This window comes from Gordonia amarae NBRC 15530, from assembly GCF_000241345.1.
Taxonomy (GTDB): Bacteria; Actinomycetota; Actinomycetes; order Mycobacteriales; family Mycobacteriaceae; genus Gordonia; species Gordonia amarae.
Map to the genome: position 1 here is coordinate 1 of NZ_BAED01000068.1, position 43452 is coordinate 43452.

Sequence of the window (43452 nt, forward strand, 5' to 3'; positions counted from 1 at the left end):
CAGGGCTGATTCACCACTCCGACCGCGGAGTGCAGTATCGAGCCATCCGCTATACCGAACGTCTTGCCGAAGCGGAAGCGGTGACTTCCGTTGGCTCCAAGGGTGATTCGTACGACAATGCGATGGCCGAAGCGTTCAACTCATTATTCAAGGCCGAATGCGTCCGCAACCCCGTCATGCGTCCTCGAGGTGGCTGGGTCGGTGTCGGCGAGGTCGAGATCGCCGTTGCCGAGTACATCGACTGGTTCAATCACCGCCGTCTGCACGGCGAGATCGGACACGTCCCGCCCGTCGAATACGAGGCCGCCTACTGGTCGACCCACACGGTCACCAGCTACCGTGAGAACCCGGTCCCGGCAACCGCTGGAACCAACTAACCGAGCCTCCAGCAAACCCGGGGCGATTCAAGGCCCGGCTCGACCACAGGATCGTGATGCTAATGGCTTCGAGTGAGCGGATTGAACGCGGGTGAGGAAACAAGCGTCTGAAAGACGCCCTGGCTGACCCTGCGAGGCAGCGCGGGTGGAGGCGATTGTTGAGGAGATGGCGCGGCACGGCCATGTCGACGTGGCCAGCGATGGCGGGGAGACGGAGTCGGCGACTGGCGCATCTGACCCTGGGTGATTGACATATCGAAGGTGGTGGAAGCCAGGTCAGAGCATCAACTGGCTGGACACGATCCTGGACAAGTTCGCTGTATCGAGCCGGTGAGGGAACACACCGGACTTGATCGTTCTTGCTAGCCGTGATTGGGAGTAGCCACGGCGGTGCAGCTCAGGCGTTGCGGTCGCTGGCGGTGATGAGCAGATCGATGACCTGGTCGGGGGCGAGGGTGTTCGTCCACTGCCAGGTGTGCGGCGCGATCAGGTCCGCTACCTGTTCCCGGGTCAGCAGTTCATCGATGAGGATGGTTTCCAGGACGGTGCCCACGTGGGATCCGTCGATGCGGTCGGCGGTGAGGTCCGCGATGATGCGGGCTGGGGATGCGACGGGAAATCCGTCGACCAATGACCATTCGCTGTAGTCGAAGTCGGCGACCACGACCCGTGTGTTCGGCAATTCCCGCTCGATCGGCTTCGGTGAGGTGAGCGTGAACTGGTAGCCGGCGACCGAACCCAAACCGCGGAGCACTGCGGCGGTTTCGTGGCTGACGATGGTGTCGGGGTGATGGCGGCGTTCGCTGATCGGCGTGTCCAGGTCCAGGGTCAACCAAATACCGGCCCAGTCCTCGACCAGCAGCAAGTCGGGGCCGCCGATCGCCCACAGGCCGTCCGCTGACTCCCACATGTTCTCGGTGGCTACCAGTTCCCTGATCTGATCGTCGGTGACACCGGCGGCCTGCACTTGGGTGGTGGTGAGCAGCCCGAACTGGTCACGTGACAGTGCACGCAACCGGTCGACAAGTTCTGCTGTTCCATTCATGACTAAGTCATCGTAGTGACAGCGGTACTCAGTGCAGCGGGACAGCGAATCAGGGCCGAGTGCAGCTGGCATGTCCCCCCGTGAACCGGTCCAGGTAGTTCTCGAGTCCTGATTGCCCTGATGAGGGCAGAACGGACGATGAGGGAAATGGCAACGAAAACGTCACTCGGCGGAGGACACCCTGCGCAAGCTGCGGCGCGCCGACGAGCTCGCGGCCGAGGGCAAGACCGGTGAGCAGATCACGAACGAGTTGGAGGTGTCGGCAGCCAGGTTGTACAGCTGACGCCGCTCCCACGGCGATATGGGCGCTGACGCGGCCAAGGAGCTCAAGGATCGCGCGATCAGAACAAGCGGCTCAAGCGGCTGCTGGCCGATGCGGAGTTGGAGAAGGACGCTGTGCGGGAGATCACGAAGGGAAAATTCTGAGCTCGACTGCCAAACGTGCTGCCATTTACATGCTCACGCAGGTGATGGTCCTGTCAGAGTGTATGGCGTGCAAGGTGGTTGGGCTTTCCCGGTTTGCACCTAACTCGGCGATGGATTCGTCCAAGATCCTCGCGATGGTCAGTTTCTCCTCACGGTGTACGAGCTCCCTGCCCAGCGCGGCTCGGTCCTTTGGCCCGACTGTTGAGCGGCATCGTCACGACTGAGGCGGTTCCTTTTCGTCCGGGACCAGCTTCTTCGCAACATACTTCGAGACGTTGTCGGCGTTCAGGGCTCCGGTGGCCGACAGGACCGAGCTGATCACCTGCGCTACCAAATGAGGTCCGGCGAAGATGCCCACCATGATGGCGCTGAACATCGTCATCCAGATGAGCGCCCTCACAGCCTTCTGTGCGCTCCGGCGGCTCATCTTGAACCGATCGATGAACCGCTTCTCGACCTCGGCGGCAACGGTCGCGACTGCTTCGTCTTCGCTGAGGATCGCATCGACTCGCTCTGCGTAGTCCGCGGCGAGGTGGATCTTGGATAGTGTCTGCGCATCTATGCTGCGGAGCGCCTCGGAAGAAGCGAAAATCGCTCGAGCCATGTCAGAGGTGATCAGCGATTGTTTGAGTTTCAGTGACTCGTTTAGGCTGGCCAACGCTTGGCTCGCACCGAACAGCGCAGATGAGTTCGCAACAGTGAAGGCGTGCGTGATCTTATAGGTGGAGACGAGACTCGCATTGAGCTGTTCCATCACCGGTCTCATGCTGGCGAGAATGTCGGCCTGCTGTGATATCGCGAACCCCGCAGTGTTGATCGCGGCGACGGTTTCGCTCATCTGCGCGGAGATGCCATAGTCGAACGCTCGATACGACCTCATCGATTCAGCGAGCGCCTTCATCCCCGGCGAGGTTGCAAGCTGCCTCGTCCCGAAGTCCAGGTTCGACATGGTCGCGGCAACCCGTGCCAGCTGCGGACCTGGCACATTTGCCTGGTACTGGCCGAACTGGTTGAAGGACGCAAGGGTTGGTCCGAGCTGCTTCATGATGCTGTCTCGCACGGCGTCCAACGCGGGGGGCATCGATGTGAGGTACGTCAGTGAACGGATGGTCTCGGGCGGGAGTTTGAATTGGGCACCCGTCTGCACGAATCTACGGGCGGCAGCTTTCATTTCAGGGTCGATATCGAAGTCGCCTTGGCCAGGCGTGCTCATGTCGGCCCCTCCCGTAGTTAGTTCGTCCATTCTACGGTGGGGTCCGACACACTAAGTCGCTCGATCTACGCGTGTCGCCTGAGACTACTCGTCATCCTCCGTCAATTCCGGCGACTCCTACTCCATCTCGTCAGCCTTGTACTGGTAGCACGCCTCCAGTGTTCCGTGCCGTGGCTCCGGCGCACTCCTCATCGGAAATGGTGCTGCATGAGAACTTGCACGAGTTTCCGACACTCGAAGTGGACCCACCGCCAGGACTACGTCTACACACAGAAGCCGTACCGCATCGCGTTCCCGAACGGCTCGACGATCCCGTTTCGTGAAGCCGACGCGACGAGCGATATGATTCCGGGTGGCGGGTCGGTTACGATCCATGTACAGCGTGCAGCCCAGAGGTACCAGAGGTACATGAGTGAGGGGCTGAGATTGACCGCGAGAGACGAAACGCCAGGGCGCGCGACGAGGGCGAGCGGTATGACGGCGGGCGTCGGAATCGGCGACTATGCGTCAACGATGAGTTTGTAGTTCCAGATGCACAGCATCTCGTGTCGCGCTGACCGGGAAACGCCGTTGGGTCGCCACAAACACAAGTCCGTCAGCATCGCGGTGGCCTCGGCACACAACTGATAGGACGCTGACATGGCAACCGCGACAGTCGCTCTCATCGTGTCGATCATCAGTGCGGCCATTACCCTCGGCGGTTTGTTCTGGCAGTTCACCCTCTACCGGCTCTCGGGCGCGCGGCTGCGGGTCCAGACCGTGCTGGAGTTCCACAACGAGTACGGGCACGTACAGACGGTCACGGGTACCCGGCGGATGACCTGGGACGACTTCATCGCGGGCCACCCGGGGGAGCCGACGCGCCTAGGCATCGAGGTGGTGCGTGTGCGGGTGACCAACGTCGGACGCTCGCCGGTCTCGGTCGACAACATCGCCCTCGACATCGGGCGCTCCTCACGCTTGCGGCGCGGGCGCAGCTCGGTCGTGCCGTGGTCGTTCAGGAATATCGACGCCTCGGAGCCGGAGTTGAACAAGCCTACGTCGGGACCCACCAGGCTCGAAGCGGGGTCTACCACGTCGCGGGTCTACCACCTATGGCCACTGGTCGAATATCACGCTGACCGCGACGGTGAGATCGTGATTCGAGGCACCGCCACGGCAGCCGGGCGGCGTCCGACGCTTTCGCGCCGCAAATTCGCGTGGAGGTTCACCACCGGTGATGAGTCGTGGTTCCTCGACTCTGGCGTAACTCCCGATGTGCGTGTATACCGAGAGCTGTGGCGTCACAGCTACGACGAGATGGTCGGAGGGATACCTCGGATCATGCGACGCGAGGTGGTGCGGAAGCTGGAGGAGGGCGCGTCCAAGGATGAGTTGCAGGCGTACCTCGATGAAGTTGGCCGGAGTGACGAGCTCGGCAGGTACTACGGGGTAGTCGCCTTCGACGCCCACAAGGCGTTCCACAAGTGCGAACCCGACCCAAAGCCGGCTGGTGGTGAGGGTGAACCCAGCAACGATGACGACCAGGATTGAGTAACGCCCGCCTACACCGCCACGAGTTTGCAGCTCTGTCAGTGGAGCGTGGAATCGTGACCGAACGCCCAGTCGACTTCGACCGACTCCGATACATGCGTTGTGGGACCTGCGCCCACGAGTGGGAGGTCGACGCCGAGTGGATCGACCGGTTCCACACGGGCGATGAGCCGCGGCCGAAGTGTGGCACCGACTGCACGAGCGAGCATCTGGCCCTGCGACGCCGTGCTGGCTACGTGCTCGGACGTGGTTTCGGAACTCCGCCACCACCAGGAGGCGGCTTGATCTGCTGTGGTCGACCCGCCGGCTGGGGGTTCGGGCGAGGCTGGCGTCCCCCAGTATGCTCGGGTTCCCCCTGCGCGGGTCGTCGGTTGATAGGCATGTACCCACCACCGGTGAAACCTTCGGCTCGGGTCTCGTCAGTCATAACTATGTGCGCTTCTTTCCACTGGTCACGACACCCGCCGACCCCTTCGGGGCAGTCGGGTTGCGGTGTTCGCTCTTCGGATCGGCGGGCGTAAACTCACCGCCGGGCCGGTAGCCTCCGCCGCGGGGCGCGATCCACCGGCTTGTGGATGTCTTGCGCCTCGTCATGCCAACCACCTCCTCATATCCTCGTGGTTCAAGTATGCAGCCTGGGCGCATGGATCACGCATCGTCGGCGGGATCCGGCGGTGGCGGTGGGATGATCTGCACTAGTCGTGCATCAGTACATGGAACCCACACACCCGCTGGCCCAGAGATCTGGTCGATGAAGGTGCCGTCCTCGTCGAGTCGCCATGCCTCGTCGATGAACACGTCCCGTGGTTCGGGATAACTGGTGAAGTATGCCGCTCCGGTCACTCGCCCACCGATCCAGTTCCCCTCAGCGTTGAGGATCCGGATGAAACTCCCATCCTCAACAATGTTGCTGGTCGCGTAGTCCCAAGCCGTCGGAACTGGGTTGTAGTTGCTTTCTTTGCTGAACAGGGCCCGCCGCCACGACATGGCTCCGGGATCGTCTGCTCGATGGAACAGTGTCTGCCAGAACGTCGTCTGGTTATACGCCTGCCGGGTTAGGAAACTGGCGGCTATATGGCCAGCGACAGCAGGGATGACGAAGACAAGGACAATGCCGACGATACCGACGCGACGAGGATCACCACCGAGTTCGTGCTGAGGGTCGAGCAGCCAGCCAGTAAAGCTCGGCCCCAGACACAGTATGTAGAGCAGCAGAAACCCCACCGAGAGCGCCAATGCACGAATCAGTCGCGGAGTCAGCTCCCGGTCAGCCGGATTGGGGCCGATCCGGGCACTCTGAACCCCCTGGAACACGAAACCAGGGATGAGTACGGCCACCAGGGTGAGCGCCTGTTGCCATCCACTGACAAGCACGTGGCCACCTTCCTCATCGATCGACCGAGCTTGAGGGAAGCGTAACGCCGCGGTAGGACAGGACCGACCGGAACCGCGCCCTGTGTAAGCGCGTGCTGTGGTCGATGTCAGGGCCGGCGCCTGTTCTGACGCCGAATCGCTTTCGTCAACGGCCGAACACGGGTACCACAAGCGTCGCAGCGTCGTTGTTTGCGTCAAATAGGGTGTAACGCAGGCCCAACTAGAGCCATTCGCTACAGTTGCGGACGACGGCACAACTCGTTGGCTCTGATCTCGCCAAACCGACTTCGAGGTCGGCTAACGCGCACGCTGGCGAACGATCCAAGCCTGTCCATCGTCCTCGTGAACCTCACCCTGTGGCAGGGTACTGAGCATGAGGAAGTATGTGTTCCAATCCGTACTGGACCAGTTGCCGGAGTGCTTCGCGGACGCCATGTTGCTGGATGTCGCGGTTGAGAAGTCTCTAGCGGATCTCAGGCAGCGACGCATCAACGATACTGGTCGCGGTAACGGTGCGCCTCCGGTGTTCCACAAAAGCATGAACAAAGCCGTAGTGGTTGCCGCCGTTGGTGGTATCGAGGCGTTCTTCGAAACGCTCGCAGTTCAGGCGAAGGAGATTGCCGAGCCTCTTCCGGAGAACGGTAACGACTGGTATACAATCACTGGGCGAAAGGGTGAAATTCAGACGCCCAGCCCTCGAAATATTCGGAAATTGTTCTGGAGCATTTTTCACGTCGACCTTATGGAGAGCTGGGATCTGTCGATCACAGCATCGGAGACTGATACAGGGGAAGGAAACGGTACGTGGCGCTCACGCCACAACTACCGGCACACCGGCCCTGATGCCTTCGCGTTCCTCGATGCCACTGTTAAGATCCGTCATTCGTTCGCACATGGTGACCCAAGTCAGTCGAGGCGAGCGGTCGGAATGGCACACGAAGGTGTCAACGGTGGCTATAGCGTGGCATCTCATCACGCGTTCAATGCTGTTTCGGCGGCCTTGCAGGCTGCGATCCAATCGACCTTGTACCTGGCTGATTCGCTGGGACTGCCATATACTCCCAAACCGCGTTGGAAGGTATCGTGGGAAAATGTGCGCGGTCAGAACATTGGCTTGGACTACTGGCTTCGCGGCGCACCGGTATGGGAAGAGATCGTGACCTGGAAAGGTGCTCCTACTGACGAGCACGATCCAAATGTGGACCTACAAGACGCCGATGGTGTCCCAGCATTCGTTGATCCGATGTAACCGTGGGTACCTTTCGGAACGCCGTTGAGGCCTGCGACAACGGGATGATCAGGTGTTCTCACACGAGCGGTCGCGAGCCTCCCTATTTGAGGGAACGCTCTGGCCCCGTCGCTGCTGACGGGGTCTTCACCGTTCGCACACACCACAACCGCAGCCGACAACACTGTCTTAGTGCCCGCCACGACTAGAATCCCAGTTCACAGGCCCGTCAGCTCGAAAATCCCCAAAGAACATGACGAGTCAGGACGCTGAGTTGATCGACTAGCCGTCCGTGGCTTGTTTGTGTTTGTCATAGACGGTGTTTTAGTACCGGTCGCGTGGAACAGAAGGTAGAGTGACAGGACCATCTGCCGAGGACATGACAAGAGGAGCGCTTTGCCCAACTGGATTAAGGAGATTACAAAAGGCCCCGTGACGTTCACGCTTTCGCCGTCGGAGGACCATGCTACCCGATGCCGTTTCACCGTGGTGATCGGACCGAACGCTAGCGGAAAGAGTCTGCTACTGCGGGCCGTCGCAGACGAAGCAATGCAGGTGATGGAGCAAGTCCTATCGACCGACGAGTCAACGCAACTGATGGAGCAAGACCTATCAATAGACAATGCAGAGTTGCCTCAGGAGTTGCGCCAAGTGCTGGAGTTGCGTCAGGAGCTGCGTCAGGTGATGGCACTGCTTCAGGGGGGTCCTGAGTTGCGGCCGGAGTTGCTTGGGGTGTTTCCTGAGTTGCGGCCGGAATTGCTTCGGGTGTTTCCTGAGTTGCGACCAGAATTACCTGCTGTTCTTGCAATCTCGAACCTAATCTCGGATGGATTCACGTTTCGCACCTACGGCGAATCTCAGTACCGATACCTGGGAGTTCGGAAAGCGAGAAATTACACAACAACGGGTGTCATTCGTAGCCTGACCAAACATTCGATCGCTATAGCATTCGTTGACGAATGGCGCCGTAATGCAATCCTGAAAACGGCTGATCTGCTGGGACTGCCCGAGCCTTCCGTTCGATTTACCGCCCTGGCGCCACCGGGCTCCTCCGAGGATAGGGGTCCACGCTTCGATGTATTCAGCAAAGGGTTGGATGGTGTCAAACTGGCGAAAAGTGAGATACGGTCGGCGTACGGTGAACTCCTGGGCCTCACAGATGGCAACAAGCACTTATCTCCTATAGAGCAGCTCACTCAGTTTGCCCAGGTGGCACGATCAATCAAGTTCGATCGTCTTGAATTGCTACGACTAGCGAAGAAGTCGGGAATTATGGATGCCGACGTCTCGTTCGGACCTGAATCCGACCTCAATTATGATCGGTTGAGTACCGGTCAACTCCTCTTCCTATCCATGGTCGCCAGAATTGTTGCGTTTGTTACTCCGGGTTCCGTAGTTCTAGTGGATGATCCCGAAACTGCGTTACACCCAACCAGGCAATCGCAGCTCCTCCCGCTACTCCGGGACATAATTCCCGCTGGGTATGGCTGTCATCTATTCTTCGCTACACATTCCCCGCACATAGTCTCGGATGGCTCAGATTTGGTACTTCCTGGCGAGCGTTGGGGTAGTTTTATTGAATACAGAGACCCGTTTTACGGGAGAGACCTGGAGACGCTCTTGTACCGCGCCTTCGGTGCCCGTACAACAGGAAATTCTCTGGTAGAGGACGACCTCGTACTCCTGGCTAGTGCGATTGCGAGCGGCCCGATCGATCAGGCAGAAAGCGAGACACTGGAGTCGATACGGGGAGCTTTTTACCGTCTCAAGGAAATCTCGGGCGACGACACCCCAGTGGTGAAAGAAATATTGGAAGCCGCTGCGTCTGAGTTTAGGCTGCCTTCGTGAAATCGTTTAAGCCACCTCCAGTAATACTAAATGTGTCGGCGGTAGATCGAAAAGATTCAAATGGGCATTGGCGTAGTTGGGACTCGAGCGCAACCGTGACAACTCGGTTCAAGGAGAAGTTCCGCGCATGGGCACTGGGTAATCAAGACGGTAGGTGTGCATTCTGCCGCTTATCGGTAGGCGACCTTGGACACAGAAGACAAGTCACTCTAGACCACTTTATTCCGAAGGCCAATTATCCGGAATGGACATTTGAACCACTAAACTTGCTCGTCGCCTGTGGCTCATGTAACTCGTCAATCAAAACTAGTAATTCTCCGCTACCGCCACCGCCAGTTTCAAGTGTGCCTCAAGTATATAACCGGCTACCATTCACAATGTTCCATCCCTACCTGAATGGCCCTGAATCCGCGCATTTTCAGGGAGGTTACCCTGGAGGTAGGTGCAAGCCTACTCCGGTGAAGGGTATTTCTCCGCAGGGTAAAGAAACAATCGCTCAGTTCAAGTTGGACAACCCGTCTTTGTACAAGTCCTGGTGTGCGGAATACCGAGGAGAAGTCCGCAAGCATCGCATAGAATCCCTACCGCCACGATTGCGTGATCTCGTTCTCAAAGCCTTAGGTGAGGTAGCCTAACTTGCTAAAGGCTACGACGCCGGATGGAAGCGCTCTTCTAGTGTCTAAGTGCTTGCGGCCTTAAGTTCGTTGATGGTTCAGCAGCGAACTCGAAACCTGCATGGCGGTCTCGATGTCCTAGCCGATCGCGGCTAGTCGAGCGCGCCGAATGTTGTCTCGGCGATGCTGGGTGCTACCGAAGAAGTATGGGGTCACTTACTGGTCCTCACGGCTGCTGGTGCAGGTCGACTTGTGATGTCGGGTGGCGAGGTTGCTCGAAACCTCAAGCCAATAGGGGTGACTTGCAGATCGTACCCTCACTACAGTCGTGTGACGAAGGTTTCCTCGTGAGTGGACTTCCCCTCGGGTGGAAACTCAGCAAGAGTTCGCATCGAAGAGCGGAGAGACAGTGAACTTGCGCAAGCGTATGTAGCGCTCGCAGCGAGTTCAGCTTGCTGGCCGGCCTGATGACCCGCGTGACCACAGGATGATGTAAAGTGTCTTGCGCGGTTCTGACTGGGGCCCTGATCGTCGCGAGCCTCCCGATATGAGTACGCGCTCTGGACTCTGGCGCTTTCGACGAGCTATTCACCGGCCGCACGACCACCACACCCACAGACTAGAATCTCGCCCCGAGTTCGACCATACGGCCCATCGCCCCTGGTTAACAGGGGTTCAGCCTCCAAGGCGCTCAGGAATGAGCCAACTCGGGACGCCGGGTTGAGCGGCTAATCTAGCTGGTGCCGGTGACACACCGGGAATCTGTCAAAGTGGCGAGGCGTGTCTTGCTAGTCTTCGCTGCATCTCGACAGCTGCCTTCGGGAAGGCCGGTTTGTCCTCGAGCGCCCTGCATCCACGCAAGTACATCGAGTATTCGCAGTTCGCTGATGTCCTCTGGCAGGTGTGCCTCTTTACGCGCCTTCGAGATCCGGCGGCGTAACGCAGGGGTTGTGCGTAGCGCTTCGTGGATGGAAGCGAGGTGTTTGCCGCGGGTGCCGAGAACGTCCACGACTACAGTGTCCCAGATCGGGTAGAGGCGTGGGCGTTTGCGTGCGATCAGTTTGGAGGCGATCGTGAGACCGATGCCGTGGACTGTGAGGAGCTGATTCTCCAGGCGCCACGCTGGCCACGCGGGAGTTATGGGGCCAGGTTCGTCAGCGAGGTCGCGGTCAGGGCCGATCTCCGCAAGCAGTGGCGAGAACTCAGCTCGTCGATCGCGCAGCAGCGCCTGTGCTGCGCGGGGCCCGGCGTTGACGGATAGCAGTGTGACGGCGATCAGGTCGTCGGCGGTGAACACGTTGGCGTCGGCATCGCGGGTGCCGAGAGAGTCCCAGGAGTCGAAACTCGCCCCGGTGAAGCCGTCGTGTAGGTACGGATCACCGAAGTACGCCTGCAGCACGTTCTTGGCCCGTGTGGGGTCGTCGGATTGTAGTGCGTGAGGTATCTGCATTGCCTGTTCCCCGTCGTGGCCGGTGGTTGCTAGCTCCGAGGCTAGAACCATGCGATCCAGCATCTGGGGAGGACTGGTCTGCCTATGGGATTGTCGGCCAGCGGTGACAACTGCCTTTACGTGCTCGCACCCGTCAGCGCGCCGACTACTGGGGTTCTTGTTCCGCTGTAGCCTTTCCGGCGCGCCTGTCAACGGCCAGTTTGATGTCCCCGCTGGTGGCCAGGTAAAAGTCCCCGCCCTGTGTGGGTAGTTCAGGTTGTGGTGGGTGCCTCCGTTCGGTGTTTCATGCGGTAGGAGTCGCCGTCGGTGACGACGATCGTGGCGTGGTGCAGCAGTCGGTCGAGGATGCTGGCTGCGGTGGTGTGCTCGGGCAGGAACCGGCCCCAGTCTTCGAACGGCCAGTGTGAGGCGATCGCGAGGGATCGGCGTTCGTAGGCGCCGGCGACCAGGCGGAACAGTAGCTGGGTGCCGGTGTCGTCGAGCGGGGCGAATCCTACTTCGTCAACAATGATCAGGTCTTGGCGGAGGAGTCCTTCGATGGTTTTGCCGACGGTGTTGTCGGCGAGGCCGCGGTAGAGCGTTTCGACGAGGTCGGCGGCGGTGAAGTAGCGGACTTTGTGCCCGGCATGCACGGCAGCGATCCCGAGCCCGATCAGGGTGTGGGATTTACCGGTTCCGGCGGGTCCGATGATCGCCAGATTATGTTGTGCTCGTATCCATTCCAGTGATGACAGGTAGTCGAACACTTTCGGTTTGATCGATGAGGTGGCCACGTCGAAGGATTCCAATGTCTTGGCCACCGGAAACGCCGCGGCTTTGAGACGATTGCGGATGTTGGAGGCATCGCGCGCGGCGATTTCCGTTTCCACCAGGGTCCGCACCACCTCCTCAGGTGTCCAGCGTTGGATTTTCGCGGTCAGCAGGACTTCGGGTGCGGTGCGGCGGATCGCCGCCAGCTTCAGCCTCCGCAGCGCGAGATCAAGATCAGCGGGTAGTTCCGGGATCGTTTGTGGTGCAGTTGGCCTGGGTGTCGTGGTCCTCATGAGGAGGCCTCGCTCTCAGTGGCCGGGGTGTGTTTGTAGGCATCGAGTGAGCGTGTCGGCGCCGAGGGGAGGTCCATGATCAAGGCATCCCCGGGTGGTCGGGGGGTGGGTGCTGCGGCGCCGGTGGCCAGGATGGACCGCACGTCAGCGGCGCGGAATCGTTTGAATGCCACCGCCCGGGTCAGTGCCTGCAGTAGCTGTGTGTCGCTGTAGGCCGCACCCAATGCAAGCAGCGTGTTCAGCTCCGAGTTCAGGCGGGTGTTACCGATCGCGGCAGCGCCGATGAGGAACTGCTCGGCCGGTTCGCCGAGTGCGCAGAACTGTTTTTCCACAGCTGTTTTCGGTCGAGGCCCGCGGCCCGGTACCGGTCGGGGGCCACCGTAGTGTTCATCGAGGACACTCGCTTCACCGGGTGCGGCGAGTTCGTGCTCGGCCACCACCTCAGCGCTACCTGACTCGATGATGAGAAGCCGGCCGGCGTCCTGCACCAGGGTGACCGTCGTTCCGATCAACCGGGTGGGCACTGAATAGCGGGCTGAGGCGTACCGGATACACGAGAGCCGATCAACCTTGCGGGTCGCCGGGGGTGGTCCGACCTGCATCCGCAGAGACGGTAACTGTCCCAACACGTCCCGCTCAGCATTCAACCGCTCGTTCGGGATCGCGAGGGTCTCCGAGTGCTGCCGGGAATTGACCTCCACACACCATTCTCGGGCTGCGATGTTGGTCTGATGCACATCCAGGACCACGTCGTCACGGCCGGCAGCGACCTTGGCTTCGGTCCACATCGGGACGGCCAGATCCGATTGGGCATACCCGCACAGGTTCTCCACGATGCCTTTGGATTCGGGATCGGATGCGTGACAGAAGTCCGGCGCGAAGCCGTAATGCGCGGCGAATCGGACGTACTGCGGCGTCGGGATCACCACGTTCGCCACGACACCCCCTTTGAGGCATCCCATCCGGTCGGCCAGAACCCGCTTGGGAACTCCGCCGATCTGCTCGAAGGCCTGGGCGATGAACATCAATGTCGTGGTCGCGGTTTCGTTGGTCGCAAACGCAACGAACCGCCAGCGAGAGAACGCGAGTACCGCGCAGAACACGTGCAGGCCCCCGACGGTCGCCCAGTCGATGACCAGGTAGTCACCCGGTGCCCATACGGCGGGGCGACGTCCTCGGTGATTGTTTCTGCGCCACTGTGCTTTTAACTGCGCGACGAGGCGTCGGAAGTTGCGGTCCGATCCGTCGTAGCCGGCGGTGCGGGCGACCGGCAACAGTCGCTTGGCGGTGATCTTGCCATGTGATCGTTTGATACGTTCGTCGACCAGGTCGGTCACGGCGTCATAGTTGCGGGAACGCTCAACGCGCTCAGGTCGCGAATCGTCACCGGCTTCGAACCGGTCAACGACACGCTTGACGGTCTTGTGGGTGGTGCCGCACAGTTCGGCGGCTCCTCGGTAGCTTCCGACTTCGCGGTAAGCAGAAATGATGTCCATACGGTCCTTCGCAGACTTCAATGGAACTCCCAGGCGGTGATGGTGTGTGGTTGGCACCTTCACCGTCATCGCCTGGGCCTTCAGTTCCGGGTCGACACGACGAACACAAGGCGGGGACTTTCATCTGGCCACCAGTGGGGACCTCGACCTGGCCACCAATGGGGACTTTCTCATGGCCACGGACAGCGCCCCGGTGTGATGCTGGTTGGTACGGTTTACGCGTTCAGTTTGCCAGGATTCTGGCTTCAATGAGAGTGCTCGCATGACTGGTTCGATCTTCCACAGCTACACCTCCGAGGACGCGGCGGCCAGCGGCCTATACACGCAGCTCCGCGACATGATCGCGGAAGCGAAGACGCGTTTGTGGATCACCGTGCCGTGGTGGGATACGTCGGAGTCGGCTCGCACGCTTCTCGACTGTGCGCTCGCCACGAAACGACGTGGCGTTGAGGTGCGTGTCATCTCTCGCCCGGATCGGAGTAATGATGCGGCGTTGGGCCGGCTTCGTGATGCGGGTGTTGATGTGGTGACGATCAAGAACATCCACGACAAGTACGTCCTGGCCGACGACGCTGTTCTCATCCAGTCCTCGAACTTCACTCGAAAAGAACTGGACGTCAACCAGAACTCGGGCCGACTACATGGCGATGCCGAGACGGTTGAGGCGTACGAGCTGCTGTTCGACAAGCTCGTGGCGGACCGGGATGCGCTGTCGGTAGGCCAAGAGGTGTGGACGCCGGCGAGCTCCTTGATTCCTGTAGAGCTGACTCGGTTTCTCGACCGCTACAAGACGTTGAATCCCCTGCAATCGATGGCGGTTCCGGCGGTGCTTTCGGCTACCGGACACATCATGGTGGTGGCACCGACAAGTGCGGGGAAGACGCTGGTCGGCGAGGTGGCGGCGCTGCGGTCGATCGTTCAGGAGGGCCAGCCGGCGGTGTGGTTGATGCCAGCGCGTGCGTTGGCCGCGGAGGTGGCGCAGACGGCTGCGCGCTGGGAGAGCCTGGGCATCCGCACCTTGCAGCTCACCGGTGAGGTGAATCTGTCAAGTGAGAAGGCACAGAAGGCACAGCTGTGGGTCGCTACGACCGAGAAGTTCGAGTCGATGTACCGACGGTCGACACTTCGCGACTTCCTAAAAAGGGTTGGATGCCTGATCATCGATGAAGTCCACCTAGTCGGTGATCCGTCACGGGGCGCGGTGCTGGAGTCAGTTATCGCTCGACTGCGCTTGGCGGAGGCACGCACTCGAATCGTAGCTTTGTCGGCGACTGTGGCGAACGCCGACGAACTGGCGAAATGGTTCAACGCCACGCTGATCACGTCGACCTGGCGCCCGACGGTCCTGACTACACAGATCGTCGCCTACGACCCGGGTTCGGGCGGAACCGATTGGCTCAAGGACGAGGCCGGCAAGAACAACGCGATCAATGCGTTGCTGAGTGACTTGGCAGCGACCGGTCCGGAAGATCACCCCGAGGTCTCCGAGACTATCGGCCGGGACGGCGGCACGTTGGGCAGCGTCCTGGTGTTCTGCGGAAGCAAGAACGCGGTGCGGCAAACGGCGGCGATGCTCGCCGGAGTTGAAACCGAGCAACGCGATGACCATGCGCTCGTGACCCAGGCAATGGCGAGTGGCGTCGGTATCCATTTCCGCGACGCTCCACGAGCATCAGAGGCCTTACGTGCCTTCAACGATCGCAAGATCGGGGCTCTCGTGGCCACTTCGGGATTGTCGACAGGTGTGAACACGCCTGCCCGGATTGTGATCATCCGTGACTTGAAACTCGGGGTGAGCGACCTCGAAGTCAGCCAGGCGCAGCAAATGCTAGGTCGTGCGGGCAGAGCGGGCAAGGAACCAGAAGGCTTCGGATATCTCCTGGTACCGAGAGACCGCGAAACCGAGTGGCGTGCAAAGCTGACGGAAGGTTACCGAGTCAAGAGCCAACTCGTCGGGCAGATCGACGACGTCCTACTCGCCGAGATCCTCCTCGGTTCCATCACCTCACGCGAAGACGCCCAGATCTGGTTCAAAGGCACGTTCGCCTATGCACAGTCCTCCAACCTGCACGATGTCGGCGCGGTCATCGATGAGCTGGTCAAACATCGCCTGGTCGCCGACCAGAACGGCACACTGACCATCACGGACCTGGGCAAACTCACGGCCCGGCTGATGATCGGTGTCAGCGCCGCCTGCGGCATCCTCGACGGCCTCGGCGCTTTGGGCTTTCCGACCCAGGCACTGGAGGCCGAGAACCAGGTGCTCGCCCTGATCGTCAACAGCGTGCCTGCGATACAAGACCTGCCGATCAACGCCCGAATCTACGAGGACTGGGTAAGCCAGACACTCAACGGATGTGGCCATGGGCTGGGCGTCCACATCGGGCACAACGACGACAACTTCAAAAGCCGGTTCGCAGCCGCAGTAGCCGTAGCCGCGCTACGCGAACCAGGCAGACTATCGGTCCCCCGTACGTCGAAAATGTCGCGCGGTGAACTGGTCCGCACTGTGGACGTACTTCCCCGATACCTGGCGTGGCTCAACGCACTCGGGGAACTTGGCGAATCGCCTTGGGCACCGGCAGTTGCCGGCGACCTGGGCCGACGATTGGAATGGTGGAACCTCGAACCACGACCCACACGCGGATCAGGCCGACTGCTATGGCTACTGGAACAACTCCTCGACCCTGAACACCGAGAACGCCGCATGGGAGAGCTATGGGCACGCGCACGTGCCGCAAGTTACGACAATCCCAACGGGATCAACATCGCTCCACACAATGTTGACGTCACCGGAGACGCGTTCGATGAGTTGATCGCCAACCGCGCGCACCTAGTGCTGTCACCGCCGGACGGAACGGCGGTCGATATCGACGCCAGCCCATACGCCGCCAGGATCATGGTGGTCGCCAACAGCGGATCCGGCCCGGCACAAAGCGAGCTGAAGGCGCTTGGTGCGCGTATCGACCTCCCGGTCCCGTACGGCACCACACGCAACGAACTTGCAGCCGACATCGTGCTGTACGCGCGCAACGACTTCGCGTACGCGAACCTCATCACTGACCTCCCCGATGGCGTAACAGCCAACGGTGAAGCCGTGAAGAAGGCGCGCGTCCTCATCAAAAAACTCAACCCGGCGATGGCAGTCGCACCGCATTCAGGGCGCATCCGCCGGATACTCATGCGTGAACGATCAAGGACACTCGACGAACTCAGGCCCCAGATCACCCCCGAACCCGAACTGCGCGAGATAGCCGAACTCCTGGCCGGCAAGGCACTCGACACGCAGTCCCGGGTCCTGAACCTGCAATCCTGCCTGAACCAACTCCTTCAGGTGAGAGCATCAGCAGGTGCACTCCGCTCACCTGCGGCAGTCTTGAAAGCCGGAAATGCAACCCCATACGAGTCCGAATGCGTATTCCTCGCGCTGGCAACATCACTCGGCATAGACGTCGGCATGGCAATTTCCAACAACGAGAAGCTGATCGCACTCATTGACATTGGCGGGCAATGGCACACCGCCACACCGGTCGGAGTGAACGACCACATCAAGCAGCCGCTGTCTCCGGCAACCTTGCCCACCACTATCAAACCCATCGTCGCCCCACGACCCCCCGGCCCAGTTTCGCCGCTGATGCCTTGGCTCAGCGAGTTCGCACCGGGATCGGGTGAGCCTGCACCAGCAAGACGGCCGGCCAAGGCTCCTGTAGGAGCCGAGTTTGGAGCTGTGACGATTGAGTGGGACGGAGAAGTGGTGCCGGACGGTGCGCTGGCTGTAGAGCCTCTGCTCATGGCCGAGTCGACCAACCCGGCAGAGTCTAAAAGCATTGGTTCCCAAGATGTCCCATGGAGGAGGCCGACGCGCAAGGTGCCACGTGTGTGGTGATCCACGAGCGGAACGGTGAGTCCTCGTAGGGGCACCTGTCCCCTTCGAAGTTGTGCGGACATTCCAGCAGTGAGTCTGGGTGCCGGCGAGCGGGTTGTGACTGATGCCGGGCTGCGGTTATCCGGATTACGCCCGAATAGTGGGCGCGACCCGGATACCCCCGGGCGATCAGAGCCCGACGGCCGCCGCCGCGGTGTCGGTCTCATGCCACCGGCGCAGCTCCGAGCCGGCCGCCCAGGTGGAGTGGGTTCCGCTCGAGACCCGTTCGGGGAGGCGGAGTTTGCAGACCGGTCCATCCGACACGCGCGCGGCGTCGAGCACCACGCAGTAGGACGCGTCGTCGTTCATGTCGGTGGTGATGGTGATGAGGTAGCCGTCGTCCTCACCGGAGCTGCCGACACGTGGCGCCATTGATGTCTCGCTGCCGTAGACGCCGTCGCCCAGGAAGAACGACTCCTCGGCGCCGGTCCTGAGGTCGTGCTTGACGACCCCGTTGAACAGGAACCAGCCGTCGACGCCCGAGGCGGCGTAGACGTAGCGGTGGGGGCGGGCGGTGACGGATCCGTTGATCATCCCGAACTCGGAGATGGTGTCGGTGAGCTGTTCCTCGCGCACGGCCCCGGTGACCATGTTGAACCGCCAGCGGTGCAGCCGCGTCTGCAGATGGTCGAGGGCGAGATAGCGGAACGCCTTCTGCCACTTGTCGGTGATCCCTTCCCCGCCGGGTTCGGGGTCGCCCTGGTAGAAGCCGTCCAGGACGATCTCGTCGCCGTCCTCGTAGGCGTTGGCGAAGTGCAGGACGTAGGTCGGGTCGGCCTCGAACCACGTGATGTCGGAGGTCTGGCCCCGTCGCGGGATCACCGCGAACCGGGCCGGGGTGTCGGCGTGGAGCTTGGGCAGGTGGATGTCGTGCTTGAGGAGTTCCGGATCCCAGAACATCGGGAGGTCGTTGAGAATCGCGTAGTTCTCAGTGAACGCCATGTCATGCGGCATGCGCGGTCCGGGCAGCGGGACGTCGATATAGTGCGCGAGGTCGTTGTGCTCGTCGACGACGCCATAGTGCATGTACGGCGCGTCCTTGCCGTAGTTGAAGAACAACAGTTCACCGGTGTGGTCGTCGACCTTGGGGTGCGCGGAGACGCCCAGGTGGTACGGGAAGCCGCCGTTCCAGTCCTCCTTGCCGAGCGTGCGGGCGGAGAACGGATCGACCCGGTACAGATCGCCGCACATCCAGAAACTCGTCAGCGCCCGGCCACGATGCACGACGACGTCGGTGCTGGACGCATCCTTCATCCGGCGCCGTGCACCCCAACCGTCCTCGCGGACCGCCCAGTCGGGCATCTCGGCCATGCCGGCCCACAGCGACTGCCTGGCCTCCTGCTCGGCGAGCATGCCGTCGGTGCGGATGAATCGGTTGCGGTAGAAAGCTTTTCCGTCCCGGAAACCGACAACGTGGATCATGCCGTCGCCGTCGAACGGGTGGTAGTTCTTGATCGCCGGGTGCAGCGGGTTCTCGGTGTTACGGAGGTAGACGCCGTCCAGGTCGGGCGGAATCGCACCCTCGATGACCTGCAGGTCGTCGGCATCCCACTCGGTGGTCTGCGGCCGCCACGGTCCGGTCCGGTACGGATGGTCGTCGTCCGCGGGGAGAGTCGACAACAACTTGCCGACAACCTCGATGTCCATGGGCCGCCTTTCTCCGAGGTTTCCGAATCATTCCTATAGTTGGCAGAGTGACAGGTCGTCGAAACGCTTGTCAAGCGCCCCCTGGGGTGCATACTCTGCCAACTGGAGTACTGACGAAAGCAGGCATCGATGACAACCCCGGTGACCATCGCGGGCGGCTACCAATCCGACTTCGCCCGCAACCTGACCCGCGAGGGCGAGGACCTCGCGTCGTTGACGGCCGAGATCGTCGACGGTGCGCTGGCCGCGTCGGGCGTTCCGGCCACCGACATCGACGTGATCCACATGGCCAACGCGTTCGGGCAGGTCTACACCGGGCAGGGCCAGCTCGGCGCGATGCCCGCCTCGATGCGCGAGGAACTATGGGGTGTGCCGGCCTCCCGGCACGAAGGTGCCTGCGCGTCAGGATCATTGGCGATTCTCGCGGCGATGGCCGACCTGGAGTCCGGCCGCTACGACTGCGCGCTCGTGCTCGGCGTCGAACTGGAACGCAACGTACCCGGCGACATCGGCACGCAGAACATGATGGGCGCGGCGTGGATCGGCCGTGAGGGCCAGGATGCGCGCTACATCTGGCCCTACATGTTCAGCCGGATCGCCGACGAGTACACCAAACGCTACGGCATCGATCCCGAATACCTGTGGCGGATAGCAGAATTGGCGCATCGCAACGGCAAGGGCAACCCGAACGCCCAATCGCGGGCATGGGAGTTCCCGCCCGCTTTCTACACCGCCGACGACGCGGCGAACCCATTCGTCGAGGGCTGCCTTCGCAAGGCCGACTGCGGGCCACTCACCGACGGTGGTGCGGGTGTCGTCCTGGTCTCCGGCCGGTATCTGGACCGGCATCCCGGCGTTACCGGTTCGACGATCCTCGGCTGGGGCCACCGCACCGTCGGACTCGGCCTCGAGGACAAACTCGCCCGCAGTGCCGACGCGCCGCTGATGTTCCCGCACGTCGCTGACGCGATCGGTGACGCGTTCGGTCGGGCCGGCATCGCCGGTGTCGACGACCTCGACGTGATCGAGACGCACGACTGCTTCACCGTCAGCGAGTACATGGCGATCGACCACTTCGGTCTCACCGCACCGGGCGAGAGCTGGCGTGCCGTCGAGAACGGTGACCTGGAGATCGGCGGCCGGGTCGCGATGAACCCAAGTGGTGGGCTCCTCGGTGGTGGACATCCGGTCGGCGCCACCGGGGTCCGGATGCTCCTCGACGCGCACAAGCAGGTCACCGGCGCAGCGGGTGGCTACCAGGTCGACGCCGCGCGCCGCGCCGCGACCCTGAACATCGGCGGCAGCACCAGTACCGTCGCGTCGTTCGTCGTCGGCGTCTGACGGGCTTCGGGAGACTTCGGGGGTCGGCACGGGCGCATAGACTCACGCTGTGACCGACTCGCCGACGCAACTCGAACCCGGCGGCGCCAACGCCATCGCCGTGGCGCTCGGCATCCTCGGCGACGAGTGGAATCTGTGGATTCTGCGCCACGCGGTCGACGGTTGCCGGCGGTACGGCGACTGGATGGCGCGTGGATCGATCTCCAACGCGGTGCTGTCGGCCCGCCTCGCCGGCCTGACGGAACGCGGGCTGTTTCGCAAGGTCCGCTACAGCGAGCGGCCGCAGCGCTTCGAGTACCACCTGACTCACCGCGGCGCCCACGTCTGGCCGATCCTGCTGAGCATGTGGGCCTGGGAACGCCGGTGGGCGCCGGACTCGCGAGCCTCGCTGCCGCAGATGCGCCACACCGGGTGCGACAACGAGTTCGTTCCCGAATTGATCTGCCACACCTGTGAATCGGCGGCCGGTCTGCATGACGTGACCACTCTCCCAGGCCCCAGCGGGCATTGGGCGCGGAGCGTGCCCGACTCCATCTCCCGACGACGCTCCGCCGCGTCCGGGCATCCTTCCCAGGTGCTGCCGCACACGATGGTGCTGATCGGCGACCGCTGGTCGTCGGCGATGCTGGGCGCACTCCTACTCGGCACCAACCGCTTCGGCGAGTTCGTCGACCGCACCACCGCACCACCGACGATCGTCGTCGACCGCCTCACCCGGTTCGTCGAGCTCGGCGTGGCCGTGACCGAACCCCGCCCGGAGCGCGAGGACTGGGTCACCTACCGCCTCACCGACAAGGGTGCCGCGTTCTTCCCGGTGATCGCGCTGATGATCGCCTGGGGGCAACGCTGGTTCCGGGCCCCTGAGGGACCGGCCTTGGAGTTCACACACATCGCGTGCGGAGGCGCCTTCATCCCGCGTCTGGCCTGCGGCAACTGCCGGGCACAACTGAAAGCGGTGTCCGTGCAGATCGTCGGGTGACTCCGGGGTGCAATAGGGGGCGCCCCGAATACCGTTCTTGATAACAATACCGATGGTGAGTTCTGCCCATTGCCTGTTCCTGCCGCCCGGCAGATAGTTGTGGTGTCCGAAACGGACCCAGCTAACACAGGAGAAAACAATGAACATCACCAAGACCACCGCCGCCGCCACCATGCTCGCCGCCGCCGGCGCCGTCGCGCTGGGAGTTGTTGCCGGACCGGCCAATGCGGCCATCTACTCCAACAATCCGATCGATGTTCCGCAGTGCTCCTACGCCACCGGTACCCCCAGCCAGGAATGCCTGAACACCCCCACCTATCGGGTGACGACCTCGACCGGAAAGATGGTGGTCCAGTTCCGTGCCAACTACAACCATTGCTCCGATATCATCGCCCACATCATCGTCGACGGCCGCGAATGGGGCAGCCAGCGGGTCGGACCGGGCCAGAAGGACGGCAGCTACTACATGCAGCTGACCCCGGGAACCCACAAGGTCGGTGTCCGTGCCACCGGTATCCGTGGTGGCTGCAACGTCGGCTACGTCAGCGCCTGGGGCGGCAACCTGCGCATCGAGACCAACGCCGACGCGGACAACGGCATCGGCTGAATCCCGCGGTTGATGACCGCTCCACCCCGTCCGGCGGCGAACTCGTAACGAGTTCGCCGCCGGTTCTCGTTCCGGGCCTGTGGATAAATCGGTCGACCGCCGACGCCGACCGCTGGTACGGTCTCGCCTTGTCTCGCAACCGAACCGACCAAGAGATGAGAGAAAAGACCAGACCGATGACCGACATTGACCTCAGCGGCGAACACTTCCAGGTTCGCCGTGCCATCGAACTCATCACCGAGTTGCTCGGTGGTGCGGTGGCGGCCGCTGACGAGGAGTCGACCGACCGCTTCCTCGAAACCCATATGGCTGTTCGCCGAAGCACTTTGGTCGCGCAGCGCATCGCGCTGACACCGGCCACCTTCGTCGCCGGCGGGCTGGTGATGGCCGACCTCATGACTGAACACCGGGTGATTGTCGGGCCCGGAAACTACGACTCGGATCCGTCGTGGACCAGTCATCGGCTCGGTTCCGAGGACATCTCGGTACCCAGTTGCCTGACCGCATTCTTTCCCGACGGACTGCTGGTGGGAACCGAACCCATCGCGGTGCAGATCACCGCCGAGGACCGCCATTACATCGGATCGGAAGACGGCATCACCATTATCGCCGGTCCCGACTCCCGCGAATTGGCCACCGACACCGCCGGCCTGCTGCGCGAACGGATGCGGCTGCGCAACCCGTTGCGCGGCAAGATGATCTCCTCGCTCGCATCCGGGGGTTCGGTGGTATTCGACATCATCGACCCGAAACCGGTGAGCCGCGACGACGTGATCGTCGACCCCCGTGTGTGGCACGAGATCGACCTGTCGATCCGTTCGGTCACCGACCGCCGCGACATCCTGCTCGCCGCCGGATTCAGCACCAGCCGGGGCATCATGCTGGCCGGACTGCCCGGCGTCGGCAAGACCGCCGTGGCCCGGGTGGTCGCCCACGAACTCGTGGCGCGGGGTTTCACCGTGCTGCTCGTCGACCCGGAGGTCGGGTCGCAGGCGCTGTCCGCGCTGTACACGCAGGCGGATGCGCTGTCACCGTCGGTGGTGGTGCTCGACGACGTCGACCTGTATGCCGGCCGGCGCGGCGGGTCCTCCGACGCCGGTCTCGGCGCGTTCCTCACCGCGCTCGACGGGGCCCGGCAGCACAACGATGTCCTCACCATCGCCACCACCAACGACCCGAAGGCGATGGACGCCGCCGCGATCCGGACCTCACGCTTCGACAGCATCATCGAGATGGACCTGCCATCCGATCACGCTGCCGAAGGCATCCTCACCCGGGCACTGTCGACGCTCGACCACACCGTCGACGTCCGCCAGGTGGTGCGGGCGTTACCGCCCGAACGCAGCGGCGCCGACATCTGCGAGGCCGTCCGGCGGGCCATCCTCACCGTCGAGGACACCGCCCACATCGGCACCGCCGACCTGATCGGCGTGATCTCCGCGGGCGACTACCGTGCGGAGCTCCCCACCGGGGCCTATCTGTGAGCGGATGCTCCGTCAATCGCCGCCCCGGGACTCTCCTGGGGCGGCGATTATGGTCGCCACGATGAACCGATTTGCCTCTGTTGGCGATTACAATCGCCACAGAAGGGACGAAGTGGATCTTGTCGACCGCCCACGTTCCTCCGCGACACACTTCCCTCCGAAGGACGCAATTACATCCTGCTCGATGAGATCCAGGAAGTAGACAGGTGGGAGAAGCTGGTCAACTCCCTGGTCGCAGAAGGCCGGTCCGACCTCTACATCACCGGCTCCAACTCCCACCTGCTCTCCGGTGAACTCGCTACCTACATCGCCGGCCGTTACGTCTCCATCGAGGTTTGGCCGCTGTCGTTCGCTGAACACCTCGCATTCGGAGACGCATTCTCGCAGCGTGATATGACCCGGATAGATGACGAATTCGCGAGGTACGTGCGGTTCGGAGGATTCCCCGGTGTTCACGTCGTCCCGTTCGACGAATCCGATGCCCGCTCTGTCGTGACCGACATCTATCGGTCGACCCTCGTACGCGATGTCCTCACCCGGAACAAGATCCGAGACGCCAACATGTTTGAGCGTGTGGCCACCTTCGCCATCGACAATGTCGGCAATCCGTTCTCGGCACGACGGGTAGCGGATTTCATGAAATCCCAGCGACGATCGATCAGCCACGAAACAGTACTCAACTATCTGTCGGCACTTGAGGAAGCCTTTGTCATCACGAGAGTTCCTCGTTACGACCTACGCGGCCGGGCCTTGCTGGCCACGGACGAAAGACACTACATCGGCGACCATGGCATCGTACGCGCACTATTCGGGTACTCAGACCAGCGTCTTCCCGGTGTCCTGGAGAACATCGTCTGGATGGAGCTTCGGCGTCGCGGATACGATGTCACAATCGGCAAGGTAGGTGCCGCCGAAGTCGACTTCGTAGCGACGCGGCGGGAAGATATTCTCTACATTCAGGTTGCCACCAGCATCGAGTTGTCGCCGGAGACTCGCCGACGCGAGTACGCACCGCTGGAAGCAATCGACGACAACTACCCGAAGCTTGTCCTCACACTCGATCCGATGGCCGAAGACAGCACTCGCGGAATCCGTCACCATCGAATACCTGATTTCCTTCTCTCCGAAGAGTTCTGAACACACGGCCGGCAACGCCGGAGGTACTGTCCACCACCAGTCCAGCAGACACGGTGACGGCGAACGCGCGATCACGCGTTCGCCGTCGTCAGTTCCCATCAGGGTGGTCAGGTATCAGCCGATGCCGTTGTCCGCGTCGGCGTTGGTCTCGATGCGCAGGTTGCCGCCCCAGGCACTGACGTAGCCGACGTTGCAGCCACCACGGATACCGGTGGCACGGACACCGACCTTGTGGGTTCCCGGGGTCAGCTTCATGTAGTAGCTGCCGTCCTTCTGGCCCGGGCCCACCCGCTGGCTGCCCCATTCGCGGCCGTCGACGATGATGTGGGCGATGATATCGGAGCAATGGTTGTAGTTGGCCCGGAACTGGACCACCATCTTTCCGGTCGAGGTCGTCACCCGATAGGTGGGGGTGTTCAGGCATTCCTGGCTGGGGGTACCGGTGGCGTAGGAGCACTGCGGAACATCGATCGGATTGTTGGAGTAGATGGCCGCATTGGCCGGTCCGGCAACAACTCCCAGCGCGACGGCGCCGGCGGCGGCGAGCATGGTGGCGGCGGCGGTGGTCTTGGTGATGTTCATTGTTTTCTCCTGTGTTAGCTGGGTCCGTTTCGGACACCACAACTATCTGCCGGGCGGCAGGAACAGGCAATGGGCAGAACTCACCATCGATGACCAGCGTCTATTTCACAATTGAGCGCATCCGAGGAGTTCGGTCATATCCTGGTGATGTCTCCGGCGGGGAAGGGGCCGGTGCTGCGGCGCACGAACCGCCCGCGGCCGGGCGTGCTGCGGACTTCTCCGTCGCCGTACACCAGGTCGCCGCGGCTGTACACCATGGTCGGCGCCCCGTGGCAGGTCCAGCTCTCGAACGGTGTGTAGTCCACGGCCATATGGTGATTGGCCGCCGAGATCTCGAGGGTGGCCGACGGATCGAACACGACGAGGTCGGCGTCGTAGCCGGGTGCGATGCGTCCCTTGCGGTCGAGGCCGAACATCTTGGCGGGGGCTGTCGAGGTGAGGTTCACCAGTTCGGACATGGTCATCCGGCCGGTGCGGACCCCGTGCTCGTGCAGCAGCGGCAGCCGGTGCTCGATCGTCGGCAGCCCGTTCGGGATCTTCGAGAAGTCGTCGCGCCCAAGCTCTTTCTGGCCGCAGAAGTTGAACGGGCAGTGATCGGTGGTGACGATCTGCAGATCCTGCTGCCGCAGCGCCGACCACAGCACATCCTGATCGTGTTCATGCCGCAGGGGCGGCGAACACACGTACTTGGCGCCGTCGAAGCCGGGCCGGTGCAGCTCGTCCTCGGTCAGCGTCAGATAGTGCACGCAGGTCTCCCCGAACACCGGCAGCCCGTTCATCCGGGCCTCCTGGATCTCCCGCACCGCCGACGCCGCCGACACATGCACCACGAACACCGGCCGCTTCGCCCAGGTCGCCAGATGAATGGCCCGCCCCGTCGCCTCCTGCTCGGTGGATTCGGGCCGGGTGGTGGCGTGCATGCCCGGCGCCGTCTGACCCCGCGACAGCGCGTCGCTGATGTTGAGGTCGATGGCATCGCCGTTCTCGGCGTGCACCTGCACCAGGCCACCGGTCTCGCCGGTGCGCCGCAGCACCCGCAGCAGCTGCTGGTCGTCGGCCATGAACGAGCCCTTGAACGCCATGAACACCTTGAACGACGTCACGCCCTCGTCCACCATGTCGGCCATCTCTTTGATGGCCGACTCGGACGCATCGGTGACGGCCATGTGGAAGCCGTAGTCGATGTGGGCCTTGTCGCGGGCATTCGCCTTCCACGTCTCCAGGCCGGTGAGCAGCGAACCGTCGGTCTGCATCGCGAAGTCGATCACCGTGGTGGTGCCGCCGACCGCCGCGGCGATGGTGCCGGAGGCGAAGTCGTCGGCGGTGACGGTGCCCATCGTCGGCATCTCGAGGTGCGTGTGGCTGTCGACGAGTCCGGGCAGGATCTGGCAACCGGTCACGTCCACGACGTGGCCGTCGCCGTCGAGGTCAGTGCCGAGCGCGATGATCGTGTCGTCTTCGATGAGGACGTCGGAGCGGGCCTGGCCGTCGGTGCTGACGACCACACCGCCCTTGAGAATTGTTCTGGTGCTCACGGCGTGGGACTCCTTACTTCGCGGCGGTGTGTTCGATTTCGTCCAGTTCGACACCGAGGGTGCCGCTCGGCTCGAAGGCCGCACCGATGGAACTCTTGCGGGCGAGCGGAACCACCGCGAGGTAGCCGACGAAGCCGAGGACCACGCCCAGTACCGCAGCGTACTCGTACGCCCAGTCGATCGCGGAGATCCATTGTCCGAGAATGCAGAACAGTGACATGACGATCAGCACCGACAGGCTCCACCAGTTGTATCCGCGGTAGCCCTCGTACTGGGTGCCCCGGCGGTACAGTGCCGCGACGTCGAGCCGGCCTCTGCGGACCAGGTAGAAGTCGGCGATGAGAATGCCGGTGGCGGGGGCGATCACCGCGCCCACATTGTTGAGCACCGAGAACAGGGTGTCCGACGATTCCATCAGCTTCCACGGCATGTAGAGAAAGCCGAGGATGATGCTGATCAGCGCGGCGCTCTTGAACGTCAGCCACCTGGGGAACAGGTTGGTGAAGTCGAATGCCGGCGAGATGATGTTGGCGGCCAGGTTCACGGACATGGTGGCGACGGCGATGGAGAGGGCACCCAGGATGGATACGACCGGGTTGTCAATGGCCACAAGAACATCGGCGGGATTCCACAGGGTTTTCCCGGTCGCGGCCTGGGTGCCGGACACGACGATCGCGGCCATGCCGTAGAACACGACGGTGGCGATGGGCAGACCGTAGAACAGGCCGGTCATCTGCGCCTTGTTGGACTTGGCGTAGCGGGTGATGTCGGGCATGTTCAGCACCATCGTCGCCCAACTGGCGGAGATGAACAGGGCGATGCCGGGGAGCAGTCCGCTGGTGATGAAGCTGCCCGTCGACGAGTAGTGCGACTCCTGATCGAAGATCGGCCCGAAGCCGTCCATCTGCATGAACGCCCACACCACCAGCGGGATCATCACCACGAAGATCAGCGGGCCCGCCCAGCCCTCGAACCGGCGGATGGTTTCCATGCCGTGCCGGATGAGCAGCAGGTTGAGCGCCCAGTAGATGATCATCGACACCCACAGATTGGCTGCCACACCGCCGAACTCGGTGTTCCAGTTGCGCCAGCCGGAGAAACTGGTCTCCAGCAGCACGTTGATCGCGGTGGATCCGAGGTAGGACTGCACACCGAACCAGCCGATCGCGACGATGCCGCGCAGGGCGGCCGGAATGTTGGCGCCCAGAACACCGAAGGTGGATCGCGCCCAGACCGCGAACGGGATTCCATAGCGGGCGCCCACGCGGCCGGTGAAGCCCATCAGGCACATCTGCACGAGGTTGCCGAGCAGCACCACCAGCAGCGCCTGCAGCACCGTCATGCCGTTGTCCATCATGCCGCCGATGACGGCGAAGCCGAAGGCGCTGTGCACCATGCCCATCCATAGGGCGGCGAAGTTCCACACGCCCCAGGTGCGTTGGCGCAGCGGCACCGGCAGCAGATCGTTGTTGGTCAGTTGAGCGTCACCCGCGATGGCGATATCTGCCGTCCCGGTCATCTCTGTTCTCGAGGCGTCGTGAGGTTCGGTGAGATCTGCGGACATCGCGGCCTCCTCGGCTGGGCTGAACCTGTTCGGTCGGCGGCTCATGCGGCGGGGTCCCGACACCCCGGAGTGGCCGTGTGGACCACCCGACTGAACTGACACTCGCAACTTGTAGGACAACTGTCAATAACTATCGAATAAACGTTTCATGCCGACATGCGCGCGTAACAAATCGGCACGCCTTTACCCGCGTTCACCGGCGAGGATGTGGTAGACAAAGGGCAGTTGTCATACAAGTAGGCAGGTGATGGCATGGACGCTGCTCTGGCGATCCGCAACGCCGATGTCGTGTCCGTCGACGGGGTGCGGCGCGCCGATGTCCTGGTGGACGACGGGCTGATCACCGCGGTGGGCCCGGACCTGAGCATCGGCTCGGCGGCCCGCACCGTCGACGCGTCGGGCAGGCTGCTGTGCCCCGGTTTCATCGACCTCCACGCGCATTCGGCATTGCGGCCGTTCGACGACCCGCTGCTCGGAGCGAAGGTCGGCCAGGGCTTCACCACCGAACTGATCTGCCCCGACGGACTCGGGCCGGCCCCGCTGACCGACGCGACTGTCGGCACCCGGCGGCGCTACCTGCAGGGTCTGGAGCCGAGTGACGCCGCCACCTGGGAATGGCGCTCGATGCAGAGCTATCTCGACGCCCTGCAGGCGGCCCGGCCGTCGGCGAACATGGCGGCCTGCGTGCCGCACAGCGCGGTCCGGGAGTCGGTGATGGGCAACGCCAACCGCGCCCCCGACCGCCGCGAGATGTCGGCGATGAAGGATCTGGTCGCCGAATCCCTCGGTGCCGGGGCGCGGGCGGTGTCATTCGGCATGATCTACGCGCCCGGCCTCTACGCTGGCACCGACGAACTGCGCCGGCTCGCCGAGACCGCAGCCGAATACGGTGTGCCACTCGTCCCGCACGTGCGCAACGAGGCGGCCGGGGTCATCGACTCCATCTCGGAGTTCGTGCGCGTCTGCGAGCAGACCGGCGCGCACCTGCACGTCTCCCACGTCAAACTCGTCGGGGTGCCGCACCTGCTGTCGGATCTGCTTCACACGCTCTCGTCGGCGCAGGACCGCATCCGCCTCACCTGCGATCAGTACCCGTACGGCGCGGGCAGCACCCTGCTGTCGGCGCTGCTGCCCGGCTACGCCTTCGACGGCGGACCGCAGGCCACTCTCGAACGGGTCCGGGACCGGGCCGAACGCGAACGCATGGCCCGCGACATGTACGCCGGACTACCCAACTGGGAGAACCTGTTCGGGGCGTGCGGACCCGACAACATCGTCATCACCCAGGCCGGCGGTGAACGCGGCGACGCCGTGTCCAAGACCGTCGCGCAGGTCGCCGAGGACGCCGGTACCGACCCGGCGTTCGCGGTCCTCGACCTCCTGAGCGACACCGAACTCGACGCCTGCATGATCGATCACTACTCCACGGAAAAGGTTGTCCGCGAGATCTTCTCGTCGTCGGGTGCGCTCGTCGGGTCCGACGGCGTGTTCAATCCGCACCCGCATCCGCGGCTGTACGGCACCGCACCCCGCGCTCTCGGGCGATACGCGTTGCGCGAGAAGCTGATCACCGTGCCGGAGGCGATCCGCCGCCTCAGTACCGGCCCGGCCGGTGTGCTCGGTCTCGACGACCGCGGCGAGATCGCCGTAGGAAAGCGGGCCGATCTGGTCCTGATCGACCCGGCACGCTATGTCGACACCGCCACGTACGACGAACCGCATCAGGGGCCGCCCGGTGTCGAGCTGGTCACCGTGGGCGGAACCGCGGTGTGGGACAACGGTAGTCATACCGGTGCCCGGCCGGGCGCGGTGTCCGGGGCGCAGAGCCGCATCGACCGGGCGGGGGACCACCGGTGATCGGCGGCGCGCCCACGACGGTGCAGGCCGACGTCGTCGCGAGCACCCTCAGGCTTGTCGCCGCGACCAGCGTCTCGCCGGCGGCCGAACCCGCTGCCAAGGCTCTCGCATGCATCCTCGACGCCCACGGCTTCACCGTCACCGTGGACGACTGGGGAAACACCATGGGCCACCTCGATTTCGGCCCCGGTCCGACGGTTCTGTTCGATGCCCACGTCGACACCGTGGAGGTCGGGGACCTCTCGCGCTGGACCCACGACCCGGCCGGCGAGGTGGTCGGTGACCGGATCGTCGGCCGTGGTGTCGTCGACACCAAAGGCCCACTGGCGGCGGCGATCACCGCCGCCCACGGCCTGGCCGGGCACCCTGGGTTCTGCGGCAGACTCGTCATCTCGGGCTCGGTCGACGAGGAACTCGCCGAGGGGCCGTCGCTGGGCCGCATCCTCGATCAGGTCACCCCCGACGTCGTGGTGATCGGGGAGCCGTCGGCGGGCACGCTGCGCATCGGCCAGCGCGGCCGCGCCGAGGTCGAGGTCGAGATCATCGGCACCGCATCACATTCGGCGTTCCCGGAGGCGGGGATCAACGCCGTGGAGGTGATGGCAGAGGCGATCATCGCGCTGCGCGGGCTGCCGCTGAAACAGGATCCACATTTCGGTGCCGGGCTGCTCACCCTGGTCAGCATCCGGTCCGAACCGTATCCGAGCCAGTCGACGGTCCCGTCGCGATGCGTCGCGGTGTTCGATCGCCGCACGGTCGTCGGCGAATCCGATCTGTCGATCCTCGAGGAGATCCGTGCCGTCGTCGAGCCGGTCGCACGCGCGCACGGGGCGGGCTCCGATATCAGGCCGGCGCGGGCACGCTGGCGGACCTGGCGCGGACACGACGTCGACGTCCCCGTCTACGCACCGGCGTGGTTTCAGGATCCGGAACAGTGGCCGGTCGCCGACGTGCTCGCGGCCTTGCGCCGCAACGACTCCGGGGCGAGGACCGGCACGTGGCAGTTCTGCACCCACGGCTCCGAAAGCGCGGGCAGGCGAGGCATTCCCACCGTCGGATTCGGCCCCGGCGATCCGGGTCAGGCGCACACCGCCGACGAGTCGATGTCACTGGCCGAACTGTGCGCCGGTGTCGAGGGTTACCGCGCCATCTTCGCGGCGTTGCTGGCGGAGCGGTGAGATGTCAGTTCTCGCGGCGGCGCCGCAGTTGAAAGGTGAACGCATCGGGGGCCAGCCAGGCCTCGCTGCGGTTGATGATGCGGCCCGACTCGGCGCGGGTCAGCTCGCTGATCTGGAGCAATGGGACGTGGGCGCAGCCGAAACGGTCGGCCATCTCGGGGTCGGCGATCACCGGGATGATGGTGCAGTCCGAGTACGCGGCGCTGTCGAGGTCCAGCAGCACATCAAGCACCGACCCCTTGAACGACTGGCGGATCTCGTCGGTGCTGAGTACCTCGTCGGGCACGTAGTCGACGATCCACGCGACCACCCGGCCGTCGATCAGTTTGGTGCGGCTCACGCGGGTGAAACCCGTTGCCCCGGAGCTGTCCGCACCCTCGAAGACCTCGCAGTGTTTGTCGTCGCCGGGGGCGAGGTGGACGATCTCCAGCTCGCCGGTGTCGATGGGGCGCCCCGAGTCGGATGCGAAGGTGTCGAACGAGACCAGCCGGTCCAGACCCGAACGGATGGCCTCGGGCCGAGGCAGCACCCACGAGCCGGAGCCGCGCACGATGCGGATGTAACCGGCGTCCTTGAGTCCTTGCATCGCGGTCCGGATGGTGACCCGCGAGGCGCCGAAGATCTCGCACAGCTCGTTCTCCGACGGCATCTTGTCGCCCGGGCGCAACTTCCCGGACAGAATGAACTCGCGCAGGATGGTGTCCCGGATCTCCGACTGCAGCGGGCGCCGCGCCCTGATGCGGGAGATGTCTCTGCTGACAGGCGGCTTCGTTCCTGCGGACATCTGGGCCCTCCCTGTGCGCGCCGGAGTGAACCTGAAGGCTGTTCACAACTACCTGGAATCGAAGACTAGCAGACTACCAGGTGATTGGTATCGTGCTAGTTGTCAGACAAGTTAGTTCGCTGCCCACGCTGAATCGTGAAGGAGCCCGCAGTGCCTGAACCCCGTGTCGTAACCAACGCGATGTGTGCGCCGGCCCGGGTGGGTGCGCTGTCCGCCGAGCCCGCACGGTTCCACCGGACCCTCCCGGGATACGCGGCGACCCCGCTGACCGCCGCGCCAGCGGCCGCCCGCGTTCTGGGTGCATCGTCGGTGCTGGTCAAGGACGAGTCCGCGCGCCTGGGCATGCCGTCGTTCAAGGTGCTCGGCGCGTCCTGGGCCACCTACCGCGTACTCCTGGCTCACCTGGGTGCCACGCAGGAGGAGATCCCCACGCTGGACGCGCTGGCCGGCCGCCTCGCGGGCTCCGGCCTGCGGCTCTGCGCCGCCACCGACGGCAATCACGGCCGCGCCGTCGCCCGCATGGCGGGGCTGCTCGGCCTCGACGCGATCATCCTGGTGCCTGGTGACATGGTGGCCGAACGCATCGCGGCCATCCGGAGCGAGGGCGCCGAGGTGCAGGTCGTGGACGGCGGCTACGACGACGCCATCGCCGCGAGCGCCGCGCTCGCCTCCGACACCACCCTGGTCGTCTCCGACACCTCGTGGGAGGGCTACACCGAACCGCCTGCCTGGGTCATCGAGGGCTATTCGACGATGATGGGCGAGGTACTCGACCAGTACCGCGCACAGGGGCTGACCCCGCCGACGGTGGTGGCCGCCCAGATCGGAGTCGGTGCGTTCGCGGCCGCCGTCGCGCGCGCGTTCGCCGGCAATCCGCAGACCCGCCTCGTCGGCGTCGAGCCGACCGACGCCGACTGCGTGGCCGTCAGCATCGAACGCGGTGAGGTGAGCACCATCCCCGGTCCGCAACTGTCGATGATGGCCGGACTCAACTGCGGCACACCGTCTCTCATCGCCTGGCCGGACATGTCCGCCGGCTTCGGCACCTTCGTGACCATCACCGACGACCAGGTCGCCGACGCGATGCGGCTGCTCGCCGCCGACGGCATCGTCTCCGGAGAAAGTGGTGCGGCCGGACTCGGCGGGCTGCTGGCGCACCGGGATGCGCTGGGTATCAACGAGTCCGACTCGGTTCTGGTGATCTCCACCGAGGGTGCCACCGACCCGGCCAACTACCGCGCCATCGTCGGCGTGCAAGCGGGTCCGGCATGAGCGCCGCACCGGACGACACCGCGGTGCTGCGGGTCGACTCCGACCGGCTCTGGAGTTCACTGAGCGAGCTGGGATCGGTTGGTGCCTACCATGATTCGGATACCGATCTCGAGGGTGTGCGCAGGCTCGCCCTCACCGACGAGGACATCACCGGCCGCGAACTCGTCCTCGGCTGGATGCGGGAGGCCGGTCTGAGCATCCGGATGGACGCCGTCGGCAATGTGTACGCTCGCCGCGCCGGACTCGACGACTCCCTCGCGCCGGTCCTCGTCGGCAGTCACATCGATTCGGTGGCCACCGCCGGCCGCTTCGACGGCTGCCTCGGTGTGCTCGGCGGCCTGGAGGTGGTGCGTACCCTCAACGACCACGGCGTGAGCACCAGGCGCCCGTTCGAGGTGGCGATCTTCACCGAGGAGGAAGGCGCGAGATTCGGCACCGATATGCTCGGCAGCGCCACCGCCGCCGGCCGTATTTCGTTGGCGCAGGCCCGCTCCCGAGCCGACCGCGATGGGGTGAGTGTGGGTGCCGAACTCGACCGGCGCGGCCTCGTCGGCGACCAGGTGGTGCCGATGCCCGCACGTCCCCACGCCTATCTGGAATGCCACATCGAGCAGGGCCCGATCCTCGCCGAACACGGCACCGACATCGGTGTGGTGCGCGGCGTGCAGGCCATCACCTGGCTGGAACTGGAGATCTCGGGCCGTGCCGCCCACGCCGGTGCCACCCCCAACGCGCTGCGCCGCGACGCCGAACTGGCCGCCGCCCTCATCCGGGTACGCCTCGACGAGATGGTGACCTCCGGAGACTACGGCGTCATGCTGGCCACGGTCGGCCGCCACGAGACGACGCCGAACCTCGTCAACATCGTGCCGTCGCACGTGCTGATGACGGTCGACCTGCGTAACCACGACGGCGACGCCATGGACCGCGCGACGATCGACCTGCACGAGTACCTGCGCGCCGTCGAGGAGCGCACCGGCACCACCATCTCGGTCGCCGTCACCGCGCAGACTCCGCCCGTGCACTTCCCGCCGCAGATGCGGGACCGGGTGGCCAAGGCCGCCGCCGGGCTCGGGCTCAGCAGCGAGGAGATCACCTCCGGTGCGGGTCACGACGCCGGCGAGATCGCCGCGCTGTGTCCGGCCGGCATGGTGTTCGTGCCCGGACTCTACGACGGCATCAGCCACAACCCGCGCGAGTACTCGACCCCCGAGGCCTGCGCCGACGGCATCAACGTGCTGCTGCACGCGGTGCTCGGCCTGCTGGAGGACTGAGAACCACCCCTTGACGTGGCCGTCGCCACGCGTGAATAATTCACCACATGATGAATTCATCGGGCGGTGAGTTATCGCGGCGGGGGTCGTCGGCGATCCGGTGCGCGGGGGTGTCCGTCCGGCGCGGCGGCCACCCGGCGTTGCGGGACATCGGCATCGACATCCCACGCGGCGCCATCACCGGCCTGCTCGGGCCGTCGGGCTGCGGCAAGACGACGCTCCTGCGGACGATCGTCGGCACCCAGAGCCACGTCTCGGGGCAGGTCGATGTGCTCGGCCGGCCCGCGGGATCGCCGGAGCTGCGCGGCCTGGTCGGTTACGTCACGCAGGCGGCGTCGGTGTACGAGGATCTGACCGTCGCCCAGAACGTTCACTACTTCGCCACCATCTTCGGGACGAAAGACGCTGTGTCCGAATCGATCGCGGCGGTCGGCCTGGACGACAAGGCCGACGCTCAGGCGAGCGACCTGTCCGGTGGGCAGCGGAGCCGGGTCTCCCTCGCGTGCGCGCTGGTGTCCCGGCCGCAGGTGCTGATCCTCGACGAACCGACCGTCGGCCTCGATCCGGTTCTCCGTGCCGACCTGTGGCGCAGATTCCGGCGCCTCGCCGACGACGGCGTCACGCTGCTGGTGTCGAGTCACGTGATGGACGAGGCCGAACAGTGCGACAACCTGATCCTGATGCGCGAGGGCGGGCTCGTCGCCGAACTCACCCCCGACGAACTGCGCGCCCGGACCGGACACAACAATCTCGAAAAGGCATTCCTGGCACTCATCGAGGCAGGCGGGCAATGAGTATCACCGTGACACACACCAATTCAGCCGCACCCATCCATCCGGGGCTGCTCGGCGCCACCGCAGTGCGCGTGCTGCGGCAGTTGCGCGCCGATCCACGCACCCTGGTGATGATGCTGATGATCCCGACGGTCATGATGACGTTGCTGTACTTCATGTTCGACGACCTGCCCGGCGGCGCCGCCCGGTTCGACCAGTTCGCGACCCCGGTGCTCGGCATCATGCCGTTCGTGACGATGTTCCTGGTGACGTCGATAGCGATGCTGCGCGAACGCGGTTCGGGGACCCTCGAACGCCTGCTCACCACCCCCATCAGCCGGCTCGATCTGCTCGGCGGGTACGGTCTGGCGTTCTCGCTCACCGCCGCGGCGCAGGCGATCGTCGCGTGCGCGGTCACCGTCGGCCTGCTCGGCCTCACCGTGGAAGGGTCGATCTGGCTCGTCGGGCTGGTGGCGGTGCTGTCGGGGACTCTCGGCGTCGGGCTGGGGCTGCTGTGTAGTGCCTTCGCCAACAGTGAGTTTCAGGCCGTGCAGTTCATGCCCGCCGTCGTCATTCCGCAGTTGTTCGTGTGCGGACTGTTCGTGCCCCGGGCACAACTGCCGGGCTGGATGGAGGCGATCTCCGACGTCCTGCCGCTCACCTACGCCGTCGACGCCCTCAAAGAGGTGGCAGCGCACCCGGCTCCGACCGGTGCCCTGTGGCGCGATGTCGCCGTCATCGTCGCCTGGGTGATCGTGGCCCTCGCGCTGGCCGCCGCCACGCTGCGCCGGAGGACCGAATGACCGGGCGGCGCGGCGGTCGCAGGCCGGGTTCCCCCGATACCCGCGGAGCGGTATTGGCCAGCGCCCGAACCCTGTTTGCCGAGCGGGGATTTACTGGTACCTCGGTCCGCGCCGTCGCCGAGGGGGCCGGGGTGGACGCCGCCCTCGTCCATCACTACTTCGGCACCAAACGGGAACTGTTCCTGGCCGCCGTCGCCATCCCGCTCGACCCGGCGGTCGTCCTGGGGGCACTGCACTCCGTGCCCCGGGCTCAACTGGGCGAGACCGTGGTCCGCGCGGTCATCGGATTCTGGGATGGCGATCACCGGGAGGCGGGCATCGCCCTGCTACGGGCGCAACTCACCGACCCCGAGTCGACGATCCTGCGCACGTTCATCGGTGACATCATCGCGGGCGCACTCGGAGCCAACGCGGATCTCGACCCGGATACCGCTGCCACCCGGACCGCCTTGGTGGCCAGTCAGATCGGTGGAATCCTGTTGCTGCGCTACATCGTCGGCCTCGACCCGATCGCCTCGATGAGCGTCGATGAACTCGCCGCCCACATCGGCCCCACCGTCCAGCGGTATCTCACCGACCCGATGCCCTGAGCACCGCTCGGCCACCGCGGTCAGACCGGTGCGGGCCGTCTCACATTGCGACGTTCGGGCCCGGACGTATGGCCGACAATGCATCCGTCAGGCAACTGAGGGTCACAGCGGGTGCCAGCGGGCACCCACCCGGTGCGTGGAAGGAATGTGACGATGAAAGGCCTTGTCTACCATGGTCCCGGCAAGAAGGCGTGGGAAGAGGTTCCCGACCCGGTGATCCAGAAACCCACCGACGTGATCGTGAAGATCACCGCCACCACCATCTGTGGTTCAGACCTGCACATCCTCAAAGGCGACGTACCGACCGTCGATGACGGGCGGGTTCTCGGCCACGAGGGTGTCGGGGTGATCACCGAGGTCGGTTCGGCGGTGACCAATCTGGTTGTCGGTGACCGCGTCCTCATCTCGTGCATTTCCTCGTGCGGCCGGTGCGCCTACTGTCGCGACGGCGTGTACTCGCACTGCCTCGGCGAGGAAGGCGTGTCGGGGCTCGGTTGGCTGCTCGGGCACCTGATCAACGGCACCCAGGCGGAATACGTCCGCATTCCGTACGCAGAAACCTCGCTGTACAAGCTGCCCGACACCATTTCCGACGCTCAGGCGGTTCCGCTGTCGGACATCCTGCCCACCGGTAATGAGATCGGCGTACTCAACGGGCGCGTCGGAGTCGGCGACGTGGTGGCGGTGATCGGCGCCGGGCCGGTCGGCCTCGCCGCGATCATGACCGCCCAGTTGCATGGCCCGTCGAAGGTCATCGCCGTCGACCTCGATGCGCACCGCCTCGATGAATCCCGGGCGTTCGGTGCCACCGACATCGTGCAGTCCGGTGCCGACGACTGGAAGCAGCAGGTGCTCGCGCTCACCGACGGCCTCGGCGTCGACGTCTCCATCGAAGCCGTCGGGATCCCGGCGACCTTCCAGATGGCGCTGGACATCGTGCGGCCCGGCGGCACCGTCGCCAACGTCGGTGTGCACGGCGAATCGGTGACCCTGCACATCGAGGATCTGTGGATCTCGAACGTGGCGCTGACCACCGGCCTCGTCAACACCCGGACTACGCCGACGCTCCTGAAACTGGTTGAACAGCAACGTCTTGCGGCCGACAAGTTTGTCAGTCACACGTTTGCGCTGTCACAGATCGAGGAGGCCTACGATGTGTTCGGCCGAGCCGCCGAGACCAAGGCGCTGAAAGTCTTGCTCAGCGCGGACTGAGCAAGGATCGTCCGAAATAGCGTCTCGCGAGGGCATATATCGCCCTTGCCAGACGCTATTTCGGACGAAACTCGCGAAGCCGTCACAGCCGGCCGAGCAGCTCCGCCTTCTTGGCCGCGAACTCCTCGTCGGTGAGGATGCCCCGCTGATGCAGTCCCGCGAGGGACTCGATCGCGGCGAAGATGTCCTCGGACCCACCCGAAGGGTCGGGAGCGGGGGCCACCGGTTCGGCGACAGACTGCGGCGCGGGCTCCATGTACGGCTCGGGCGCGGGTGCGGCGACGGGTGTTGCCGCCACCTGTCCGCCGGTCAGCTCCACCAGGCTGGTGGTGTCGAAGGTGCCGAACTGACTGGTGAACGACACCGTGCCGGCCAGGCCACCCTGCTGTTGCTGGACACCGCCGATCTGATGCTGACCGGTGTCGTACACCCTTGTGACACCGCCGGATTCGACGGCCAGGCGGGCGGTGGCCGGGAAGATCGCGTAGCGCACCCCGTTCTGCGCGCCCGTCGAACTGGGTACCCCGAGGTCGGCGGGCCACCAGTTGTTGGCGGTGAAACCACCGACAGGCGAGGTGGCCGCCGGCGGGAACACGACGGTGGTGGCCAGCAACTGCGACAGCTCATTGCACAGACTGTCGACGCGCGCCTTGAGGGCGTTGTCGAACATGTTGCCCACCATGGTCATTCCGCCACGCATCCACTGTCCGGAACCGCCGAGTTCGGGGATGGAGAACTGCGCCATGGTGCCGCCGCCCGAGTTGACGGAGTACAGCATGGCCACCACCGCGTCGGTGGACAGCCCGTACCGTCCGGCGATGTCGCTGACCGACTGCTCGGCTTCGGGGGTGAGTGCGGCGGTCATGGGTGGCCTCTTTCGATGGCGAACAGGAACCCACCCATTCTAGAAGCCGACGTGTCCCGCCTGCCGAGTGACGGCAGCCGGGGCATGCGGTGCTTCGGGGAAGGACTCAGCGGGCGATGTTGACGCCGCCGTCGACGGTGATCGTCGATCCGACGACGTAGTCGCCGGCGCGGGAAGCCAGGTAGATCGCGGCCGCGGCCATGTCCTCGGGTACCCCGACACGGCGTGACGGGATGTGGTCGGCGACCAGGTCGGCGTGGTCGCGGGCCTCCTTGTTCATATTGGAGGCGAATGCGCCGGGTGCGATGGCGCTGACGATGATGCCCTCGGGTGCCAGCTTCACGGCCATCCGCTTGGTGAGGTGGATCAGGCCCGCCTTGCTGGCGTGGTAGGAGTAGGTCTCCATCGGGTTGAGCGACTGGCCGTCGATGGAGGCGATGTTGATCACCTTGGCCAGGCGTCCGCCCGCGGCGCCGGCGAGCAGCAGCGGCTTGAGTTGCTGGGTGAGGAAGAACGGTGCCTTCACGTTCACGTCCATCACCTTGTCCCAGCCGCTCTCGGGGAACTCGTCGAATCCGGCGCCCCACGCCGCGCCGGCGTTGTTGACCAGGATGTCGAGGGACTGCTCGTGCGCCGAGTAGGCCTTGACCAGTTCGGCGATGCCCTCGGTGGTGGACACGTCTACCGGCAGCGACACGCACGTGCCGAGCGCCGACAGTTCCTTGGCAGTCTCGTCGCAGGCCGCGGCCTTGCGGGCGGTGATGTAGACACGGGCGCCCTGACGCAGCAGCCCTTCGGCGATCATCTTGCCGATGCCGCGCGATCCGCCGGTGACCAGCGCGGTGCGGCCTTCGAGCGAGAAGAGCGTTGACGTATCCATAGGGGGTATCCTTCCGCCTTACTTGAACCTCATTTCAAGTTAGCGGACGGATACCCCCTGGCAAAACCCCGGTGTTGAGGATTACTTGACCTCGGCGACCTTCTTGCCGGTGTAGTCGGCGACCTTGGTGCAGACTTCCTTGTTGTCCGGGGCGCAGAGCATGATCCAGTCGCCGTCGGACACCGAGGTGAAGCCGTTCAGGTCGGCGCCGCCCTTCTTGGCCTCGTTCTTCAGGTCGCTCAGGCTGTTGCCGAAGGCGAGCAGGGCGTCGTCACATTCGACAGCCGAACCCTTGCTGACATCGTCGGTCTTCTCGCCGCAGGTGATGTCGAGGTGGTCGAGGGCGGCGCTAGCCTGGTCGGTGTCCTTCCAGCCGTTGTACTTGTTCATCTGCTTCGCCAGGTCGCGGTCGGAGGTGTACGTCCAGCCGTTCTCCTTGGCGATAGTGACGCACTGCGCATCGCTCTTCAGAGCCGAGCACGATCCGACGAAGTCGTTGTTCTCCAGGATGCCGCTGCGGCCGTTGTCGTAGGTCAGTTGTTCGAGAAGCTTTTCGTCGTCGACCTTCTCGTACTGGATCTTTTCTTCCCACTTGCGCGCCGCCTCGATGGCGTTGGGCACATCCTTCTTGAGGTTGAGCCGGACGTCGAGGCCATCGGGGCCTTCGGTGCATTCGAGTTCGACGACCGAGTCGCCGTCGAAGACGGTCGGCCCCATGCACTTGAGTCCCTTGGCGGACAGCACCTTTGATGCCGATTCCAGCGAGGCCTTGCCGTCGCCCGAGGACTGGGCGGTGTCGGATTTGCCGGAACCCGATGCCGAGGAGCCGGAATCGTCGCTGCCACAAGCGGACAGCGATGCGGCCAGGATCAGGCCGAGTCCCAGCGGGACCACTGCCTTCCGGAAACGTGACGCCATTTCGTATACCTCCCGTAACTGTCAACGAAAATAGGCGTTTGCGTTCTTATCATGTCTAAGGAGTGCCGTGCTATTCCGGCATTTCGGGTGCATCGACAAATATGGGCGCGAAACACCCAGCCCCACTACGTTTTTACGGAGTGGGGCTGGGAGTGTGAGTTGTGTGGAGTTCCGGGCGGATTACTTCGCCGGAACGACCTTGTCCTTGACGGTCACCTCGGTGGTGTCGGTCTTCGGATCCCAGGTGATCTTGCCGTTCTCGAAGGTCGACTGCTTGAGGCCGCCCTCGTCGGTCTCGTCGCTGGTCGGGGCGCCGAGCGGGCCGCTCGAGCCGCCCTTGCCCGACTCGGACGGGGCGCCGGTGTCGTCGCGCTTGACGTTCCAGGCGTCGCGGATCTTGCCCCACGTGATGTAGGCGGTGTCGCCCTTGGACGAGATCACGCCGCCGTCGAACTGCTGGAAGGTCATCCCGTTCTCGCTGGTGCCGGAGGCGTCGGCGCCGGTCAGCGGCTTGCCGAGGTCGGTCTTCTGCTTGTCGGTGGCCGCGTTGTACTTGCCCGCGATGGCGCCGGTGAGGCTGACCTCGGTGCCGTCGGCGGCGGGCAGCTTCACGTCGCCGCCGGGGGCGTTGGCGTCACCGGAAGCGTCGGTGGATGCGTCCGCGCCCGCGTCGGTGGATGCGCCCGCACCGGCGTCGGTGGAGGCGCCCGCGCCGGCGTCCGTGGACACCGACACCGACGAGGTGGCCGACGACGAGGCGTTGTCGTCATCGTCGTCGCTGCACCCCGCGACGATCAGCGTGGTGGCGGCTATCGCGGCAGCGGCAGCGGCGGAACGTCGAAAGACCTGATGCATGAAATCCCCTACGTGTATTTCGGTCGATCTGATGGTCGTGTCTGCGCGGCTGCGCAAACCCTCGGATATGTTACTTCAGCAAATCGAATAATTGGAGATATCAAATCCCGGCGTTTTGTGCTATACCGTGCCGGCGGGTTCCGCGGCGCAGGGGGCGGCGGGGGTCCGTTGCTACAACGTCCAGGGCGGCACGATCCGGTCACCCGCCGGGGTGGACGCGGTCAGGCCGACCACGGTGGTCACCCAGAGTTGCGCTTCCTCATCGGCGTCGTTGTCGAGCCGGACGCTGCTGCCCGCCGGCACGAAGACCACCGATCCCGGCGCGAGCCGCGTCGGCGTGCCGTCGAGGGTCATCGTGGGGGTGCCGGCGAGCACCAGAAACACCTCCTCGTGGTTGACGATGTGCGGCTGACCTGTGGTTCCGGGTGCGACGGTGGTCCGCCAGGCGCACAGCTCGGCGCTGCCGGCCGACGGTGCGACGACGGACTCGAAACGCGCGCCGTGTAGCTGAAACGGGCGGGCGTCGGCCATGGTGAAAACGGGCATAGGAAAAACCTCCGAACCAGATAGTCAGTTGAACTGACTATAATTAAGTCAGTTAGGCTGTCTATATGTCAAGGGATACCGTTCGGGCGGAGGACCTGTCGCTGCTGCTGATGCGGGCGAGTTCGGCTGTCGCCGAACAGATCAACAGCGCTGTCGTCGCGGCAGGGCACCCGGGACTGCGGCCGGTGCACGGTCTGGTGTTCGCGCGGATCTCCGGCGCCGGCGCGTCGATCAATCAGATCGCCGAACATCTCGGCATCACCAAACAGTCGGCGTCGGCCATCGTCGAGACACTCACCCGCGACGGCTACGTGCGGCGCGGACCCGATCCCGCGGACCGCCGGGCATCGATCGTCGAACTCACCGGCAAAGGGCGCGAGGTGACCCTGGCCGCGTCGCGGGCGGCGGCGCGGGAGGTTGCCCGTATCGACAGCCGGTGGGGTGCGGACGCGCTGCGCACACTGACCGGAATGCTCGACGACCTGGCAGGCGACGGCACGCCCCGACCGGTCTGGTGAGCGCCCGCACAACACGACGACCGGCCCGGACATTGTCCGGACCGGCCGCGCGGTGACCTGAGGTGTCGGGCGACTACATGATGTCGCGCGGATGCATCCGCTTCGGTGCGCACTGCAGCACCGACATGTCCCAGGCGACGAACCGCCGGTTCTCCACCGGCTCGGAGTAGAGGTCGTCGACGGCGGCCTTGCCGAGGTTGTGCGGCCCGACGATCCGGTAGCACGACTGGTTGAAGCTGCCGAACCACACCTGAATGAACAGCTTCGGGTTGAGCACCAGCTTCCACCAGGGCAACAGGCAGCCGATCTCGCGGGCCAGTTCGTCCATGTACACCACCTGCGACGGGATGGCCTCGGTGTGCCGGGGGCTGAGCTCGGTGAAGTGCTCCTCCCAGGCCTTCTCCCGCGCGATGCGTTCGTCGAGATCGGCGGGCACCGAAAGCTTCCCACTCAGCACCCGGGCAAAGTAGCGGGCCTGCATCTCGGCGCAGATCGGCACCCCGCCCGAGAACGGCCGGGTGAGCCCGATGACGGCGGCCGTCCCGTCGTGGTCGGGATGCAGGAAGTGCTTGTACAGGTTGCGGACGTTCGCGTCCTTGACCGAAAGATCGCCCAGGAACTGCTCTTTGCGGCGATAGCCGGTGCACAGCAGGACCGCGTCGTACTCCTGCGACGTGCC

The 43452-nt window shown here is 64.2% G+C and carries 35 protein-coding genes and 1 pseudogene; 19 read left to right on the plus strand and 17 right to left on the minus strand.

Annotated elements, in window-relative coordinates:
- The coding region (locus GOAMR_RS19955) for an IS3 family transposase (RefSeq protein WP_005192266.1) at window positions 1–377 on the plus strand (377 nt) is incomplete at its 5' end.
- Between the two features lie 397 nt (window positions 378–774).
- Here the strand turns inward: GOAMR_RS19955 and GOAMR_RS19960 are convergent.
- Together GOAMR_RS19960 and GOAMR_RS19965 are read right to left on the minus strand one after the other, a co-directional pair.
- Window positions 775–1422, minus strand: a complete 648-nt coding sequence (locus GOAMR_RS19960) for a type IV toxin-antitoxin system AbiEi family antitoxin domain-containing protein (protein ID WP_040515917.1) — start codon at window positions 1420–1422, stop codon at window positions 775–777.
- A 640-nt stretch (window positions 1423–2062) separates the two neighbouring features.
- Window positions 2063–3061 carry a hypothetical protein gene (locus tag GOAMR_RS19965; protein WP_138943829.1) on the minus strand — a complete coding sequence of 333 codons (999 nt, stop codon included), beginning with the start codon at window positions 3059–3061 and terminating at the stop codon, window positions 2063–2065.
- A gap of 702 nt (window positions 3062–3763) precedes the next feature.
- Between GOAMR_RS19965 and GOAMR_RS19975 the strand changes: the two genes are divergently transcribed.
- On the plus strand, window positions 3764–4594 hold the full coding sequence (locus GOAMR_RS19975) for a hypothetical protein (protein ID WP_138943830.1): 831 nt from the start codon (window positions 3764–3766) through the stop codon (window positions 4592–4594).
- A 648-nt stretch (window positions 4595–5242) separates the two neighbouring features.
- Here the strand turns inward: GOAMR_RS19975 and GOAMR_RS19980 are convergent.
- On the minus strand, window positions 5243–5968 hold the full coding sequence (locus GOAMR_RS19980; protein WP_040515918.1) for a DUF6338 family protein: 726 nt from the start codon (window positions 5966–5968) through the stop codon (window positions 5243–5245).
- 373 nt (window positions 5969–6341) lie between these two features.
- Between GOAMR_RS19980 and GOAMR_RS24890 the strand changes: the two genes are divergently transcribed.
- On the plus strand, window positions 6342–7217 hold the full coding sequence (locus GOAMR_RS24890; RefSeq protein ID WP_138943831.1) for a hypothetical protein: 876 nt from the start codon (window positions 6342–6344) through the stop codon (window positions 7215–7217).
- 411 nt (window positions 7218–7628) lie between these two features.
- Entirely contained in the window at window positions 7629–9044 is a 1416-nt protein-coding gene (locus tag GOAMR_RS19985) for an ATP-binding protein (RefSeq protein ID WP_040515919.1), read from the plus strand.
- A gap of 1347 nt (window positions 9045–10391) precedes the next feature.
- Here GOAMR_RS19985 and GOAMR_RS19990 read toward each other — a convergent pair.
- From GOAMR_RS19990 to istA, 3 genes are all read right to left on the minus strand, one after another.
- Window positions 10392–11159, minus strand: coding sequence for a DUF6308 family protein (locus GOAMR_RS19990; protein WP_244427462.1), 768 nt, complete (start codon window positions 11157–11159; stop codon window positions 10392–10394).
- Window positions 11160–11359: 200 nt separating this feature from the next.
- Complete coding sequence (istB, locus tag GOAMR_RS19995) at window positions 11360–12151, minus strand: IS21-like element helper ATPase IstB (protein ID WP_040515920.1); 792 nt, start codon at window positions 12149–12151, stop codon at window positions 11360–11362.
- Window positions 12148–13668, minus strand: coding sequence for an IS21 family transposase (gene istA, locus GOAMR_RS20000; protein WP_138943832.1), 1521 nt, complete (start codon window positions 13666–13668; stop codon window positions 12148–12150). Before istA ends, istB begins: the two co-directional genes overlap by 4 nt.
- A gap of 241 nt (window positions 13669–13909) precedes the next feature.
- On the opposite strand from istA, the gene GOAMR_RS20005 reads away from it, so the two are divergent.
- Window positions 13910–17533 (plus strand): DEAD/DEAH box helicase, encoded by a 3624-nt coding sequence (locus GOAMR_RS20005; protein ID WP_005192299.1) that lies wholly within the window; start codon window positions 13910–13912, stop codon window positions 17531–17533.
- A gap of 168 nt (window positions 17534–17701) precedes the next feature.
- Here the strand turns inward: GOAMR_RS20005 and GOAMR_RS20010 are convergent, their stop codons facing one another.
- Entirely contained in the window at window positions 17702–19219 is a 1518-nt protein-coding gene (locus GOAMR_RS20010; RefSeq protein ID WP_005192301.1) for a carotenoid oxygenase family protein, read from the minus strand.
- Window positions 19220–19348: 129 nt separating this feature from the next.
- Between GOAMR_RS20010 and GOAMR_RS20015 the strand changes: the two genes are divergently transcribed.
- The 5 genes from GOAMR_RS20015 (at window position 19349) to GOAMR_RS25985 (ending at window position 24767) form a co-directional block, all read left to right on the plus strand.
- A complete protein-coding gene (locus tag GOAMR_RS20015; protein WP_005192302.1) occupies window positions 19349–20560 on the plus strand; it encodes an acetyl-CoA acetyltransferase in 1212 nt (403 codons plus the stop codon).
- 49 nt (window positions 20561–20609) lie between these two features.
- Window positions 20610–21539 carry a winged helix-turn-helix transcriptional regulator gene (locus GOAMR_RS20020; protein WP_005192304.1) on the plus strand — a complete coding sequence of 310 codons (930 nt, stop codon included), beginning with the start codon at window positions 20610–20612 and terminating at the stop codon, window positions 21537–21539.
- Window positions 21540–21678: 139 nt separating this feature from the next.
- The gene (locus tag GOAMR_RS20025) at window positions 21679–22146 is read left to right on the plus strand and encodes a hypothetical protein (protein ID WP_005192305.1); all 468 of its coding nucleotides are present in this window, start codon (window positions 21679–21681) and stop codon (window positions 22144–22146) included.
- Between the two features lie 176 nt (window positions 22147–22322).
- On the plus strand, window positions 22323–23630 hold the full coding sequence (locus tag GOAMR_RS20030; protein ID WP_005192307.1) for an ATP-binding protein: 1308 nt from the start codon (window positions 22323–22325) through the stop codon (window positions 23628–23630).
- 69 nt (window positions 23631–23699) lie between these two features.
- Window positions 23700–24767, plus strand: coding sequence for an ATP-binding protein (locus GOAMR_RS25985; RefSeq protein WP_506256268.1), 1068 nt, complete (start codon window positions 23700–23702; stop codon window positions 24765–24767).
- A gap of 114 nt (window positions 24768–24881) precedes the next feature.
- Here the strand turns inward: GOAMR_RS25985 and GOAMR_RS20040 are convergent, their stop codons facing one another.
- From GOAMR_RS20040 to GOAMR_RS20050, 3 genes are all read right to left on the minus strand, one after another.
- On the minus strand, window positions 24882–25349 hold the full coding sequence (locus GOAMR_RS20040) for a hypothetical protein (protein ID WP_005192311.1): 468 nt from the start codon (window positions 25347–25349) through the stop codon (window positions 24882–24884).
- 134 nt (window positions 25350–25483) lie between these two features.
- Window positions 25484–26884 carry a dihydropyrimidinase gene (gene hydA, locus GOAMR_RS20045; RefSeq protein WP_005192312.1) on the minus strand — a complete coding sequence of 467 codons (1401 nt, stop codon included), beginning with the start codon at window positions 26882–26884 and terminating at the stop codon, window positions 25484–25486.
- 13 nt (window positions 26885–26897) lie between these two features.
- Window positions 26898–28448 (minus strand): NCS1 family nucleobase:cation symporter-1, encoded by a 1551-nt coding sequence (locus tag GOAMR_RS20050; protein WP_005192314.1) that lies wholly within the window; start codon window positions 28446–28448, stop codon window positions 26898–26900.
- 252 nt (window positions 28449–28700) lie between these two features.
- Between GOAMR_RS20050 and GOAMR_RS20055 the strand changes: the two genes are divergently transcribed.
- Together GOAMR_RS20055 and GOAMR_RS20060 are read left to right on the plus strand one after the other, a co-directional pair.
- The gene (locus GOAMR_RS20055) at window positions 28701–30305 is read left to right on the plus strand and encodes an N-acyl-D-amino-acid deacylase family protein (RefSeq protein WP_005192316.1); all 1605 of its coding nucleotides are present in this window, start codon (window positions 28701–28703) and stop codon (window positions 30303–30305) included.
- Entirely contained in the window at window positions 30302–31483 is a 1182-nt protein-coding gene (locus GOAMR_RS20060; RefSeq protein ID WP_005192318.1) for a M20/M25/M40 family metallo-hydrolase, read from the plus strand. The genes GOAMR_RS20055 and GOAMR_RS20060 overlap by 4 nt, the downstream gene beginning before the upstream one ends.
- Before the next feature lie 4 nt (window positions 31484–31487).
- Here the strand turns inward: GOAMR_RS20060 and GOAMR_RS23860 are convergent, their stop codons facing one another.
- Entirely contained in the window at window positions 31488–32267 is a 780-nt protein-coding gene (locus GOAMR_RS23860) for a GntR family transcriptional regulator (protein ID WP_005192319.1), read from the minus strand.
- Between the two features lie 150 nt (window positions 32268–32417).
- Here GOAMR_RS23860 and GOAMR_RS20070 point away from each other — a divergent pair, with 150 nt between their 5' ends.
- The 6 genes from GOAMR_RS20070 to GOAMR_RS20095 all read left to right on the plus strand — a co-directional run bounded on the left by GOAMR_RS20070 (window position 32418) and on the right by GOAMR_RS20095 (window position 38191).
- A complete protein-coding gene (locus GOAMR_RS20070; protein WP_005192321.1) occupies window positions 32418–33539 on the plus strand; it encodes a diaminopropionate ammonia-lyase in 1122 nt (373 codons plus the stop codon).
- Window positions 33536–34813 (plus strand): Zn-dependent hydrolase, encoded by a 1278-nt coding sequence (locus GOAMR_RS20075; RefSeq protein ID WP_005192323.1) that lies wholly within the window; start codon window positions 33536–33538, stop codon window positions 34811–34813. Before GOAMR_RS20070 ends, GOAMR_RS20075 begins: the two co-directional genes overlap by 4 nt.
- Window positions 34814–34863: 50 nt before the next feature.
- A complete protein-coding gene (locus tag GOAMR_RS20080) occupies window positions 34864–35607 on the plus strand; it encodes an ABC transporter ATP-binding protein (protein WP_050942821.1) in 744 nt (247 codons plus the stop codon).
- Window positions 35604–36389, plus strand: coding sequence for an ABC transporter permease (locus GOAMR_RS20085; RefSeq protein ID WP_005192327.1), 786 nt, complete (start codon window positions 35604–35606; stop codon window positions 36387–36389). Before GOAMR_RS20080 ends, GOAMR_RS20085 begins: the two co-directional genes overlap by 4 nt.
- A 53-nt stretch (window positions 36390–36442) precedes the next feature.
- The gene (locus GOAMR_RS20090) at window positions 36443–36979 is read left to right on the plus strand and encodes a TetR/AcrR family transcriptional regulator (RefSeq protein WP_244427463.1); all 537 of its coding nucleotides are present in this window, start codon (window positions 36443–36445) and stop codon (window positions 36977–36979) included.
- A gap of 153 nt (window positions 36980–37132) precedes the next feature.
- Entirely contained in the window at window positions 37133–38191 is a 1059-nt protein-coding gene (locus tag GOAMR_RS20095) for a zinc-dependent alcohol dehydrogenase family protein (protein WP_005192330.1), read from the plus strand.
- Window positions 38192–38273: 82 nt separating this feature from the next.
- On the opposite strand, the gene GOAMR_RS20100 is transcribed toward GOAMR_RS20095, so the two are convergent.
- The 5 genes from GOAMR_RS20100 to GOAMR_RS20120 form a co-directional block, all read right to left on the minus strand.
- Window positions 38274–39056: an SHOCT domain-containing protein gene (locus GOAMR_RS20100; RefSeq protein ID WP_005192332.1), complete on the minus strand. Its 783-nt coding sequence runs from the start codon at window positions 39054–39056 to the stop codon at window positions 38274–38276.
- A 106-nt stretch (window positions 39057–39162) separates the two neighbouring features.
- Window positions 39163–39936 (minus strand): SDR family oxidoreductase, encoded by a 774-nt coding sequence (locus tag GOAMR_RS20105; RefSeq protein WP_005192334.1) that lies wholly within the window; start codon window positions 39934–39936, stop codon window positions 39163–39165.
- 81 nt (window positions 39937–40017) lie between these two features.
- Window positions 40018–40854, minus strand: a complete 837-nt coding sequence (locus GOAMR_RS20110; RefSeq protein ID WP_005192335.1) for a hypothetical protein — start codon at window positions 40852–40854, stop codon at window positions 40018–40020.
- 180 nt (window positions 40855–41034) lie between these two features.
- Window positions 41035–41709 carry an LGFP repeat-containing protein gene (locus GOAMR_RS20115; RefSeq protein ID WP_005192336.1) on the minus strand — a complete coding sequence of 225 codons (675 nt, stop codon included), beginning with the start codon at window positions 41707–41709 and terminating at the stop codon, window positions 41035–41037.
- 171 nt (window positions 41710–41880) lie between these two features.
- Window positions 41881–42255 carry a cupin domain-containing protein gene (locus GOAMR_RS20120; RefSeq protein WP_005192338.1) on the minus strand — a complete coding sequence of 125 codons (375 nt, stop codon included), beginning with the start codon at window positions 42253–42255 and terminating at the stop codon, window positions 41881–41883.
- A 65-nt stretch (window positions 42256–42320) separates the two neighbouring features.
- Between GOAMR_RS20120 and GOAMR_RS20125 the strand changes: the two genes are divergently transcribed.
- Window positions 42321–42773, plus strand: coding sequence for a MarR family winged helix-turn-helix transcriptional regulator (locus tag GOAMR_RS20125; protein WP_005192340.1), 453 nt, complete (start codon window positions 42321–42323; stop codon window positions 42771–42773).
- 73 nt (window positions 42774–42846) lie between these two features.
- On the opposite strand, the pseudogene GOAMR_RS20130 reads toward GOAMR_RS20125, so the two are convergent.
- A pseudogene (locus tag GOAMR_RS20130) lies at window positions 42847–43452 on the minus strand (dimethylaniline monooxygenase); the annotation flags it as partial.

Coding starts and splice junctions, on each gene's coding strand:
- GOAMR_RS20015 (WP_005192302.1), top strand. CDS start 19,349: ATGACAACCCCGGTGACCATCGCGGGCGGCTACCAATCCGACTTCGCC.
- GOAMR_RS20085 (WP_005192327.1), top strand. CDS start 35,604: ATGAGTATCACCGTGACACACACCAATTCAGCCGCACCCATCCATCCG.
- GOAMR_RS20080 (WP_050942821.1), top strand. CDS start 34,864: ATGAATTCATCGGGCGGTGAGTTATCGCGGCGGGGGTCGTCGGCGATC.
- GOAMR_RS20050 (WP_005192314.1), bottom strand. CDS start 28,448: ATGTCCGCAGATCTCACCGAACCTCACGACGCCTCGAGAACAGAGATG.
- GOAMR_RS20105 (WP_005192334.1), bottom strand. CDS start 39,936: ATGGATACGTCAACGCTCTTCTCGCTCGAAGGCCGCACCGCGCTGGTC.
- GOAMR_RS19960 (WP_040515917.1), bottom strand. CDS start 1,422: ATGAATGGAACAGCAGAACTTGTCGACCGGTTGCGTGCACTGTCACGT.
- GOAMR_RS20005 (WP_005192299.1), top strand. CDS start 13,910: ATGACTGGTTCGATCTTCCACAGCTACACCTCCGAGGACGCGGCGGCC.
- GOAMR_RS20040 (WP_005192311.1), bottom strand. CDS start 25,349: ATGAACATCACCAAGACCACCGCCGCCGCCACCATGCTCGCCGCCGCC.
- GOAMR_RS20025 (WP_005192305.1), top strand. CDS start 21,679: ATGAACATCACCAAGACCACCGCCGCCGCCACCATGCTCGCCGCCGCC.
- GOAMR_RS20030 (WP_005192307.1), top strand. CDS start 22,323: ATGACCGACATTGACCTCAGCGGCGAACACTTCCAGGTTCGCCGTGCC.
- GOAMR_RS20055 (WP_005192316.1), top strand. CDS start 28,701: ATGGACGCTGCTCTGGCGATCCGCAACGCCGATGTCGTGTCCGTCGAC.
- istB (WP_040515920.1), bottom strand. CDS start 12,151: ATGAGGACCACGACACCCAGGCCAACTGCACCACAAACGATCCCGGAA.
- GOAMR_RS20100 (WP_005192332.1), bottom strand. CDS start 39,056: ATGACCGCCGCACTCACCCCCGAAGCCGAGCAGTCGGTCAGCGACATC.
- GOAMR_RS19965 (WP_138943829.1), bottom strand. CDS start 3,061: ATGAGCACGCCTGGCCAAGGCGACTTCGATATCGACCCTGAAATGAAA.
- GOAMR_RS20110 (WP_005192335.1), bottom strand. CDS start 40,854: ATGGCGTCACGTTTCCGGAAGGCAGTGGTCCCGCTGGGACTCGGCCTG.
- GOAMR_RS20010 (WP_005192301.1), bottom strand. CDS start 19,219: ATGGACATCGAGGTTGTCGGCAAGTTGTTGTCGACTCTCCCCGCGGAC.
- GOAMR_RS24890 (WP_138943831.1), top strand. CDS start 6,342: ATGAGGAAGTATGTGTTCCAATCCGTACTGGACCAGTTGCCGGAGTGC.
- GOAMR_RS20095 (WP_005192330.1), top strand. CDS start 37,133: ATGAAAGGCCTTGTCTACCATGGTCCCGGCAAGAAGGCGTGGGAAGAG.
- GOAMR_RS20075 (WP_005192323.1), top strand. CDS start 33,536: ATGAGCGCCGCACCGGACGACACCGCGGTGCTGCGGGTCGACTCCGAC.
- GOAMR_RS19990 (WP_244427462.1), bottom strand. CDS start 11,159: ATGGTTCTAGCCTCGGAGCTAGCAACCACCGGCCACGACGGGGAACAG.
- GOAMR_RS20115 (WP_005192336.1), bottom strand. CDS start 41,709: ATGCATCAGGTCTTTCGACGTTCCGCCGCTGCCGCTGCCGCGATAGCC.
- GOAMR_RS23860 (WP_005192319.1), bottom strand. CDS start 32,267: ATGTCCGCAGGAACGAAGCCGCCTGTCAGCAGAGACATCTCCCGCATC.
- GOAMR_RS20120 (WP_005192338.1), bottom strand. CDS start 42,255: ATGCCCGTTTTCACCATGGCCGACGCCCGCCCGTTTCAGCTACACGGC.
- GOAMR_RS20125 (WP_005192340.1), top strand. CDS start 42,321: ATGTCAAGGGATACCGTTCGGGCGGAGGACCTGTCGCTGCTGCTGATG.